General features: G+C 73.7%; 50 protein-coding genes. 13 read left to right on the top strand and 37 right to left on the bottom strand.

Going from position 1 to position 56906, the window contains the following annotated elements; all coding sequences use genetic code 11:
* Nucleotides 1–336 precede the first annotated feature (336 nt).
* From AB0B63_RS19425 to AB0B63_RS19445, 5 genes are all read right to left on the bottom strand, one after another.
* Nucleotides 337–648 carry a MazG-like family protein gene (locus AB0B63_RS19425; RefSeq protein ID WP_219462314.1) on the bottom strand — a complete coding sequence of 104 codons (312 nt, stop codon included), beginning with the start codon at nt 646–648 and terminating at the stop codon, nt 337–339.
* Nucleotides 649–859: 211 nt separating this feature from the next.
* Nucleotides 860–1492 carry a hypothetical protein gene (locus AB0B63_RS19430; protein WP_208570728.1) on the bottom strand — a complete coding sequence of 211 codons (633 nt, stop codon included), beginning with the start codon at nt 1490–1492 and terminating at the stop codon, nt 860–862.
* Nucleotides 1493–1504: 12 nt separating this feature from the next.
* Nucleotides 1505–3289 carry a DUF4012 domain-containing protein gene (locus AB0B63_RS19435; protein ID WP_357020461.1) on the bottom strand — a complete coding sequence of 595 codons (1785 nt, stop codon included), beginning with the start codon at nt 3287–3289 and terminating at the stop codon, nt 1505–1507.
* Between the two features lie 119 nt (nt 3290–3408).
* Nucleotides 3409–4620 (bottom strand): glycosyltransferase family 4 protein, encoded by a 1212-nt coding sequence (locus tag AB0B63_RS19440; protein ID WP_208570726.1) that lies wholly within the window; start codon nt 4618–4620, stop codon nt 3409–3411.
* 127 nt (nt 4621–4747) lie between these two features.
* Nucleotides 4748–6205 (bottom strand): polysaccharide biosynthesis tyrosine autokinase, encoded by a 1458-nt coding sequence (locus AB0B63_RS19445; RefSeq protein WP_357020465.1) that lies wholly within the window; start codon nt 6203–6205, stop codon nt 4748–4750.
* Nucleotides 6206–6393: 188 nt separating this feature from the next.
* Between AB0B63_RS19445 and AB0B63_RS19450 the strand changes: the two genes are divergently transcribed.
* Entirely contained in the window at nt 6394–8271 is a 1878-nt protein-coding gene (locus AB0B63_RS19450; RefSeq protein ID WP_208570724.1) for a nucleoside-diphosphate sugar epimerase/dehydratase, read from the top strand.
* 60 nt (nt 8272–8331) lie between these two features.
* Here AB0B63_RS19450 and AB0B63_RS19455 read toward each other — a convergent pair whose 3' ends face one another.
* The 10 genes from AB0B63_RS19455 to AB0B63_RS19500 all read right to left on the bottom strand — a co-directional run bounded on the left by AB0B63_RS19455 (nt 8332) and on the right by AB0B63_RS19500 (nt 16256).
* Nucleotides 8332–8535 carry a hypothetical protein gene (locus AB0B63_RS19455; RefSeq protein WP_208570723.1) on the bottom strand — a complete coding sequence of 68 codons (204 nt, stop codon included), beginning with the start codon at nt 8533–8535 and terminating at the stop codon, nt 8332–8334.
* A 105-nt stretch (nt 8536–8640) separates the two neighbouring features.
* On the bottom strand, nt 8641–8940 hold the full coding sequence (locus tag AB0B63_RS19460) for a hypothetical protein (RefSeq protein WP_357020469.1): 300 nt from the start codon (nt 8938–8940) through the stop codon (nt 8641–8643).
* A complete protein-coding gene (locus AB0B63_RS19465) occupies nt 8937–9362 on the bottom strand; it encodes a DUF1622 domain-containing protein (RefSeq protein WP_357020472.1) in 426 nt (141 codons plus the stop codon). Before AB0B63_RS19465 ends, AB0B63_RS19460 begins: the two co-directional genes overlap by 4 nt.
* A 57-nt stretch (nt 9363–9419) precedes the next feature.
* The gene (locus AB0B63_RS19470) at nt 9420–10007 is read right to left on the bottom strand and encodes a TMEM165/GDT1 family protein (protein WP_208570720.1); all 588 of its coding nucleotides are present in this window, start codon (nt 10005–10007) and stop codon (nt 9420–9422) included.
* 340 nt (nt 10008–10347) lie between these two features.
* Complete coding sequence (egtD, locus tag AB0B63_RS19475; protein ID WP_219462328.1) at nt 10348–11319, bottom strand: L-histidine N(alpha)-methyltransferase; 972 nt, start codon at nt 11317–11319, stop codon at nt 10348–10350.
* A 40-nt stretch (nt 11320–11359) separates the two neighbouring features.
* Nucleotides 11360–12130, bottom strand: coding sequence for an ergothioneine biosynthesis protein EgtC (gene egtC / locus AB0B63_RS19480; RefSeq protein WP_357020477.1), 771 nt, complete (start codon nt 12128–12130; stop codon nt 11360–11362).
* 16 nt (nt 12131–12146) lie between these two features.
* Nucleotides 12147–13484 (bottom strand): ergothioneine biosynthesis protein EgtB, encoded by a 1338-nt coding sequence (gene egtB / locus AB0B63_RS19485; protein WP_357020480.1) that lies wholly within the window; start codon nt 13482–13484, stop codon nt 12147–12149.
* Nucleotides 13481–14716, bottom strand: a complete 1236-nt coding sequence (gene egtA, locus AB0B63_RS19490; protein ID WP_208570716.1) for an ergothioneine biosynthesis glutamate--cysteine ligase EgtA — start codon at nt 14714–14716, stop codon at nt 13481–13483. The genes egtB and egtA overlap by 4 nt, the downstream gene beginning before the upstream one ends.
* 147 nt (nt 14717–14863) lie before the next feature.
* On the bottom strand, nt 14864–15616 hold the full coding sequence (locus AB0B63_RS19495) for a hypothetical protein (protein WP_357020484.1): 753 nt from the start codon (nt 15614–15616) through the stop codon (nt 14864–14866).
* A gap of 16 nt (nt 15617–15632) precedes the next feature.
* Nucleotides 15633–16256 (bottom strand): RNA polymerase sigma factor, encoded by a 624-nt coding sequence (locus tag AB0B63_RS19500; RefSeq protein WP_357020487.1) that lies wholly within the window; start codon nt 16254–16256, stop codon nt 15633–15635.
* 490 nt (nt 16257–16746) lie between these two features.
* Between AB0B63_RS19500 and AB0B63_RS19505 the strand changes: the two genes are divergently transcribed.
* Both AB0B63_RS19505 and AB0B63_RS19510 read left to right on the top strand, forming a co-directional pair.
* Nucleotides 16747–18165, top strand: coding sequence for a protein kinase (locus tag AB0B63_RS19505; protein WP_357020491.1), 1419 nt, complete (start codon nt 16747–16749; stop codon nt 18163–18165).
* A 116-nt stretch (nt 18166–18281) separates the two neighbouring features.
* Nucleotides 18282–19544: a nucleotide sugar dehydrogenase gene (locus AB0B63_RS19510; RefSeq protein WP_219462351.1), complete on the top strand. Its 1263-nt coding sequence runs from the start codon at nt 18282–18284 to the stop codon at nt 19542–19544.
* Nucleotides 19545–19630: 86 nt separating this feature from the next.
* Here AB0B63_RS19510 and AB0B63_RS19515 read toward each other — a convergent pair whose 3' ends face one another.
* The 4 genes from AB0B63_RS19515 to AB0B63_RS19530 all read right to left on the bottom strand — a co-directional run bounded on the left by AB0B63_RS19515 (nt 19631) and on the right by AB0B63_RS19530 (nt 25047).
* Entirely contained in the window at nt 19631–22108 is a 2478-nt protein-coding gene (locus tag AB0B63_RS19515; RefSeq protein WP_357020495.1) for an FtsX-like permease family protein, read from the bottom strand.
* 306 nt (nt 22109–22414) lie between these two features.
* The gene (locus AB0B63_RS19520; RefSeq protein ID WP_208570710.1) at nt 22415–23080 is read right to left on the bottom strand and encodes a response regulator transcription factor; all 666 of its coding nucleotides are present in this window, start codon (nt 23078–23080) and stop codon (nt 22415–22417) included.
* The gene (locus AB0B63_RS19525; protein WP_357020498.1) at nt 23077–24309 is read right to left on the bottom strand and encodes a sensor histidine kinase; all 1233 of its coding nucleotides are present in this window, start codon (nt 24307–24309) and stop codon (nt 23077–23079) included. Before AB0B63_RS19525 ends, AB0B63_RS19520 begins: the two co-directional genes overlap by 4 nt.
* 57 nt (nt 24310–24366) lie before the next feature.
* Nucleotides 24367–25047: a DUF305 domain-containing protein gene (locus AB0B63_RS19530; RefSeq protein ID WP_357020501.1), complete on the bottom strand. Its 681-nt coding sequence runs from the start codon at nt 25045–25047 to the stop codon at nt 24367–24369.
* 139 nt (nt 25048–25186) lie between these two features.
* Between AB0B63_RS19530 and AB0B63_RS19535 the strand changes: the two genes are divergently transcribed.
* Nucleotides 25187–26641, top strand: coding sequence for a hypothetical protein (locus tag AB0B63_RS19535; protein ID WP_357020504.1), 1455 nt, complete (start codon nt 25187–25189; stop codon nt 26639–26641).
* A gap of 93 nt (nt 26642–26734) precedes the next feature.
* Here AB0B63_RS19535 and AB0B63_RS19540 read toward each other — a convergent pair whose 3' ends face one another.
* Nucleotides 26735–27769 carry a linear amide C-N hydrolase gene (locus AB0B63_RS19540; RefSeq protein WP_208570706.1) on the bottom strand — a complete coding sequence of 345 codons (1035 nt, stop codon included), beginning with the start codon at nt 27767–27769 and terminating at the stop codon, nt 26735–26737.
* Nucleotides 27770–27922: 153 nt separating this feature from the next.
* Here AB0B63_RS19540 and AB0B63_RS19545 point away from each other — a divergent pair, with 153 nt between their 5' ends.
* Nucleotides 27923–29149: an SLC13 family permease gene (locus AB0B63_RS19545; RefSeq protein ID WP_357020508.1), complete on the top strand. Its 1227-nt coding sequence runs from the start codon at nt 27923–27925 to the stop codon at nt 29147–29149.
* A 40-nt stretch (nt 29150–29189) separates the two neighbouring features.
* Here AB0B63_RS19545 and AB0B63_RS19550 read toward each other — a convergent pair whose 3' ends face one another.
* The 3 genes from AB0B63_RS19550 to AB0B63_RS19560 form a co-directional block, all read right to left on the bottom strand.
* Nucleotides 29190–30146 carry a hypothetical protein gene (locus AB0B63_RS19550; RefSeq protein WP_357020511.1) on the bottom strand — a complete coding sequence of 319 codons (957 nt, stop codon included), beginning with the start codon at nt 30144–30146 and terminating at the stop codon, nt 29190–29192.
* 211 nt (nt 30147–30357) lie between these two features.
* Nucleotides 30358–32619: a glycoside hydrolase family 9 protein gene (locus AB0B63_RS19555; RefSeq protein WP_357020514.1), complete on the bottom strand. Its 2262-nt coding sequence runs from the start codon at nt 32617–32619 to the stop codon at nt 30358–30360.
* A gap of 115 nt (nt 32620–32734) precedes the next feature.
* Nucleotides 32735–33262 (bottom strand): 2'-5' RNA ligase family protein, encoded by a 528-nt coding sequence (locus AB0B63_RS19560; RefSeq protein WP_357020517.1) that lies wholly within the window; start codon nt 33260–33262, stop codon nt 32735–32737.
* 100 nt (nt 33263–33362) lie between these two features.
* On the opposite strand from AB0B63_RS19560, the gene AB0B63_RS19565 reads away from it, so the two are divergent.
* On the top strand, nt 33363–35084 hold the full coding sequence (locus AB0B63_RS19565; RefSeq protein ID WP_208570702.1) for a DEAD/DEAH box helicase: 1722 nt from the start codon (nt 33363–33365) through the stop codon (nt 35082–35084).
* 57 nt (nt 35085–35141) lie between these two features.
* Here AB0B63_RS19565 and AB0B63_RS19570 read toward each other — a convergent pair whose 3' ends face one another.
* Together AB0B63_RS19570 and lon are read right to left on the bottom strand one after the other, a co-directional pair.
* The gene (locus tag AB0B63_RS19570) at nt 35142–35513 is read right to left on the bottom strand and encodes a DoxX family protein (protein WP_208570701.1); all 372 of its coding nucleotides are present in this window, start codon (nt 35511–35513) and stop codon (nt 35142–35144) included.
* Nucleotides 35514–35641: 128 nt separating this feature from the next.
* Nucleotides 35642–37978 carry an endopeptidase La gene (lon, locus tag AB0B63_RS19575; RefSeq protein ID WP_357020522.1) on the bottom strand — a complete coding sequence of 779 codons (2337 nt, stop codon included), beginning with the start codon at nt 37976–37978 and terminating at the stop codon, nt 35642–35644.
* Nucleotides 37979–38221: 243 nt separating this feature from the next.
* On the opposite strand from lon, the gene AB0B63_RS19580 reads away from it, so the two are divergent.
* A complete protein-coding gene (locus AB0B63_RS19580) occupies nt 38222–38569 on the top strand; it encodes an Lsr2 family protein (protein WP_208570699.1) in 348 nt (115 codons plus the stop codon).
* Between the two features lie 422 nt (nt 38570–38991).
* Here AB0B63_RS19580 and AB0B63_RS19585 read toward each other — a convergent pair whose 3' ends face one another.
* The gene (locus AB0B63_RS19585; RefSeq protein ID WP_357020527.1) at nt 38992–40299 is read right to left on the bottom strand and encodes a hypothetical protein; all 1308 of its coding nucleotides are present in this window, start codon (nt 40297–40299) and stop codon (nt 38992–38994) included.
* Nucleotides 40300–40605: 306 nt separating this feature from the next.
* Nucleotides 40606–41736, bottom strand: a complete 1131-nt coding sequence (locus AB0B63_RS19590) for a hypothetical protein (protein WP_357020530.1) — start codon at nt 41734–41736, stop codon at nt 40606–40608.
* Nucleotides 41737–41739: 3 nt separating this feature from the next.
* Here AB0B63_RS19590 and AB0B63_RS19595 point away from each other — a divergent pair, with 3 nt between their 5' ends.
* Nucleotides 41740–42849 carry a DICT sensory domain-containing protein gene (locus tag AB0B63_RS19595; protein ID WP_357020533.1) on the top strand — a complete coding sequence of 370 codons (1110 nt, stop codon included), beginning with the start codon at nt 41740–41742 and terminating at the stop codon, nt 42847–42849.
* A 17-nt stretch (nt 42850–42866) separates the two neighbouring features.
* A complete protein-coding gene (locus AB0B63_RS19600; protein WP_357020536.1) occupies nt 42867–43583 on the top strand; it encodes a helical backbone metal receptor in 717 nt (238 codons plus the stop codon).
* 33 nt (nt 43584–43616) lie between these two features.
* On the opposite strand, the gene AB0B63_RS19605 is transcribed toward AB0B63_RS19600, so the two are convergent.
* Complete coding sequence (locus AB0B63_RS19605; protein WP_357020539.1) at nt 43617–44306, bottom strand: CBS domain-containing protein; 690 nt, start codon at nt 44304–44306, stop codon at nt 43617–43619.
* A gap of 223 nt (nt 44307–44529) precedes the next feature.
* Between AB0B63_RS19605 and AB0B63_RS19610 the strand changes: the two genes are divergently transcribed.
* Both AB0B63_RS19610 and AB0B63_RS19615 read left to right on the top strand, forming a co-directional pair.
* Nucleotides 44530–45093: a hypothetical protein gene (locus tag AB0B63_RS19610; protein ID WP_357020542.1), complete on the top strand. Its 564-nt coding sequence runs from the start codon at nt 44530–44532 to the stop codon at nt 45091–45093.
* Between the two features lie 172 nt (nt 45094–45265).
* A complete protein-coding gene (locus AB0B63_RS19615) occupies nt 45266–45649 on the top strand; it encodes an FKBP-type peptidyl-prolyl cis-trans isomerase (RefSeq protein ID WP_208570694.1) in 384 nt (127 codons plus the stop codon).
* Nucleotides 45650–45717: 68 nt separating this feature from the next.
* Here AB0B63_RS19615 and AB0B63_RS19620 read toward each other — a convergent pair whose 3' ends face one another.
* The 6 genes from AB0B63_RS19620 to pdhA form a co-directional block, all read right to left on the bottom strand.
* The gene (locus AB0B63_RS19620) at nt 45718–46086 is read right to left on the bottom strand and encodes an STAS domain-containing protein (protein WP_357020544.1); all 369 of its coding nucleotides are present in this window, start codon (nt 46084–46086) and stop codon (nt 45718–45720) included.
* 178 nt (nt 46087–46264) lie between these two features.
* A complete protein-coding gene (locus AB0B63_RS19625; RefSeq protein ID WP_208570692.1) occupies nt 46265–47539 on the bottom strand; it encodes an Ig-like domain-containing protein in 1275 nt (424 codons plus the stop codon).
* A gap of 178 nt (nt 47540–47717) precedes the next feature.
* Complete coding sequence (locus tag AB0B63_RS19630; RefSeq protein ID WP_357020548.1) at nt 47718–49397, bottom strand: right-handed parallel beta-helix repeat-containing protein; 1680 nt, start codon at nt 49395–49397, stop codon at nt 47718–47720.
* Between the two features lie 183 nt (nt 49398–49580).
* Complete coding sequence (locus AB0B63_RS19635; RefSeq protein WP_357020551.1) at nt 49581–51065, bottom strand: dihydrolipoamide acetyltransferase family protein; 1485 nt, start codon at nt 51063–51065, stop codon at nt 49581–49583.
* Nucleotides 51062–52078 (bottom strand): alpha-ketoacid dehydrogenase subunit beta, encoded by a 1017-nt coding sequence (locus AB0B63_RS19640; RefSeq protein ID WP_204922894.1) that lies wholly within the window; start codon nt 52076–52078, stop codon nt 51062–51064. The genes AB0B63_RS19635 and AB0B63_RS19640 overlap by 4 nt, the downstream gene beginning before the upstream one ends.
* Nucleotides 52078–53277: a pyruvate dehydrogenase (acetyl-transferring) E1 component subunit alpha gene (gene pdhA, locus AB0B63_RS19645; protein ID WP_357020770.1), complete on the bottom strand. Its 1200-nt coding sequence runs from the start codon at nt 53275–53277 to the stop codon at nt 52078–52080. Before pdhA ends, AB0B63_RS19640 begins: the two co-directional genes overlap by 1 nt.
* A gap of 72 nt (nt 53278–53349) precedes the next feature.
* On the opposite strand from pdhA, the gene AB0B63_RS19650 reads away from it, so the two are divergent.
* The gene (locus AB0B63_RS19650; RefSeq protein WP_208570688.1) at nt 53350–53856 is read left to right on the top strand and encodes an Lrp/AsnC family transcriptional regulator; all 507 of its coding nucleotides are present in this window, start codon (nt 53350–53352) and stop codon (nt 53854–53856) included.
* Nucleotides 53857–53959: 103 nt separating this feature from the next.
* On the opposite strand, the gene AB0B63_RS19655 is transcribed toward AB0B63_RS19650, so the two are convergent.
* Together AB0B63_RS19655 and AB0B63_RS19660 are read right to left on the bottom strand one after the other, a co-directional pair.
* Complete coding sequence (locus tag AB0B63_RS19655; protein ID WP_357020556.1) at nt 53960–54931, bottom strand: DNA primase small subunit domain-containing protein; 972 nt, start codon at nt 54929–54931, stop codon at nt 53960–53962.
* Nucleotides 54932–54999: 68 nt separating this feature from the next.
* Nucleotides 55000–55236: a winged helix-turn-helix domain-containing protein gene (locus tag AB0B63_RS19660; RefSeq protein WP_204922898.1), complete on the bottom strand. Its 237-nt coding sequence runs from the start codon at nt 55234–55236 to the stop codon at nt 55000–55002.
* Nucleotides 55237–55627: 391 nt separating this feature from the next.
* Here AB0B63_RS19660 and AB0B63_RS19665 point away from each other — a divergent pair, with 391 nt between their 5' ends.
* On the top strand, nt 55628–56248 hold the full coding sequence (locus AB0B63_RS19665; protein ID WP_357020773.1) for an L-threonylcarbamoyladenylate synthase: 621 nt from the start codon (nt 55628–55630) through the stop codon (nt 56246–56248).
* A gap of 90 nt (nt 56249–56338) precedes the next feature.
* On the opposite strand, the gene AB0B63_RS19670 is transcribed toward AB0B63_RS19665, so the two are convergent.
* Complete coding sequence (locus tag AB0B63_RS19670) at nt 56339–56881, bottom strand: hypothetical protein (protein ID WP_357020560.1); 543 nt, start codon at nt 56879–56881, stop codon at nt 56339–56341.
* Nucleotides 56882–56906 lie beyond the last annotated feature (25 nt).

Here is a 56906-nt window from a genome sequence, read left to right on the forward strand (position 1 = left end):
CCGGGGAGGTGGGCCGCTCGTGCCGGGGAAAGGTGTAACGACCGGGGTCCCTAGGCCATTCCCACACGGATGCGGGGGCGGGCCGGTCGGGGGTGCTGCTGCGGTCGTCCGTGGGAGGTGTAACGACCGTCGGTGCCCGCTCATTCCGCCGGGGGGCGTCGGGCCGGGCCGCCGGGGGGTGCTGCTGCGGTCGTACGCAGGGTGTAACGCCTGCGGGCCGGCCCGGATTCCGGCTCAGAGGTGCCGGCGGTCACCGTGGAGGAGAGCCGATGCGGACAAAGCCGACAATCGGCGCGTGTCCACGCACACTAAACCACCCATCGGGGCCCGGAGGCGTCACGGGGTGATCCGCGACTCGACCTTCGCGGCGCAGGCGGTCACCACCGAACGGGCATCCAGGCCCAAACTCTCGATGGCGACCAGGGCGGTGAAGACCACGTCGGCGAGTTCGGCGGCCACCTCCGCGTGAGTGTGCGTGACTCCCTTGCGCGGGTTCTGGCCCAACGCCCCGATCCACGCCCCGGCCGCCTCACCGGCCTCCTCGGTGAGTTTGAGGATCCGGCAGGTCAGCTCCGTCTGGTCGGTGCCGTTCGCGGCGTCCAGCCAGGCGCGAGCGGACCGGGCCGCGTTCCAGATCGACTCGTCCATCCCGCCAGTGAACCGGACGGGGATGACGATCCGCGTCCGGGGGCGGTCGACACGCCCCGACGTCGGTGGGCGGCGGCGGGCCACCCCGGCCGCCCGACGGCAGGTGCCCCGGCGTCGGTGGGCGGCGGCGGGGCCACACCCGCCGCCCGACGGCAGGTGCCCGTCGGACCATGGGTCCGACGGGCACCTGTGCGTACCGGTGCGATCCGGGTCAGCGGGTCATACCGAACCGCTGGCGACGCCGCCAGCCGAACGCGGTGAGCATCAGCACCACACCGGCGCCGACCAGCCCGCCGCCGACCTTCAGGGGCGTGCTCAGGTTGTCACCGGTGACCGGCAGGTGCGGGTGCGGCTTCTTCTTCGGCAGCACGGTGATCGTCGTGCTGGCCGTACGGCCCGACGTACGCCCGGTCGCGGTGAAGGTGAGCCGACCCACGTCGCTCGGCCGGTAGCTCACGGTGAAGTTGCCATTCGCGTCGGTCTGCGCCGTGAAGTGCCGCGGCGCGGGCTGCGGCTGCGAATAGTCGACCTTCACCATCGCGACGGTGGTGCCGTCGCTGCGCCGGGCCGGCGCCTGCCCCGGAACGGCCGCGGCGAGGGGCGCCACGGTGACGTCGATGTCGACGATCTCGTTCGGCCCGAAGCCGGTGCCGGTGAGCACCACGGTCTCGCCGAGGAAGATGGTCGTCGGGTTGGCCGTCAGCGAGGGCGTGACGGGTGGGTACGGTGGCGGCTGCGGCGTGCTGTCGGCGGGTGGCTGCGGCTGAGCAGCCCCCGCGGCGGTCGGCACGGCCACGATGGCCAGACCGACCGTCAGCGCCATGAGAATGCGGGATAGCCGCATGATGGTCTCCTCCTACTGTTTGCAGCTAGGTGCGGGAACTACTTGGGTGGTCCATGGGGTGGCGGTCGGTGTGTGCCAGAGTTCGGGGGTGCCGGTGGCGTTCCTGCCGGTGAGCAGGTCCACGTCGAGGGTCCGGGTGGTGCCGGGGGCGACGTCGACGGTGGCGATGGCCACCTGCCGGCGACGCTCGATCCCACTGCCCAGCGGGGTCGGTTTTCCGTCGACCCGGGCGCTGAGCACCGTGCCGCCCGCCGGGCTGTAGATGGAGATCAGGGTCCGGGCCGTGTACGGGTCGCCGGCCATGCCGAGGCCGAGCACCGACTTGGCGAGACCCGAGTCGGGGGCCGACGAGTGCAGGGTGAAGCGCAGCTTGAGCTGCCGCCGCCCCTCGTCGGCGCAGTCACCGGCGGTGAGGGTCGCCGTCGGCCGCAGGTAGTAGCCGAGCTTCGCGCCACTGCCGTCGTTGAGGAAGACCCCGACGGTCGGGGTGGCCTCCTGTTCGGGGAGGGCACCGGCGAGCCGGGTGTCGGCGAACGTCCGCTGTTCCGTGGATCGGGCACTCCAGAACAGTATCCGTCTTTCCGTGATGGAGCGGTCTAAAGCCGACAAAAGCACTCTTGGGTTGACCTTCTTCGTGAGGAAGGCGTCGAACACGGCGGACGCCGACGCGGCGAAGAAGGCATCCTGGCCGTTGTCGTCCCGCCCCTGGTACGCGTCGCTGAGCAGGGTGCGCACCACCTGACTGCTGACCAGGGTCGCGTCGCCCGGCACCTGCACCGGCCCGGTGGCCTGGAGCAGGTAGGACAGCATCACCGGGTCGACCGTCAGGACCCCGTCGACGGTCACCCCGCTGTGCCGCCGGTACATCTCCCGGTAGAGCTTCGCCGCGGCAGGGAAGTTCGGGCTCAGGTTGACGTCCGCCGGATAGATGCCCGGCAGGTCGGTGTAGAGCCGGCGTACCTCGTCGTCCACCCGCAGCGCGGGGGTGAACCGGCCGAACTGGGCGCTGGTGCCCTGCTCGCGCATCCGGATCCGCCCGTCGTCGGCGTGGATCACCGCGTACGCGCCGAACATCCCGCCGGTGGCGCGCAGTTCGGCGAGATTCTGCGACAGCAGCAGGTAACTGCGGGGCCCGTCCGCGCCGAGCAGGGCGGGCAGCACCCGGGCGCCCCGATCGGCCGCGCCGGTCAGTCCGGCCAGCCGGTCGATCTCCGTACGCAGCTCCGCCAACGCGGCACCGAGCTGACTGACCAGATCCTCGGCGCGCACCGCGTCGAGGCCGGCCCGGGACCTGCGGACGGCGGCGTCCGCCGCGCTCAGGTCCGCCGAGGCGGCCCGCAGCCGGGCCAGGTCCAGCCGCCCCCCGGACGGCACCAACGTGGTCAGGTCGGTACGCAGCAACGCCGGGAAAGCCTGCCGGGCCAGGTCGTCGATGGCCACCGCGATGGTCCGTACGGCCGCCACGTCGTCGCCGGCGTAGGGGACGTGCCGGGCGAGCCACCACCCGGGGTCACCGGTGGCGGTCCGGGCCGCACCGGCCTGCTCCTGCAACGCCGCCAGCGTGCGCTGGGCGCGGTCGAGGTCGCCGCCGAGCACCTGGGTGCTCAGCTCCCGGGCGAGCCCGGCCGCGTTGACCAGGTGGGCGCGTGCCTGCCAGCCACGGAAGCCCACCCACCCGGCCGCGCCGAACAGCACCGACCCGACGACCAGGGCGACCAACAGGGCCCGCCGGACCCGTCGCCGGGTCCGCCGTCGCAGTCTTCGTCGGCCGCTGCGCGACCCACCGTTCTCCGCCACGCCGTGCTCCACTCTCGCCTGGGGCGATATGACCATCAGTGGGTTTTCTAGCATGATTGACTATGTTATGATGCTTATACGGGTTTTTTACTAGTTGGTGGACCAGGCCCGGCCGATCGTCAGCGGCGGACCGCGATCTCCCGAAGCAACGCCTCGATCCGGTCCACCCCGGCCCGCAACGACATCTCCCGCAGATAGGTCTCCCGCCCCCGCCGGCCCATCTCGACCCGGGCCGGCGCGGGGATGGTCGTGGCCAGCCAGAACCGGTCGGCCAACGCGGCCCAGTCCTCGGGTGGGCAGGAGAGCCCGGCGCGGGCCCGCTCCACCAGAGCCGCGGTGTCCCCACCGGCCGAGGCCACCATCGGGGCGGCGCAGGCCAGCGCGGACTGCACCTTGCTCGGCACCGTCCCGCTCAGCTCGGGAAGGTCGCGCAGGGTCACCAGCTGGTAGTCGGCGGCGGCGTACAGCTCGGGCATGTCCAGCGGAGACCGCCGCTCGAGGAAGCGCACGTTGTCGGCGCCCAACTCGGTGGCGAGCCCCCGGACCCGCCGTTCCTGCGCCCCGGAGCCCACCAGCACCAGGTCCATCCGGTCGTCGAGCGCCGCCGCCGCCCGTACCGCGGTCTCCAGGCCCTGGCGTACGCCGATCGTGCCGGCGTGCATGACCACGCAGCGGGCGTCCCGGCGCACCAGCGCCTGGGCGTCGCGGCCCGGTCGCACCGGCTGGAAGATCCGTTCGTCGGTCCAGTTGAGCACCGTGCGCACCCGCGCCTCGGCCACCCCGTCGGCGACCACCAGCTCCCGCATGGACGGGGCGGTGACCGCCACCGCGTCGGCCTCCCGCAGCACCCGGCGCATGGTGGTGGCGATCCGGCCGGGCCGGGCCTGTGCGGCCTGCCCCGGGGCGACCTCCCCGGTCCACAGGTCCTGCACGTGCAGGACGGTGGGCACCCGGCCGAGCAGCCGCAGCAACCCGGCGGTGGCGAAGGTGGTCGCGGGAAACTGGAAGACGTACAGCACGTCGACGTCGGCCAGGTACCGCCGGCCCGCCAACGCGGCGCTGCCGGCGAAGGAGAGATAGCCGGCCATCCGGGCGACGGGCGAGGCGTCCCCGCCGGCATAGCGGGGCACCCGACGCACGGTCAACCGCTCGCTGCGGGTCACGTGCCGAAAGCGTTGCCGCCACCCCGGATAGACCTGGCCGCCGGGATAGTCCGGAAAGCCGGTCAGCACCCGCACCTCGTGTCCGCGCCGGGCCAGCTCCTCGGCGAGGCTGCCGGGGATGAAGGCCGGTTCCGGCGGGAAGTGGTACGACAGGATCCCGACCTTCATCGTCGCGCTCCCCCGCCCGTACCGCCGCCGGCCGACCGGCGCACGCGGTCGGCCGGCGCCGGGGGGCGGCGGCGAACCGCCGCCCCCGACACGGGGCATCCCCGCGCTGCCGGACCCGGAGCAGCACTCATCGCGGCAGCCGGGTGAGTTCCTGCGTCCGGTCGCCGACGGGGGGCAGCCCCTGATCGCCGCGCTGGGCGGCGGTGGCCCGATCGGCCGGGACCGACGCCCCGGTCGCGGTGGCGATCCGGTACGCCTCGTACTGGTAGGCGTCCGCCCGGGCCACCTTGGCCATGTTGAGCACGCAGCCGAGCAGCCGCACCGACACGGAGTGCAGGGAGCGGGCCGCCGCGGCGGCCTGGGCACGCGAGGTACGCCCCTGCTGGGTGACCAGCAACGCGCCGTCGGCCTGCACGGCCACCACCACGCCGTCGGTGACGGCCAGCAGCGGTGCGGTGTCGATCAACACGATGTCCGCCGACTCGCGCAGGGCGAGCAGCAGGTCCGCCATCGCCTTCGAGCCCAGCAGTTCGCTGGGGTTCGGGGGGGTCGAGCCGCTGGGCAGCACCAGCAGCGACTTGTCGCCCCAACGCTGCACCACGTCGCCCACCTGGACGTCGCCGACGAGCACGTCGGTGAGGCCCACGCCGCCGTCGACCCCGAGATAGTCGGCGACCTTCGGGCGACGCAGGTCGGCGTCGACCAGCAGCACCCGCCAACCCGCCTCGGCCAACGCGATCGCCAGGTTGCAGGACAGGGTGGTCTTGCCCTCCCCCTGCAACGCGCTGGTCACCGCGATCACCCGGGCGGGCTCGTGCACGTCCACGAAGCGCAGGTTGGTCCGCAGTTTCCGGACCGCCTCCGCGCGGGCCGAGGTCGCCGCGTCCCCGACGATCAGCGGTGCCGCCTTGGCGCCCTGGTCGAAGGGGATGTCGCCGAGCAGGGGGCTACCGGTGGCCCGCTGCAACCCGGCGGCGTCGCGCAGCCGCACGTCGACCATGCCGCGCAGCACCGCGAGCGCCACGCCGAGTAGGAGCCCGACCAGGACACCGAGGGCGAGATTGCGGTTGGGCTGCGGGGAGACCGGGCTGGCGCTGACCCGGGGGCCGCCCACCACCTCGATCCGGGTGGGACCGGCCTTGCCGTCCGAGGTGGTCTCGATCTTCTTGACCAGCTCGACGAACTTCGCCGACAGGGCCTCGGTGACCTTCATGGCCCGGGCCTGGTCGGTGTCGGTGACGGTGGCACGCAGCAGCACGGTGCCCGGCTCGGTGGAGGTGGCGACCCGCCGCTGGACGTCGTCGGCGGTCAGGCCGAGGGCGGTCTCAGCGACCATGGCCTGCGCCAGGCGGTCACTGCGCAGCAGGTCGGCGTAGGACTTCACGCGCTGCTGGAGGAACAGCTCGCCCTGGTAGGCGTTGCTGACGCCCTGGTTGGGGGCGGTGACGAAGAAGGTCACCGAGGCCACGTACCGGGGCGCCGTACGGACGGTGACCAGCGCCGCCGAGCCGACCGTGAGCATCAGGGTGACCAGGACGATCCACCAGTGTCGGCGGACCAGGCGCAGGCAGGTGCGGACGTCCATCACGCCCTCCGTTCCGGCGGAACGGTCAGCTGGTGAAAAAGCACGAAGTCTCCCTAGGTTCCCATAACAGCGTGAGAGTATCTAAACCCTGCATGTAGTCCGTTAGACGGCAAAAGCAACGTATACGATGCAAACCTCTTAGCAGTGCCGAATCCTCGCAATAACGAAACAAAACGCAGAGGACGCCAATGAACCACGTAGACCCCCTGCCCGACGACGCCCCCATCCAGCGGCGCGATTGGGTGACCCGACGCGCGAAGGCCCTGTCATTGCTAACGCTCGACACCGCTTCCTGGTGCGCGGGCTTTCTGATCGCCTCCTGGGCGCGCTACGAGTTCGGCATCACGCCCCGGCAGTGCGCGCTCGCCCTCGGGGCCGCCGGCGTGTGCGCGGTCATCCACGCCGCCCTCGAACAGGTACGGTTCACCGCCCGGGGCCGGCACCCGGTCGGCAGCGTCGGCGAGGCCCGTGACCTGGGTGGCACCGTGGTGCTGGCCGCCGCCGTGGCCCTGGCCGCGCTGCTGCCGATGACGGACCGACCGGTCCCCGCCAGCGTGCCGGTCCTCGGTGCCGCCGTGGCGCTGCTGATGATGGGGGCCGGCCGGGTCACCTACCGGTGGCGACGCGACCGGGACGCCCGACCGGCCCGCTCCGCCGACCGGACCCTCATCTACGGGGTCGACGCCGCCAGCGAACGCCTGGTCCGGGTGCTGCTCGGCGACCCGGCCAGCGGATACCTGCCGGTGGGACTGCTCGACGACGACCCCGACAAACAGGGGCTGCGGGTAGCCGGGCTGCGGGTGCTCGGTGGTCGGGACCGGCTCACCCAGGCGGTCCGGGACACCCGGGCCAGCACCGTGATCTTCTCGATCAACGGCTCGGACGCGGCGTTGATGCGCGACGTGCGCAGCCGCACCCTGCAGGCCGGTGCCGCGTTCAAGGTGCTCCCGCCGGTACGGGAACTGCTCGACCGCCCGGTCACCGCCGACGCCGTACGCGACCTGCAACTCACCGACCTGCTCGGCCGGGCCCAACGGGTCGCCGAACTGACCGTGGAACGCAACGGTCTCGCCGGACGCCGGGTCCTGGTCACCGGGGCCGGAGGGTCGATCGGCTCGGAGCTGTGCCGGCAGATCGCCCGCTGCGACCCCGGTGAGCTGATGATGCTGGACCGGGACGAGTCCGCGTTGCACGCCCTGCAGATGTCCCTGCACGGCCGGGCGCTGCTGGACGGGCCGGAGCTGATCCTCGCCGACATCCGCGACGGTGACGGCATCGCCCGGGTCATCGCCGACCGGCGGCCCGACATCGTCTTCCACGCCGCCGCACTCAAGCACCTCACGCTGCTGCAACGGCACCCCGGCGAGGCGGTCAAGACCAACGTCCAGGGCACCCTCAACGTGCTGGAGGCATGCCGGGACGTCGCCGAGTTCGTGAACATCTCCACCGACAAGGCGGCCAACCCGATCAGCGTGCTGGGCTACTCCAAGCGGATCACCGAGCGGCTGATGGCGCACTACGCCGACCGGTACGGCGCGAAGTTCCTCAGCGTCCGCTTCGGCAACGTGCTCAGCAGCCGGGGCTCGGTGCTCACCGCCTTCCAGGCCCAGGTCCGGGCCGGGCTCCCGATCACCGTGACCCACCCGGACGTGACCCGGTACTTCATGACCATGCAGGAGGCGGTGCACCTGGTGCTCCAGGCCGCCGTCCTGGGCCGGGGCGGCGAGGCGCTGGTGCTGGACATGGGCGAACCGGTACGCATCGCCGAGGTGGCCCAACGGCTGGCCGCCGAGGCGTCCCCGCCGCCCGAGATCGTCTACACCGGTCTGCGCCCCGGGGAGAAACTGCACGAGGACCTGTTCGGCGTCGACGAGATCGACAGCCGGCCGCTGCACCCGCTCATCTCCCACGTCCGGGTGCCCGCGCTGGCCCCCGAGGAGCTAGCCGGGCTCGACCCGTACGGCGACCCCGACGAGATGGTCAAACGGCTGGCGGCGTGCTGCGACGACAACCTCGCCCGGCTCGGCGACACCACCCGGCTCTCCGCGCTGCCGTCCCCCCGCTGAGCCCACCGTCCGCCCGGTGCCGTCCCCAGCCGGGGACCACCGGGCGGACGGTCGTGACGGTCAACGACCGCGGTGCGCCGTACGGTCCCGCCCGTCCGGTTCGGTCTCGTCCAGCGCTTCGGTGACCGCCTCGGTCAGGTCGTCGCCCGGCACCGCTACCGCCTCCGCCCGGTCCTGCTCGTCGGGGCGACCGCCCGGCGGGGGCTGGGGGGCGGTGGCCCCGCCCGCGAAGCCGTACTCGTTGGGCTCGTCGTGCCGGCTCATAGGGGAATCCTTCCCGTCACCTTCGTTCCGTGCCGTGCCACCCCCGGTGGGGATGTGCTCGGCTTACCCGTCCCGACGGGTCGGTAGTCCGCCAGCGGGTGGAAGTCAGCCAGCGGGCGGTGGCCCGCCCGGGGGACCCGGGCCGCCAGCGGGCTGGTGGTCGGCGGGGGCCGGCGTGCCCAGGCCGGCCCAGAGCACCCGGCGCAGCACGATGACCGCCACCGCCGTCGCCAACGCCGGCCAGCTCCGCCCACCCGGCAGCCGGAGCAGACCCGCGGCGACCAGCAGTTCGAGCAGCACCCCCAGGGCGGTCCGCCAGGACCGCACCGTCAGCAGCACCACACCACCGACACCCAGGGCGAGGGCGCTCACCACGGCGGCGAGCGTGGCCGCGACACCGCTCATCCGGGCGACCCGCCGCCTGCGGCCCCGGTCGGCGTCGGCTGCGGGTCGGGGTGCGGTCGACCACCGGACCCCGCGTCGGCGGTCACCTGCCGCTGCTCCTGGGCGATCTCCCGGCGCAACACGACGTTCAACGCGGTCCGGATGGCGGCGATCGCGGCCAGCTGACCCAGCTGGGCGAAGGTCGGCGACACCGCGGTACGCAGGATGTCCGCCGCCAACTGGAACTCCAGGCCGAGGGTGAGGAACCGGCCGAGGGAGAGCCGGATCGGGGTGAACACGGCGGCGCTGCGGTGTCGCAGCCCCTCGACCACGAACCGCAGCGCCGCCCAGAGCGCGCCGACGACGATGACCGTCGCACCGAAGGTCTCCACCACGCCCACCACGACCGTGTCGCCGTGGCGCAGCAACTCGTCCACCCTCACCGGGTGGCGTTACCCGCCCCCGGACCAGCTAGTCGGAGGACCCGGCCAGCCGCACGGTCAGGACAACTCCCGCACCGCCTCCAGGATCAACCACAGGCCGCAGATGGCGAAGAGCACCGCCGCGCCGTACCGGATGGTCTTCTCCGGCAGGTGCCGACCGAGCAACCGGCCGACCAGGATGGCCAGGGCGTCGGCGGCCACCATGCCGAGGGTCGAGCCGAGCCAGGTGCCGAACCAGCCGTACTTGGTGGCCAGGGTGATGGTGGCAAGCATCGTCTTGTCGCCCAACTCGGCCAGGAAGAAGGCGACACCGACGGCGAAGACGGCGGACTTGCCGGTCTTCTCCGCCTTGCGTTTCTCCTCCTCGGTGAGCTTGTCCCCGCGCAGCGTCCAGACCCCGAAGCCGAGGAACGCCAGGCCGGCGACCAGCGAGATCCACCCGGTGGGCAGCGCGGCGTTCAGGCCGACCCCGATGGCCACCGAGGCCAGGTGCACGATCGCGGTGGCGACGGTGATGCCGATCAGCACCGGGACCGTCTTGAAGCGGGTGGCGAACGTGAGCGCCATGAGCTGGGACTTGTCCCCCAGCTCGGCGACGAAGATGACGCCGAAGCTGACCACCAGCGCGACGAGGAAACCGTCCATGAGAACCTTCCCGATCAGGCCGGGAGGAGGTGTGGGGCGCCCTCGACCCGGCTGTGACAGCCTGAGTCGAAGGTCTCGCCCGCCCCACCGTGAGGTGGGGCCGCGTGGCCGGGTGCGGAACGCACCAGTGTGTCGACCACGACATTGGGGGCTACTCCCCTTCGCGTCCACCAGCCTAGCCGAACGGCCCGGCCGACGGGACGTCGGGTGCACATCGTCACCCGGACGCCCCGCCGGCCGACGGGCCGGGACGGGTCAGGCCGGCGGGGCCAACGTCACCCCGAACGGCCGGGGCGGGTCAGGCCACCCGGGCCGGCTCACCCCGAACGGTCGGGGCGGGTCACGCCGCCTGGGCCAACGTCACCCCGAACAGGCTGTCCGGGTCCGTCCAGAACCGGGTGGGCAGGAAACCGGCCGCCGTCAGCTCGGCGGCGACCCCCGCCGGCCGGAACTTCGCCGACACCTCGGTGCGCATCTCCTCGTCGGCGGCGAAGTCGACCGTCAGATCGAGCGCCCCGATCCGTACCCGCATCGGATGCCGGGCCCGCAGCCGCATCTCGATCCACTCCTGCGTGGGGTCCCAGTGGGCGACGTGGGCGAACGCATCCGGATCGAAGTCGGCGGCCAACTCCCGGTTGATCACCCGGAGCACGTTGCGGTTGAACTCGGCGGTGACCCCGGCCGCGTCGTCGTAGGCGGGCACGATCACCGCCGGGTCCTTCACCAGGTCGGTGCCGATCAGCAGGTGGTCGCCCGGCTCCAGGGCCGCCCGCATGGCGGCCAGGAAGCCGGCCCGCTCGGCCGGCAGCAGGTTGCCGATGGTGCCGCCCAGGAAGGCCACCAGCCGTCGGCCACCGGTCGGCAACCGGTCCAGCTGCCGGGTGAAGTCACCGACGATGCCGCGGACCCGCAACGCCGGATAGTCGGTGGCGATCTGCGCGGTGGACTGCCGCAGCGCGCTCACCGACACGTCCAGCGGCACGAAGGTGCCCAGCCCGCCGTGCCGGGTGAACGCGTCCAGCAGCAGCCGGGTCTTCTCCGACGAACCGGAGCCCAGCTCGATCAACGTCTTCGCCCCGGTCGACGCCGCGATGTCGGCCGCCCGCTCGGCGAGCACCGCCCGTTCCGCCCGGGTCGGGTAGTACTCCGGCAGCCGGGTGATCTCCTCGAACAACTCGCTGCCCCGGGCGTCGTAGAACCACTTCGGTGGCAGCCACTTCGGGTCGGCCGCGAGCCCGGTCCGCACATCGGACCGCAGCGCCCGGTCGAGGTCCCGCTCCTCCAGGTAGATCTCCAGCGGTTCCGCGCTCATGTCGTCCTCTCCTGCACCGAAAACGTCCTGTTCCGTCCGGTCACTCCAGCTCGCCGACGTGCACCCCGTCCGGTCCCGCCCGGACCCACCGCCGGTCGGGCACCTCCCGCCAGCCGGGCGCGTCGTCCACCGGCTCGGAGGCAAGCCACGCCGTGCCGTCGTCGGCGCGCACCGACAACGCGTGCCCCCACACGCTCGCCACCACCGACACGCCGTCGGTGAGCAGCAGGTTCAGCCGTGATCCCGGGGCTGCGGCGGCGACCTCCCGGACGGTCGTGGTGACCGCCCCGGCCAGCGACGCGCCGGCCCGCAACCGGTGCCGGACCAGCGCCCACAGCAGCGCCGAGTCGGTCGGCGCGTCGAGGGTGACCAGGTCCCGCACCGGCAGTCCCCCGGCCAGTTCGACGACCGAGTCCGGCCAGCCGCGCACCACCCCGTTGTGGCTGAACAGCCAGCGCCCCTCGGCGAAGGGCGCGGCGGCGCTCTCCTGCACCGGCATGCCGACCGTGGCCGAGCGCACCGCCGCCAGCACCGCGCCGGAGGTGGTCACCCCGGCCAGCTCGGGCAGGGTCGGGTCGGACCAGATCGGGCCGGCCCGGCGGTACCGCACCGGAGCCCCGCCGCGACCGTCGTCCCCGCCCGGCCGGCCGGTGCCGGGATACCAGCCGACGCCGAAGCCGTCGACGTTGACCGTGCCGCCGCCCCGCATGTCCCGGGGGGCCCAGGACTGCCGCACCAGCGAGTGCGGCGGGTCGTACAGCAGCGACCGCAGGGTCACCGGGGGGCCGAGGTACGCCAGGTGCCGGCACATCAGGCGACACCGCCGGTCACCCGTTGGCCTCCTCGGGCCGGGCGTCACGGGCGCAGCGGAAGCCGCTGAAGATCTGCCGCCGGATCGGGTGGTCCCAGTTGCGGAAGGTGCCCCGGCAGGCCGCCCGGTCGGTGCCGAACGAGCCGCCACGCAGCACCCGGTAGTCGCCGCCGAAGAACACCTCCGAGTATTCCCGGTAGGGGAAGACGGCGAAGCCGGGGTGACCGTGGAAGGGGCTGGCCGTCCACTCCCAGACGTCGCCGATCAGCTGGTGCACACCGAGCGGCGAGGCACCCGCCGGGTAGGCCCCGACCGGCGCCGGCCACAGGTGCCGTTGCCCCAGGTTGGCGTGCTCGGCGGTCGGCTCGTCGTCGCCCCACGGCCAGCGCCGGGACCGGCCGGTCGACGGGTCCCACCGGGCCGCCTTCTCCCACTCCGCCTCGGTGGGCAGCCGCTTGCCGGCCCAGCGGGCGTACGCCTGCGCCTCGTGCCAGCAGACGTGCACCACCGGCTCGTCGTCACGGACCGGCGACCACCTGCCGAACCGCTGGTAGGCCCAGCCGTCGCCGTCGCGTCGCCAGTGCATCGGCGCGGTCAGTCCGGCCTCGGTGCGGTGCCGCCAGCCGGCCGCGCTCCACCAGCGCGGGTCGTCGTACCCGCCGTCGGCGAGGAACTCCCGGTACGCCCCGTTGGTCACCGGCGTGGCGTCGATGACGTACGCGGGCAGCTCGACGGTGTGGGCGGGGCGTTCGTTGTCCAGCGCCCACGGATCGGTGGAGGTGCCCATGGTGAACGGTCCCGCCGGCACCAGCACCTCGGCGGCGACCCGTGCCCGTGGCTCGGGGGGCGGGGGCGCGTCGAGCACCGGTGGGCCGCAACGCAGCTGGTGGGTGGCGAGCATGGTCTCGTCGTGCTGCTGCTCGTGCTGCACGATCATGCCGAAGACGAACCCGTCGGCGACCAGCGCCCGGTCGGTGAACCGGATCCCGTCGAGCAGGTCGTGGACCTTGTCGCGGACGGTCGCCACGTAGGCCCGCGCCTCGGCCGGTGGCAGCAGCGGCAACGCGGGCCGGTCCTTGCGGGGCTGCTTGAAGGCGTCGTACAGGTCGTCGATGTCCTGCCGGACCGGCTCCCGCCGGCCGACGTCGCGGACGAGCCAGAGTTCCTCCTGGTTGCCCACGTGGGCGAGGTCCCAGACCAGGGGTGACATCAGCGTCGAGTGCTGACGGACCAGGTCGTCGTCGTCGACGGCGGTGGTGAGCGCGTCGGTGCGGGCCCGGGTCCGGGCGAGTTCGGCGGCGATCCGGCTGCGCAGCGGCTCGGTCCCCGTGCCCGGTTCTTCGGTGGTGGTCACCGGTCCCCCTTCTGTGCGGCGACGATCCGTCGACGGATCCCGCGGTCGATCTCGTGCTGGGTCTCGGTCGGCAGGTCCAGCGCCGGCAGCGTCTGCCGGGCCAGGTCGAGCAGGGCCGCGGCGGCCGTGGCCAGGGCCGGGTCGGCAAGTCCGTGCCGGGCGGCGGGGTGCCAGCGGTCGGCCACCGGTGCGGCGATCGTCCGGGCCGCCCGGACCGTGTGGTCGTCGTGCAGCAGCGCGGTCAGCACGGCCAGCGGGAGGGTCCAGTCCCGGCCGGGCTGGGCGTCGAGGTAGCGGACCTCCAGGTAGCCGCGCGGGCGGACCGGCGGGAAGAGCGTGCTGACGTGGTAGTCCAGGTCGTCGGTGGTCGGCGGGTGCGGCAGCGCCCCGGCGATCCAGTCGGCGAAGGTGATCCCCGGTGGTGGTGTCCAGTCCGGGCCGTCGTGGCGCAGGCAGAGCAGCGGCGCGGCCAGCACGTAGTCGATCCAGGCGGCCACCGGGTCCTGGTCCGGCTGCTGGGCCGACCAGACGGGACCGGTGCGGGCCGGGTCGATGTCCAGCCAGGCGGCCATCCGGGCGGACGCCCAGCCGGTGGGTCGGCCGGCGTGCCGGTCGGCGGTGGCGAAGGCCGCCACCAGTGCCGGCCCCACCGCGTGCACCGCCGCCCAGCGGTCGGCCAGTCCGGCGGGTTCACCGATGTCGAGGCAGACCTGGAGGCCGGCGGTGCTGTACATCATGGTCTGCCCGGCTGGGCCACGGCGGTCGAAGACGCAGCGCATGGCGCGGTAGCGCGGGGTGTCGACCACCGGGCTCGGGGCCCGCCACGGGTCGATGCCGGTCCGCCCGAGCACCAGCCCGGCACGGGCGAGCAGCGCGTCGAGTTCGTCGATGTCTGCCTGGGTGGCCGAGACCAGCGCGGCGACCGAGGATCGCGGCGCGGTGGACACCTCCACCTGCCCACCCGGCTCGACGGTCACGGTGCTGCCGTGCCGCAGGGGGTGGGCGGGGCTGGTGTCGTCCAGGGTGGGTGGGCTGTGTGGCCCGAGTGCCGCTCGTAGCCTCGCCCGGTTCAACGGTCGGGCGGGGTCGGCGGCGTCGTGGACGGTCCATTCCAGTTCGACGCCGGTGAGGGTGGGTGGCCCGGTCTTGAAGCAGATCCGGGCGAGGTGGCCGGCGGCACCGGCGATCTCGCCGAGCACGCTCGTGTGGTCCAGCTCCGGCGATGTCACCACGAGACGGCCCCTCTCCGGCGCTGGGATCCGGCCGCGCCGACCGGTCGGGAACGGCCGTGGCGGCCGACCCTGTCGTGCCTCCATCCTCTTTCTCCCGGACCGATCTCGCAGACCGGACGGGAAGAAATTTTTGTGAAGCCTTTTCGACTAGTTTTTACGGCCGGGGCCTCCGCCGGGACCGGCGGAGGGCGCCCCCGGTGGGGGTCCCGGGACGAGTTGGCGGCAGTACGCCTCCACCCGGTCCGCCCCGCCTGCGGCGGCCACCACCTCGGCGAAGCCGGGCTTGGTCAACGCCTCCTCCCGCTGCTCGGGCGACTTGGCCAGGTAGGCCCGGCACTGCCCGGTCACCTTGGCGGTCCCGGCCGGACCGCCGGGGCCGGGGACCGTCCCGGGGGCGGGGACCCTCCCGGGGGCGGAGGGGGCGCCGCCCGGCCCCGAGGGGGGACGTCGCGTCGGGTCCTGCCGGACCGGGCCGGACCGCTGCGGGGTGGGTCGTGCCGACCCGGCGGCGGTGGGGGTGGCGGTGGTGGACGACGGAGCCGGGCCGGGCACCCGCTCGGCGGGCCCGTCCCGGGTGACGGCGGCGAAGGCCACCCCGGCGGTGGCGGTGGCGGCCAGCGCGGCGATCCACGTCACCACGCCGGTGGTCAACCGGCGGCCCCGGCGGGCGACCACGGCGGGGGCGGGAACCCCGGCGGCCCGCGCGGCCCGGAAGGCCACGACCGCCGCCTGCTCGCCCGCGAGTTCACCGGGCCGGGCCGGGGCGGCGGCAGCGGCCAGCAACCGGGCGAGCGGCTCGGCGGTGGCCGGCGGGGCGTCGACACCGGCCTGGTCGAGCAGCCGCTCGGCCTCGGCCCGGTCCACCGTCCGGCCGGCTCGGGCCGACCGGCCGACGTTCATCCAGTCTCCCCTCATGTCAGCCGTCCGCCGGCTCGGCCTGGGACACCTGGGGCGTCGGGCGGGGGCGGGGCGGGGCGATCCGCTCGCCGTCGGACGGCTCGGGTTCATCGCCACGCTCCAGCAACGCGGCCAGCCGGCGCAACCCCCGGTGGGCGGCCGTACGGACCGCACCCGGTCGCCGGCCGAGCACCCGCCCGGCGGTCTCGGCGTCGAGCCCGATCACCGCCCGCAGCAGCACCGCCTCCGCCTCCCGGGGTGGCAGGGTGGCGATCAGCGCCAGCGCGGACTCCGTCCCGATCGTCTCGCCGGCCCGCTCGGCGGTGTCGGCGTCCCCGGCGAGGTCGTTGAGTTCCTGCACCGGCACCGGCAGGGACGGGCGGCGACGTTGACGGCGCAGGTGGTCCATGGCCCGGTTCCGGGCGATGGTCACCGCCCAGGCACGGAACTCGCCGCCGGTGAACCGGGACAGGTCCCGGGAGATCTGCAACCAGGTCTCGGAGGCCACGTCCTCGGCGTCGGGGCCGACGAGCGCGGTGAGGTAGCGCAGCAGACCCGGCTGGAGGCTGCGGTAGAGGATGCGGAACGCCTCCTCGTCACCGGCCTGCGCTGCGACGACCGCTTCGGTCAGGTCACCGGTCACGGCCGGGTCGTTCCCAGCGGACGACCCGGGCCGGTGGCGGGCGGACGCGTGCCGCAGCCCCGGCCCGCCCAGCGGACCACCTCGCGCACCTTCAGCCCCCCGCTGACCCGATCGCACCTCACGCCGGATGACTTCTCTGCCACCGCCGCGCGGGGTACGGCGTCGGTCTGCGCGCGGTACCGGCGCCGGGGCGGGCCAGAGTGGGCAACATTAGGAGCCGGAGGCGGCGGAGGCAAGCGGACATCGGGCCGGAAAGGGTGAGATAGATCAACTCCCTGGTGGCGCGTCGCCGTGCCAGCATCGCCGTCGGGACACCTGGTTCTCGACACCCCGGGTCATCGCATCGGGCGGACGACGCCGACGACCCGTCACCGGTGACCATGGGTGGGGTGTCGGTCACCGCTGGTCAGGGTTGACCTCCACCGGGCCGCCTCCCGAAATCCCGGAAGGGATATCGCCGTCTGCCGGACGGGAGGACCCTGGGTACGGTATGGGGGTGTTGTCATCCGAGGTCGTGCTCAGCGGTCGCTACCGCCTGGACGAACGTGTCGCCACCGGCGGCATGGGCGATGTCTGGCGTGCCACCGACCTGGTTCTCGGTCGCCAGGTCGCGGTGAAGGTGCTGCTGCCGGCGCTCGTCTCGGACCCCGATTTCATCGCCCGGTTCCGCTCCGAGGCGCGGATCATGGCCGCGCTGCGCAACCCCGGCATCGTCCAGGTCTTCGACTGCGGTGAGGACCGGCTCGCCGACGGCACCCGGGCCGACTACCTCGTCATGGAATTCGTCGAGGGCGAGCCGCTGTCGCGCCGGATCGAGTCGGCCGGCCACCTGGACGTGACCGAGACGATGTCGGTCGTGGCCCAGGTCGCCCAGGCCCTGCACGCCGCGCACGCCGGGGGGATCGTGCACCGCGACGTCAAGCCGAGCAACCTGCTGGTGCAGGAGGACGGCACGGTGGTGCTGGTCGACTTCGGCGTCGCCCGCTCCACCAATGTGACCAGTATCACCAGCACGAACGCGGTGCCGGGCACCGCCCTCTACATGGCACCCGAACAGGCGTCCGGCCGGCCGGTCTCGGCCGCCACCGACATCTACGCCCTGGGCGCGGTGGCCCACTGCTGCCTGACCGGGCAGCCGCCGTTCACCGGGGACAACCCGCTCCAGGTGGCCGTACGCCATCTGGACGACGCACCGCCGGAGCTGCCGGCGGACATCCCGGCTCCGGTGCGGGCCCTGGTGGCCCGGGCGTTGGAGAAGGACCCCGCGGACCGCTTCGCCACCGGCGCCGAGATGGCCGCCGCCGCCCGCGCCGCGAGTGGCGACGGCACCGCGACCGCCATGACCGCCCTGGTGACGCCGCCGCTGCGCGACCCGTCCGGGGCGAACACCCCCCGCCTCGTCGGGGCGCAGACGCCCAGGACGGTGGTCGGGGCGGGGTCGGGACGGACCCGTCGGGGCTCGCTGGTCGGCGCGTTGGCCGCGGTACTGGTCGCGTTGACCGCGCTCGGTGCCGCCCTGGGTGCCGCGAAGTCGCTCGACAACGGCGTGCCGAACATCCGCAGCACCGGTCCGGCGGTGGCGCCCACCGAGCAGAGCGAGCTCCCGGCGGTCGTCGAGCAGACCGGCCCCCAGGAGACGGAGCGGCCGAACCGGCCGGGCAACCAGACTGCGAAGCCGTCGCCGTCGGCCTCGGTCAGTCCGACGCCGCTGCCGAACGGCTCGTCGCAGTCGCTGCCCACCAAGTCCGCACCGGCCACGCCGGTGGAGACGACGACCCCCGCCGGGCCCACCCCGGATGCGACGACCCCCGCCGGGCCGACCCCGCCGGAGACGACGCCGCCCACGCCCGACGCGGGTGGCGGGGGCGGCGGTGGGGACGGCGGCGGCATGCCGCCGGCCGACAACTGAACGATCCTCTCGTTTGGGCAGGAACGCCCCTAGAGCCCCCAGGAACACCAAAACGGGCGTAGATCGCTATATCGCCATCTAGGCTCCGTGCAAGGACACGCTTGCAGGGAGCCCAGGTGAACGCAGAGAAACTCGTCGTCATCGGCCAGGGATACGTCGGACTGCCGCTGGCCATGCGCGCCGTCGAAGCCGGACTGGACGTGGTCGGGTTGGACGTCGACGCCGACCGGGTCAAGCGGCTCGCCTCCGGCGAATCCTTCGTCGAGGACATCGGGGCAGACCGGCTCGGCCGCGCCCTCGCCAGCGGCCGGTACCGGCCGAGCACCGAGTACCCGGACGCCGAGGGTTTCGACATCTGCGTGATCACCGTACCCACCCCGTTGCGCGACGGGGCCCCCGACCTGAGCTACGTCGAGCAGGCCGGCACCGCCGTCGGCCCGTACGTCCGGCCCGGCTGCACGGTGGTGCTGGAGTCGACCACCTACCCGGGGACCACCGAGGACCTGCTCCGGCCGTTGCTGGAGGCGGCGAGCGGGCTGCGCAGCCCGGGTGACTTCCACCTCGGCTACAGCCCCGAACGGATCGACCCGGGCAACCCCACCTGGCGGCTGGAGAACACCCCGAAGGTGGTGTCCGGGGTGGACGCGGCGTCGCTGGCCCGGGTGGACGGCTTCTACCGGCGGTTGGTCGAACGGACGGTGCCGGTGGACTCCACCCGGGTCGCCGAGCTGACCAAGCTGATCGAGAACACCTTCCGCCAGGTCAACATCGCGCTGATCAACGAACTGGCGATGGCCTCCCACCAACTGGGCATCGACGCCTGGCAGGCCATCGAGGCCGCGTCGTCCAAACCGTTCGGGTTCATGCCGTTCCGCCCCGGCCCGGGGGTCGGCGGGCACTGCCTGCCGATCGACCCGTGCTACCTGTCCTGGCAGGTCAAGCGCACCCTGGGCCGACCGTTCCGGTTCATCGAGCTGGCCGACGACATCAACCACCAGATGCCCGAGCACGTGGCCCAGCGGGTGATGGCCGGGTTGAACCGGATCGGCCGGCCGGTCAACGGGGCCCGGTTGCTGCTGCTCGGGCTGGCGTACAAGAAGAACACCGGGGACATGCGCGACTCGCCGGCGGTGGACGTGGCCCGGCGGTTGCAGGCGCTCGGCGCGGACGTACGCGCGGTCGAGCCGTACGCGGAGCCGCAGCACATCCCGGGCGGGGTGCTGGTCGTGGAGCTGACCGCGCGGGAGATCGCCGCAGCCGACGCGGTGGTCCTGGTGACCGACCACGACAGCTTCGACTACGACCTGGTCACCCGGCACGCCCGGTACGTCTTCGACACCCGGGACCGGTGCCGGGGCGACATGGTGGAACGCCTCTGACCGTTGCCCCGGGACGGGCGACGCCCCCGCTCGGCGCGCAGCGGCCCGCCGGCCGGCGACGCCGGGGCCGGCGGGCGACCACGGGGTCACTCCGCGCCGAGCGCCTCCACCACCGGACGGGCCAGGGCACGACGGGCCGGCAGCACCGAGGCGGCCAGCGCGGCGAGCACGGCCACGGCCAGGATCAGCCCGAGCCGCCCCCAGGGCAGCACCAGCGTGAAGCCGCCACCCAGCCGGGCCACGAAGGCCACCGTCCCGGCGCTGACCGCGATGCCCAGCGCGGTGCCGAGCAACGCGCCGACCAGGGCGGTCAGCACCGCCTCGACGGCCAGCAGCAGGCGCATCCGTCCCCGGGACAGCCCCACGGCACGCAGCACGGCGTTTTCCCGGCTCCGCTCCACCACCGACAGGCTGAGCGTGTTCGCGACGCCGACCAGGGCGATCACCACGGCCAGGCCGAGCAGCGCGGTGACAAAGGCGAGCAGCATGTCCACCGTGCCGGTGAGCGTCTTCTTGTAGGCGGCCTGGTCCAGCAGGTTCACCGTCGGGTACCGGGCGACCACCGCCCCGATGGCGGCGCGGGCCCGCTCGGCGGACACCCCGTCGGCCGGCTCGACCTCGGCCAGCTGGCCGCGTTCGTCGGGGTAGAGCGCGGTGAAGTCGGCGTCGGCCAGGTCGACCACGTGCCCGGCGGGCACCCCCTGCGACGTCGGGCCGTCGGCGGTGACCACGGCGGCCACCCGGAACGGACGCCCGGCGACGGTGACCGTCGACCCCACCCGCCAGCCCCGGGCGGCGGCCAGCTCCCGGTGCACCAGCACCGTCCCCGGCCCCAGGTCCGCGACGTCCCCGACGTCGACCGCGTCGAGGGTACGCCGGGCCAGCGCCGGGTGCGCCGACCGCAGCTCGACGCCGTCGACGACCCGGCTGCGGTGCTCGTGCACCACCCCCACCTCGGGTCGGGCGGCCAGTTCCCCGGCGAGCGGGGCGGGCAGCCCGACACCGACGCCGGTGACCACGAAGTCGACACCGATGCGGGCGTCGACCGCCCGCTCGACGCCCACCTTGACGCTGCCGGCGCCGACCACGAACGCCGAGACCAGGCCGATGCCGATCACCAGGGCGGTGGCGGTCGCCGACACCCGGCGCGGGTTGCGGGCCGCGTTGGCCACGGCGAGCGCGGCGGTGGCCCCGAACACCGGTCGCAACGGCCGGCCGAGCAACCGGACCAGCACCGGCACCAGCAGCGGACCGAACATGACTATCCCGAAGAAGGACAGCACCCCACCCACGGCGACCAGGGCGATCTGCCCGACGGCGGCGGCCCCGGCCAGCGCGGCGATGCCGGCGACGCCGACCAGCGCACCGAGGGTCAGCCGGGCCCGCCCGGCACCCCGGGCCGGCTGCCCGGCGGCGTCGGTGAGGGCGGCCATCGGCGGCACCCGGGTGCCCTGCCAGGCGGGCAGCAGTGCGGACCCGACGGTGACCAGGGTGCCGAGCAGCAGGCTGAGCGCGACCGTCCGGGCGGTCACCGTCAGACCGGCGACGGACAGCGGCAGGTCGAGCCGGGGGGTCAGGGCCGCCGCCCCGGCGGCCAGCCCGACACCGAGCGCCACCCCGAGGGCCGAGCCGGCCAGCCCGAGCACCGCCGCCTCCAGCACGGCGGCCCGGAAGACCTGCCCCCGGCGGGCCCCCACCAGCCGCAGCAGCGCGGTCCGCCGGGTCCGCTGGGCGAGCACGATGGCGAAGGTGTTGGCGATGACGAACCCGGCCACCACCACCGCCACCCCGGCGAAGACGAGCAGCAACAGGCGGAACTGGTCCAGGTCACGCACCCCGTCCTCGACGGCCTCGTCGAGGATGCGCTGCCGCGACTTCACCGTGGCGTCCCCACCGACCACCGCGGCCACCCGGCCGGCCAGGGCCGGCCCCGCCGTTTCCGACGCGGCAGCCACCATGATCCGGTCGTAGCCCGGCCGCCCGCTGACGGTCAGCGCGTCCGCGCCGACCAGCCCGACGAACGGTCCGCCGACGTCGCGCGTGGTTCCGGCCACGTCGACGGTGCCGACCAGGGTGTACGGGCGGGCCGGGCCGGTCGCGCCGCCGACGCCGACCGGGTCACCGAGCGTGAACCCCTGCGCGGCGACCGTGGGCGCGTCGAGGACCACCTCGCCGGGCCGGTCGGGCAGCCGGCCGGCGAGCACGTCGTAGGAGCGCAACACGGGCCCGGTGGGGATCGCGGCGAGCAACCCGACGCCGAGCACCGGCCGGCCGTCGACGCCGACCACTCCGACGAGGGCGGTCAGCTCCCCGGCGGCCTCGGCCACCCCGTCGACCGTGCGCACCCGGTCGGCCAGGGACGGCGGCAGGGTGGTCCGGTCGGCGTAGACGCCCAGGTCGGTGTGCCGGTCGAAGGCACCGGCCCGCTCGTACGCCCCGGCCTGCATGCCGTCGGTGAGCATCAGCGTGCCGGCGACGAACGCGACCCCGAGCACGATCGCCACCGAGGAGAGCAGCAGGCGCAGGGCGTCGGCGCGCAGCGTACGCAGGGTCAGCCGCCACATCCCGGTCACCGCCGGCCCCGGCCGACGGCCCGGCGCGGCACGGCCCCGGACCCCACGGGCGGACGGCGGGCGGTGGACCCCACGGGCGGGCGGCAGCCGGTGGGGCGACGGCCGGCGACGGTGGGTGGGTGGGGCGCGGGGTGGGCGACGGTGGGCACGGACATGGGCACTCCCGGTCGGCGTGGTGCGGTCTCCTCCGACGCTAGGCAGCGGCCCGCCGCCCGGCGTCCACCCGCCCGCTCGGGCCGACTCCGCCACAGGTCGCCCCGGACCGGGACACCCGTACGCCCCAGGTCGTACCCGGGCTCAGCCGCCCGGGGTGACCAGGCCGCTCTCGTAGGCCAGGACCACCACCTGGACCCGGTCGCGGAGCTGGAGCTTGGCCAGGATCCGGCCGACGTGGGTCTTCACCGTCGCCTCGGCGACGTGCACCCGGGCGGCGATCTCGGCGTTGGCCAGGCCCTGCGCGACCAGCAGCAGGATCTCCCGCTCCCGGTCGGTGAGCTGGGCCAGGCGCGGGTCCTCGGTGGGGGCGGGGCCGAGCCGGTCGGCGAACCGGTCGAGCAGTCGGCGGGTGATCGACGGGGCGACCACCGAGTCGCCCTCGGCGACCACCCGGATGGCCGCCAGCAGCTCCTCCGGTGGCACGTTCTTGAGCAGGAACCCGCTGGCCCCGGCGCGCAGCGCGGCGAACGCGTCCGCCTCGGTGTCGAAGGTGGTCAGCACCAGCACCCGGGGCCGGCCGTCGGCGGAGGCGGCGCAGATGCGGCGGGTCGCCTCCACCCCGTCCATGGTCGGCATCCGCAGGTCCATCACCACCACGTCGGCCTCGACCCCGGCCAGCACCCGCAACGCGTCCGCCCCGTCGATCGCCTCGCCGACGACCGTCAGGTCAGGCTGGGAGTCCAGCACCATCCGGAAGCCGGCCCGTACCAGCGCCTGGTCGTCCACGATCACCACTCGTACCGTCATGCCGCGATCACCTCCGGGTCCGGGGTCGACGGTAGCGGCAGCCGTACCTCGACCTGCCACCCGCCACCGGTACGGGGTCCGGCGGTGAGCCGGCCGTCGTACACGCCGACCCGCTCGCGCATCCCGACCAGGCCGTGGCCGCCGGAGGGCGCCGGCCGGGTCGGCGGGCGTCCGCGCCCGTCGTCGCTCACCCGGACCACCAGCCCGTCGTCGACGCCCAGCGCGACCGTGGCGTGCGCGCCGACCCCGGCGTGCTTGAGTGCGTTGGTGAGGGCCTCCTGCACCACCCGGTAGACGGTCAGGTCGAGCCCGGGTGGCAGGGTGGCCGGCACCTCCCGGGCAACGTACTCGACCCGCAGGCCGGCGTCGCGGAAGCGGCCCACCAGTGCGGGCAGCTCGGCGACGGTGGCGCGGCGGCGTTCCGGTTCGGTGCTCGGGGTGACCGCGCCCGGGCCGGTGGTCGGCTCCGGTGGGCTGGGCTCGCGCAGCACGTCGACCAGCCGTCGCATCTCCTCCAGTGCCTGCCGGCCGGTGTCGGCGACCACCTTCACCGCCTGCCGGGCGGTCTCCGGCTCCCGGTCGAACAGCAGGCGGGCCCCGTCGGCCTGCACGATCATCACCGCCATGCTGTGGGCCACCACGTCGTGCAGCTCGCGGGCGATCCGGGCCCGTTCGCCGACCACCGCCGCGCGGGCCTCGGCCTCCCGCTCGCGTTCCAGCGTGGCGGCCCGTTCCTCCAGGCTGAGCACGTAGAGACGGCGGGTGCGGACGTTCAACGCGGCCAGCCACACCCCGCCGGTGATCAGCCCGAAATAGATCGCGGGGGCCCACCAGGCGACGTTGGTCTGGGCCTGCGAGGCGGCCAACAGCACCCCGACGGCGGCGACGGCACCGGCCAGCATGCCGTCGCGCAGCCGGTCGGCGTACTTGACCACGCTGTAGAGGGCGATCAGCACGGCGACGTCGTAGGCCAGCGGACCCCAGCCGGCGACCACCTGGGTCAACGCCAGCCCGGCGACGAGCACCGCGACCAGCGACGGGTGGCCGCGCCGGAACAGCAGGGCCACCGCCATGGCCAGGCCGACCAGCGCGGACGGCCAGCCACCGGGCTGGGCCGACACGCCGGGTTGGGCTGCCGCCGTGACCAGGGTGAAGAGCACCACCAGCGCGCTGACGCACACGTCGAAGGCGACGCCGCGCAGCGGGCGACCGAAGAGGGTACGGCTCACGGTGACCGAGCGTAGTGCCCCGTTCGGGGTCGATGCGGGCCCTGGCCCGGCCGGGGCTCAGCGCAGCTCGCGTAGCCGGGTCATCTCCACGGTCTGCTCGGTCGCCACCGCGGTGGCGAATTCGTTGAGTTGCTGGTCGGCGCCGGCGGAGAGCAACTGGGTGGCCATCGTCACCGCGCCCTCGTGGTGGGCGGTCATCAGGCGCACGAAGAGCCGGTCGAAGGCGACGCCCCGGGCGTCGGTGAGCTGCCGGATCGCCTCGGGGGTCTGCATGCCCGGCATCCGGCCGTGCTCGTGGCCGGGTTCCTCGGCGGCCAGGCCACGGGCGTCGAGCCAGCCGCGCAGCAGCCCGACCTCGGGTGCCTGGGCACCCCGGATCCGCGCGGCGATCGCCTTGACCTGGGCGCTGGCGGCCCGGTCGGGGGCCAGCGCGGCCAACTGGAGGGCCTGCTGGTGGTGCGGGATCATCATCCGCACGAACCAGACGTCGAGGGTGTTGTACCGGGGCGTGCCGGGCTCGCGGACCTGCTGTGCGGGCCGGGTCACGGCGGGCTCGCCCGGCCGGCCGGGCACGATCACCGCCGGAGCGTCCGCCGGGAGGGTCGGCGTCGGGGTGGCCGTGCGGCCCTGCGCCGCCGGGGACGGCCGGTCGTCGGGGCGCAGGGCCACCCCGACCGACACCAGGACGGTGGCGGCGACTGTGACGGCGAGCAGGACGCGTCCACGTGGGCCGGTCATGCGACTCCCCCTCCGGTCGAGGTCGACGCGATCGTATCCATTCATCACCGCGGATTGATGTGGCGCGAATCACATCAACTGTCATCACTGGCCGGTAAGGTGTCAGGCACGCATCGTCCCCTTTCGAAGGGTTCCGCCGATGATCAGGTTCCCCCTGCCCCGACCACGGCAGTTGAAGATCGTCAGCGTGGTCGCCGCCGGCCTGCTGGTGGCGAGCGTCGCCACCAGCCCGGCAGGCAACGCCGCACCGGCCACCGCGACGGAGAGCGGGACGCCGGCGGCCCCCGGCCTCGACGTCGACGAGATCTCCAGCAGCCCCAACCTGCGCCAGGTCGCCAACCTGCCCAAGCAGGCACCGTTCGACACCACCAGCGCGCTCGGCACCGACATGGCCTTCCAGGGCCGGTACGCCTTCGTCGGCAACTACAACGGCTTCGTCATCTACGACATCGGCCGCCCCAGCGCCCCGAAGATCGTGTCGCAGGTGCTCTGCCCCGGCTCGCAGAACGACATCTCGGTCTACGGCGACCTGCTCTTCCTCTCCACCGACTCGTCCCGCACCGACGACTCCTGCAACAGCGCGAGCCAACCGGCGACGGTGAAGGAGTCCTGGGAGGGCATCAAGGTCTTCGACATCAGCGACAAGGCCAACCCGCGCTACGTCAAGTCGGTGGAGACCGCCTGCGGCTCACACACCCACACCCTCGTCCCCGGCAAGGACCGCAGGGCCGTCTACCTGTACGTGTCGTCGTACAGCCCCCGGGCCGACTTCCCCGACTGCCAGCCGCCACACGACTCGATCTCCATCGTGAAGGTCCCGGTGCACAAGCCCACCGAGGCGTCGGTGGTGGCCACCCCGAACCTCTTCCCCGACGGCGGCTACGAGGGCATCCCCGGGCAGACCTCGGCCACCACCGGCTGCCACGACATCACCGCCTACCCGGCCAAGGACCTGGCCGCCGGGGCGTGCATGGGCGACGGCGTCCTGCTCGACATCCGCGACCGGGAGGCACCCCGGGTGATCAACCGGGTGCGGGACACGGTCAACTTCGCGTTCTGGCACTCGGCGACGTTCAACAACGCCGGGACCAAGGTGGTGTTCACCGACGAACTCGGCGGCGGCGGCGCGGCCACCTGCAACGAGATCGTCGGCCCGAACCGGGGCGCGGACGCCGTCTACGACATCACCGGTCGGGGCGACGCCCGCACGATGGTCTTCCGCAGCTACTACAAGATCCCCCGCACCAACGCCGACACCGAGAACTGCGTGGCCCACAACGGCTCGCTGATCCCCGTACTCGGCAAGGACATCATGGTGCAGGCGTGGTACCAGGGCGGGGTCTCGGTCTGGGACTTCACCGACTCGACCCGGCCGAAGGAGATCGGCTTCTGGGAGCGCGGGCCGCTGTCGGACACCCAGCTCACCACCGGCGGCGCCTGGTCGACCTACTACTACAACGGGCACATCTACTCCAGCGACATCCAGAAAGGGCTGGACGTGCTTAAGCTCAACGACTGGCGCACCTGGACGGCCGACCTGGTCCGGATGCCCGAGCTGAACGTGCAGACCCAGGCCGGCTACCTGAGCTGGTAGCCCGACCAACCGACGACGAACGGCCCGGCCCCAGTGGGCCGGGCCGTTCGTGGTGCAGGGACGCCGTGCGTACAGGGACGCGCGGGTGGCGGGTCAGCGGATCGGCAACTGGTAACGGCGTTCCGTGCCACCGCCGGCCACGGTGACCAGCCGGACCTCACCGTCACGCAGCCCGTACGTCACCGACCAGCGGGTGTGCCCCTGCCGGACCTGGTCCAGCAGGCGCAGCGCCGCCGTCGGATCGACCCGGCCGTCGGCCGCGTCCAGCGCCGCCGCGAGGACGCCGTAGCGGCGGTCGCGGCGACGCTGCTGCTCGGGCACGTCGACCACCGGCACATTGGTCAGCGCCTGCCACCGCCCCTGCCCCCGCTGCACCCGCATCGTCCCCTCGACGAACTCGACCACCGCCGACCGGCCGCCCGCGTCGGCGAGCAGGTAGTGCAGTGGGGGCCCGCCGTCGAAGTCGAGGTTGTGCCGGCCGAACAGCGCCACCGCCTCGTCCACCGTGGCCGCCCGGTCCAGTACCAACCGCAGGATGCGCACCGACCCGACGGTGGGCCGGCCCGGCACCGGCTTCGCGGTGGCGTTGTCGTCGGCGGCCAGCCCGACGGCCAGCCCCCGCTCGTTCATCCCGTCGAAGGGCAGCAACGGCGCGTCGAGCAGCCGGCGGTCCCCGGTCGGGTCCGGGCCCACCCCCAGGTAGGACAGGTCGACCAGGGAGACCGAGGCGTAGCCCTCGGGGGGATCGGTGCGCAGCACCATCGCCGGGTTGGCGTCCCAGTCGAAGTTGCGGGCGAACAACGGCCGGGCCGGGTCACCGGAGGCGACGAACAACGAGCAGCCGAACGGGCCGGTGTCCGGCCGGGCATCGGTGCCCACCGTCGGGTCGTAGCCACCGACGTAGGTCATCTCGTAGAGCGGCAGGTCGTCGACCTTGCGCAGGCTGTCCAGCGTACGCCGGGCCTGCTCCGGGTCCTGCCGGGAGGCGACCGGCGGGCTCGCGGACGCCGATGCCGAGGCGGTCCGGTCCGATTCGGTCGGGGTGGCCCGATCCGTCGGGGTGGCCTGGGCACAGCCGGTGGCGACGAGCGACAGGGCCAGTCCGGCCCCCAGCAGCATCCTGCGCATATCTCCTGAACGCTAGGGCAGCCGTGCCGGGATGTCCACCGTGGCGGTAACCGCGCACGCCGATGTGTCGGGCCCGCCGGTACGGGGTCGTCGGGCGGGCAGTTGCGGCCAACCGGCGTCGGAGCAGGGCCGGCTGTGCGAGGATCGTGCGCCGTGACACCTGCCGGCGGGACACCGCCCGTACCGACCCGACGGCGCCGCCGTCCGAGGCTGCACCCGCTGGACCGGGTGGCGATCGGGCTGGCCCTGCTGGGCCTCGGCGCGGTGGCCACCGGGCTGCTGCCCCGGGCCGACGCCGCGGCGACCCTGCACCGCATCCTGCCACTGCTGCTCTTCCTCGGCGCGGTGGTGGTGCTCGCCGAACTGACCGCCGTCGCCGGGGTGTTCGACGTGCTGGCCACCCGGCTGGCGATCGCCGCACGGGGCAGCTTCGCCGGCCTGTTCCTGCTCTGCGTCGGGTTCGCCTCGCTCACCACCATCGCCCTCAACCTGGACACCACCGCGGTCCTGCTCACCCCCGTGATGATCGCGCTGGCCCGCCGGCTGGGCACCGCCCCGGGGCCGCTGGCGATGACCACGGTCTGGTTGGCCAACACCGCCAGCCTGCTGTTGCCGGTGTCGAACCTGACCAACCTGCTCGCCGCCGACCGGATCGCGCTGACCCCGGCGGCGTACGCGGCCCGGATGGCGTTGCCGCAGGTCGCGGCGATCGGGGTGACCATGGCGGGGTTGTGGCTGTGGTACTGGCGGCGGGGGCGGCGCGACGCCGACCGGTTCACCCCTCCCCCACCGCACCGGCCGGCGGACCGGCTGCTGTTCGGCACGGCGGTCGCCGGCTGTCTGCTGCTCGTCGCCGGCATCCTGGCCGGGGTGGAGATCGGGGTGGCCGCCGCCGTCGCCGCCGGGCTGGTGGTGGTCGGCTTCGCGGTCCGGTCCCGGCGGACCCTGCGCCCGGCACTGCTGCCCTGGCGGCTGCTGGTCTTCGTGACCGGCCTGTTCCTGGTGGTGCAGACCCTCGGCCGGCACGGGCTGGACGACCTGGTCTCCGTGCTGCTCGGGGACGCCGGGGGCACGGTGGGGGCGCTGCGCGCCGGGGGCACCGGGGCGTTACTGGCCAACCTGGTCAACAACCTGCCCGCCTACCTGGCCGGTGAGGCGGTGCTCCCACCCGGTGACGGGACCCGGCTGCTGGCGCTGCTGATCGGCACCAACGTCGGCCCGCTGGCGGTGCCGTGGGCGTCGCTGGCGACCCTGCTGTGGTTCGAGCGTTGCCGCGCCGCCGGGGTGACCGTGCCGCTGGGCCGGTTCGTGGCGACCAGCGCGGTGGTCGCGGTGCTCGGCACCGTCGCCGCGGTGCTCGCCCTGCTGGTCGTCGGCTGACCCGGCGGCGGTGTCCCGCCCGCATGGGCACGGTCGGCGTTCAGATCCCCATCTCGGCCTCGTACGCCGAGCGCAGCCGGGCGCGGGCGGCGGGGGCCAGGCAGACGTGCCAGGCGGGACCCTCGTCGATGACGTTCAGCTCACCGGCGGCCTGCCGGGCCAGCAGGATCTCGGCCAGCACCTCCCGCGCGCCGAACCGGGCGTACCAGGCCAGTTCCAGGTCCACCGCCCAGCCGAGGCAGTGGCCGCTGGGCAGCATGGCCGGCTGGCCGAGCCGGCGCAGCCGGTACCGGTGTTCGGCGCTGTGGGCCAGGTTGGTCACCCACAGCGGCGGGGTGCCGGGCGGGGCGGACCGGGCGAACTCCCGGGCCAGGTCGTTGAGGAGCGCGACGACCTCGCGGCGGGTCCGGCGCAACGGCACACCGGCGGTGGGCGGGGCGGTCTCCGGCAGCAGCCGGGCCCGGACGGCGCGCACCCCCCGGCCCAGGACGCTTCCCGGTTGTTCCCGGTAGCGGAAGCCGAGCAGACCACGGCGGCGCAGCCATTCCAGGTCGATCAGGTCGGGGTGCGTGTCGACCTGCTCGTCGGTCGCCAGGGCCGTCGTGTCCCGCCACCACATCAGGTCGATACGGGAGAGCAGGTAGATCCGGACCAGGGCGGTCAGGTCGGGGCCCGGGGCGGGCCGGTCGGGCTGGTGGCGGGCCAACTCCAGCAGCAGGGTCTCCCGGGCGCCCAGCACCCCCTGCCCGGTGGCGTCGAGCACGTCGGCGATCGCCGGCTCGCGCAGCCGCTGGTCGAGCAGCACCTGACGGGCGGCGGTGCCGGCGGTCCCGGCGAGCGCGCCGACCTCGACCAGCAGCTCGGCGACGGCCTGCCGGTAGGCGTCGAGGTCGGGGGCGGCCGGCCGCACGGGACGGGTCGGGGCGGGCGTCCGCCGGGCCGGGGCGGGCGGGGTGACGCCGGGTTGGGGGCCGGGGCTTCGGCTGGGCACGCGCATGGTCGGTCCTCTCCCGGTGCGACACGGTGCGGATGAACCTGAGGGCACCGTAACCGTGGTGAACCGGTGGAGACCGAGCATTCCTCCCACAGCCCCCGAAGGGCGACACGCGGCCGGCGGCGTCGCCCGGTCCCGCACCGGCCGGGGCCCGTGCGGGACCGTGACCGGGCCGCCCGTCGACGTGCGACGGGCGGCCCGGTGCGGGCGCGGGTCAGCGCAGGGTGCAGGCCGTCCCGTTCACCGCGAACCCGGTCGGGGTCGCGTTGGTGCCGCTGTAGGTGGCGTTGAAGCCGAGGTTGACCGAGCCGTTCGGCGCGACCGCGCCGTTGTAGCTCTCGTTGGTCACCGTGACCTCACTGCCGCTCTGGCTGAACCGGCCCGACCAGCCCTGGCTGATCTGCTGGTTACCGGTGAACCGGAACGTCAACCGCCACGACGACCAGGCTGCCGCGCTGGTGTTGGCCAGCGTGACGCTGCCGGTGAAGCCGGTACTCCAGCTGTTCGCCGAGTACGTCACCGCGCACCCGCCGGCCGGCGGCGGCGTGGTGGTCGGCGGCGGGGGCGTGGTGGTCGGCGGCGGGGGCGTGGTGGTCGGCGGGGGCGGCGTGGTGGTCGGCGGCGGCGTCACCGTGGGGGTCGGCGTCGGGTCCGGGCCGGTGCCGCTGCCGGCCTGCTCGGCCGCCCAGTGCACCAGCCAGGCCAGCGCCGCGTTCCAGTTGATCGCCACCTCGTTGACCGAGTACGCGCCGATGTCGTCGATGAAGCATTTCTGCGGCTTGCAGCCACCGAGCTGGGCCTGCACGACCGGGTCCTGCAACTCGCTGTTCGGGCCGCCGGAGAGCGAGCCGGGCGGCGCGGTGGGCAGCGAGCCGTCGTTCTGGTTGGCCCAGAACCGGTGGTGCAGGTTGCGCACCGGCTTGTCCCCGTACCCGGCCACGTAGGACTGGTTGAGCGGGTTACGGCCGAGCAGGTAGTCGTAGGCGGCGAAGGCCCCGTTGCGGTACTTCGTGGTGCGGGTCAGGTCGTAGGCCAGGGCGAGCACGTTGGCGTTGTTGGCGACCGCGCCGTTGGAACCCCAGTAGTACGTGCCGTTGCCGCTGCCCGGGGCCGGGTAGCCCTGGTTGGCGATCTGGGCGAGCATCCGGTCGGCGAAACCGACGATCGCCGACCGGATCGCGCTCACGTCGCCGCTGGCCAGGCCGGTCGGCACCAGCACGAGGGTGGTGTCACCCAGCCCGGCCGTCCAGCTCCAGTCGTACGCGCCCCGGGTGAAGCCCGCTCCCCGGGCGTGCGGGGAACTGCTCAGGTCGTTGCGGTAGCCCGTCGAGCCGGTGGTGGCGTACAGCTCGGCAGCCGCCCAGTAGAACTCGTCGCTGACGGTGTTGTCCTCGTACGCGCCGCCGCCGGTGTTGTCGGTGGCGGGGGCGAGCCGGTTCGGGTTGGCCTTCGCCGCGGCGTACGCCTTCTCGGCGGCGGCCAGGGCCCGGGCGGCGAAGGAGGCGTCGAACGGCTTCCACAGCCGGGACGCCTGGGCGGCCACCGCCGCCATGTTGAGGGTGGCGGCGGTGCTCACCGGGGAGAGCAGCCGGGGCTCGCTGTCCAGCTCCGGACGGGTGGGCAGCGCGGTCCAGTTCTGGTCGTGGATCTTGTGGTGCACCATGCCGGCGTTGGTCCGGCCGTCCGGCACCTGCATCTTGAGCAGGAACTCCAGCTCCCAGCGGGCCTCGTCGAGCACGTCCGGCACCCCGTTGGACCGCTCGGGGATGGCCAGCGTGCCGTCGGCGACGGCGGACTTGTCGGCCCCGTTCACGTACAGCGTGCGCTCGTAGATGTTCTGCAGCTGCCAGGTGGACAGGCCGCCGTTGACAACGTACTTGCCCTGGTCACCGGCGTCGTACCAGCCACCGCGCACGTCCAGGGTGTAACCGCAGGAGGTGCGGCACGGCACGTTGTTGTCCCCCCGGTTGGGGGCGACGTTGACGTGCCCGGCCGGGCGGGCGTAGCGGGAACCGACGTACTGGGCGTCGATCGGGGTGCCGCTGCGCTGGTGGTAGAAGAACGCCAGCGAGTCACCGCGCAGCCGGCGCACCGGGTCGGCCGAGATGTCGAAGGGGTAGCTGTTGCTCCCGCCCACCGACAGCACGTAGCCGGTGCCCGGGGTGTCGTAGGCCGAGAAGTCCGCGATGTGCACCGGGTCGCCGGAGAGCGCGTCGGTGCCCCGTACCGTGGTCTGCCCGGAGGCGACCGTGGCGCCGCCGGCGTTGCGCAGCGTCCAGCCGAGCGGGGAGTTCGCGGAGTTCACGACGGTGGCCTGCTTGGGCAGCCCCGGCACGTAGGCGACCTGGTTGACCTTGACCGGTGAGCCGGGGTCGGGGGCGGCGGAGGCGAGCTGCGGCACGGCCGCGAGCCCGCCGAGGGCGAGCAGGGCGGCGGCCGCGAGCGCGACCGGACGCCGTCGGACATGGTGGGGCATGGGGCCTCTTCCGGTGGGGATGGCAGTGACCACCCGACCGGACCGGCGCAGCAGTGACCCGCCGGGCGGTCGGATGGACCGTCGACGGGAGCGCTCCGACCACCATAGACCACCGTCAGTCCGCCGGGAAGTCACCGCCCACCGGCCGGACGGTCCGGGTGTCGCCGTCGTAGCTGCGTGCCGCCACGAACCGGCCCTCCGGCCGGTCACCGCCGACCACCGCGCGGGCCCGCCGCCGGTCGTGGTCGCGGAAGCGCAGCGCGAGGCTCAGGTGCGGCACCCAGTTCCCCGGGGCGTGCCAGGGCCGCTGCCCGTCCGCGCCGTCCAGTGCCGCCCAGACGGCCCCGTGCAGGGCGGTCAGCTCCGCCGTGGGCCGGACCAACCAGACCAGCGGCGCGCTGCCGTCGAGCACCGTCACCCGTTCCAGCCGGACCGGCAGGGGCAGCGCGGCATCGACGAGACCGGCGAGCCGGTCGACCGCGCCGGGCGGGAACGCCTCGACGGCGGCCAGCGTCAGGTGCGGCCGGTTCGTCGGGTGGCCGTGCCGGGCCAGGCTGGGCAGCCCCGCCCCGGCCAGCCTGTCCCACGCGGCGCGGACCGTCTCCTCCAGCACCGGGCAGCAGAGCAGTTCCACCGTACGCACGCCCGTCAGGCTAGCCCGCGGGCGGGCGCGGCTGTGCCGGTCGGCACGGTGGGGCCGGTCGGCGCGACGGCCCGACGGGGATGATGGAAAACTTTGCCCCATGAGTTCCGCACCTACACCGACCGACCTCTCCGCGCCCGACGACTCCGACGGCGTACCCGCCTTCGTCGATCTCGGGCTGCGCGCCGAGCTGTTGGGCGCGCTCGCCGCGCTCGGCTACGAGGAGCCCACCCCCATCCAGCGCGAGGCGATCCCGCTGCTGCTGGCGGGACGGGACCTGCTCGGGCAGGCGGCGACCGGTACGGGCAAGACCGCCGCGTTCGCCCTGCCCCTGTTGCAGCGGATGCCGGACGACCGCTCCGGCGGTGACCCGGTGTCGCTGGTGCTGGTGCCCACCCGGGAACTGGCCGTGCAGGTCTCCGAGGCGTTCCACCGGTACGGCAAGGACCTCGGGGCCCGGGTGCTGCCGATCTACGGCGGCCAGCCGATCGGCCGTCAACTGCGCGCCCTGGACCTGGGCGTGGACGTGGTGGTGGCGACCCCCGGCCGGGCGCTGGACCACATCGCCCGGGGCACCCTGCGGCTGGGCGCGCTGGCCACGGTGGTGTTGGACGAGGCCGACGAGATGCTCGACATGGGCTTCGCCGAGGACATCGAGGCGATCCTGGAGCACGCGCCCGCGCAGCGCCAGACGGTGCTCTTCTCGGCCACCATGCCGGCCCGGATCGACGGCCTGGCCCGCAAGCACCTGACCGACCCGGAGCGGATCCAGATCGGGCGGGAGCAGCCGGTCGCCGGGGAGGCACCCCGGGTCCGGCAGAGCGCGTACATCGTCACCCGGGCGCACAAGCCCGCGGTGCTGGGCCGGGTGCTGGACGTGGAGTCGCCGACGGCGGCGATCGTGTTCTGCCGCAGCCGGGAGGAGGTGGACCGGCTCACCGAGACGATGAACGGGCGCGGCTACCGGGCCGAGGCGTTGCACGGCGGGATGAGCCAGGAGCAGCGGGACCGGGTGATGGGGCGGCTGCGCGCCGGCACCGCCGACCTGCTGGTGGCCACCGACGTGGCGGCCCGTGGGCTGGACGTCGAGCAGCTCACCCACGTGGTCAACTACGACGTGCCGTCGGCCCCGGAGTCGTACGTGCACCGGATCGGCCGGGTGGGCCGGGCCGGTCGGGAGGGGGTGGCGATCACCCTCGCCGAGCCCCGGGAACACCGGATGCTCAAGACCATCGAGCGGGTCACCGGCCAGCGGATCACCATCGACAAGATCCCGACGGTGGCCGACCTGCGGACCCGCCGGCTGGCGTTGACCCAGGCGGCGCTGCGGGAGAGCCTGCTGGAGGACGACCTGGACCCGTTCCGGGTGATCGTCGAGTCGCTGTCGGACGAGTTCGACCTGATGGAGGTGGCGCTGGCAGCCGTCAAGCTGGCCCACGAGGCGGCCCTGCCCGGCTCCGACGACGACGACGAGGAGATCCCGCAGGTGGCGGTCCGTCCGCCCCGGGAGTCCCGGCCCGGGTTCGACAGCCGGGGCGGGGACCGGCGCGGTGGCGGCCGGCCCCGCACGGGCGGCACCGCGCAGGTCTTCATCGGCCTGGGCCGCCGCGCCGGGGTCCGCCCGCAGGACCTGGTCGGTGCGATCACCGGCGAGACCCGGGTGAGTGGCCGCGACATCGGCTCGATCGAGATCGCCGACCGGTTCTCCCTGGTGGAGGTGCCGCAGGGCGTCGCCGACGAGGTGATCGCGGGGCTGCGCAACAGCACCATCAAGGGCCGTAAGGCGACCGTACGGCGCGACCGTGGCGGCGAGGGGCACTGACCCGACACGCGACACCGGCCCGCACCCCAGGACGGGGGCGCGGGCCGGTCGCGTTCGTCAGAGCGGGTACGGCCCGAAGCGGCCCCAGGCGACGATCGCCGCCAGGATCAGCAGCACCACGGTCATCGCGGTGCCGGGGTGCTCCTTGGCGCGGGCGTGCACCACGATCGCGCCGATCATCACGATCACCAGCCCGACGGCGGCCAGCGGGGTGAGCACGGTGGCGATGCCGGTGAGGCCGGGCAGGACCAGTCCCAGCGCGGCCAGCACCTCGACCGCGCCGAGCGCCTTGACCTGGGTGGGCGGGACGTTCTCCACCCAACCCATCCGGTCGCGCAACTTCTCCTTGGGCTGGGTCAGCTTGGTCAGCCCCGCGCCGGCGAAGAGCGCGGCGAGCAGGATCTGCAGGATCCACAGGAACAGGTTCATCGGCGGTCGCCTCCGGGGGTGCCACCGTGGTGGCGGATGCGGTAACGGGGATGGTCAGGCTACGGCCCTGACGGCCCCCGACGCCCGGTGGGACGCCGAGGGCCGTGGACGCGGTCGGGCGAGGCCGGTCAGGCGGCCCCGACCGGCCGGCCGCCGAGCGTCTCCGCGTCGATCTCGGCCGGGCGCAACGCCAGGGCGAGCACGTCGGCCACGTCGGCCAGGGTGTGCACGGTCAACGCCTCGCGTACCTCGGTGGGCAGGTCGTCGAGGTCCGGCTCGTTGCGGGCCGGGATGATCACCTCGGTCAGGCCGGCCCGGTGCGCGGCGAGCAGCTTCTGCTTCACCCCGCCGATGGGCAGCACCCGCCCGGACAGCGTCACCTCACCGGTCATCCCGAACTCGGGCCGTACCGGCCGACCGGTCACCAGCGACGCCAGTGCGGTGACCATGGTGATGCCGGCGCTCGGGCCGTCCTTGGGCACCGCGCCCGCCGGCACGTGCAGGTGGATCCGGCGTCCGGCCAGGACGTTCGGGTCGAGGCCGTAGCGCCGCCCGTTGGCGCGCAGGTAGGACAGCGCGATGTGGGCGGACTCCTTCATCACGTCGCCGAGTTGCCCGGTGAGGGTCAACCCGGGCTCACCGTCCATGCTCGTGGCCTCGATGAAGAGCACGTCACCGCCGGCGCCGGTGACGGCCAGGCCGGTGGCCACGCCGGGCACCGCCGTGCGCTCCGCCGACTCCGGGGTGAACTTCGGCCGGCCCAGGTAGCCGGCCAGGGTGCCGGTGTCCACCCGGACCGGGGCCGGGTCGGTCGTCAGGGTCACGGCGACCTTGCGCAGGATCTTCGCCAGGGCCCGTTCGAGCTGCCGGACGCCGGCCTCCCGGGTGTACTCGCCGGCGATCAGCGCCAGCACCTCGTCGGTGACGGTCACCTCGTCGGCGGTCAGGCCGGCCCGCTGGAGCTGCCGGGGCAGCAGGTGGTCGCGGGCGATGGCGACCTTCTCGTCCTCGGTGTAGCCGTCCAGGGTGACCAGTTCCATCCGGTCCAGCAGCGGGCCGGGGATGCTCTCCACCACGTTGGCGGTGGCCAGGAAGAGCACGTCGGACAGGTCGAGGTCGACTTCGAGGTAGTGGTCGCGGAAGGTGTGGTTCTGGGCCGGGTCGAGCACCTCCAGCAGGGCGGCGGCCGGGTCCCCGGCGTACCCCGCGGCGAGCTTGTCGACCTCGTCGAGGAGCACCACCGGGTTCATCGAGCCGGCCTCGCGCAGCGCGCGGACGATCCGGCCGGGCAGCGCGCCGACGTAGGTGCGCCGGTGCCCACGGATCTCGGCCTCGTCGCGGACGCCGCCGAGGGAGACCCGGACGAAGTTGCGGCCCAGCGCGCGGGCCACCGACTCGCCGAGGCTGGTCTTGCCGACTCCGGGCGGGCCGGCGAGGGCGAGCACCGCGCCGGAGCCGCGCCCGCCGACCACCCCGAGGTTGCGTTCGGCACGCCGGTTCCGCACCGCCAGGTATTCCAGGATGCGGTCCTTGACGTCGGCCAGGCCGGCGTGGTCGGCGTCGAGCACCGCCCGCGCCGCCGCCAGGTCGGTGTCGTCCTCGGTACGGGTGCTCCACGGCATCTCCAGCACCGTGTCCAGCCAGGTGCGGATCCACCCCGCCTCCGGGGAGGCGTCGCTGGCCCGTTCCAGCTTGCCGACCTCACGCAGTGCCGCCTCACGGACCTTGTCCGGCAGGTCGGCGGTCTCCACCCGGGAGCGGTAGTCGGCGGAGCCGTCCGGCTCGTCCTCGCCCAGTTCCTTGCGGATCGCGGCGAGCTGCTGGCGGAGCAGGAACTCCCGCTGGGACTTCTCCAGCCCCTCCCGGACGTCACTGGTGATCTGTTCGGTGACCTCCTGCTCGGCCAGGTGGTCCCTCACCCAGCCGACGAGCAGCTCCAGCCGGGCGGTGACGTCCTGAGCGGCGAGCAGTTCGGTCTTCTGCGCCAGGCTGAGCCACGGCGCGTAGCCGGCCGCGTCGGCCAGCTCGGACAGGTCGGTCATCCGTTCCATCGCGTCGATGACCTGCCAGGCGCCCCGCTGCTGGAGGACCGAGGTCATCAGGGCGCGGTACTCGCGGGCCAGGTCGCGGGCGCGGCCGGCGGGAGCGGGTTCGTCGAGTCGGGTGGCCTCCACCCAGAGGGCGGCGCCGGGTCCGGGGACGCCGGAGCCGATCCGGGCACGGGCCAGGCCACGCACCACGGCGGCGGGTTCGCCGTCGGGGAGGCGGCCCACCTTCTCGATGGTGGCGATCGTGCCGACGGGGCCGTACTCGCCGTCGATGCGGGGTACGGCGAGCAGGGTGTTGTCGCCGCCGGCCCGGGCGGCGTCGACGGCGGCCTGGGTGGTCGGGTCGAGGGTCACCGGGATGACCATGCCGGGGAGCAGGACGACGTCGGTCAGGGGAAGTACCGCGAGGGTTGCCATCGGACACCTGCCATCACTTGAGGTTGAGCGTGTCTCACTCAAGTCACAAACCGTGCCCCATGTTCCGGGATGTGACCCAGGACACATCCCGCCCGCGCCTCCACCCTCCGCCAGCATTGGTCGGACCCGGATTTCCCAGGATTGACCCGACCCGCCAAATGAAAGAGAGGCGTATTGTTGCGGATTTGCCGTCAGATACGTCAAACTCTTAGCACACCCCGCTCAACACAGGGAGTAATGGCGATGGCAAGGAAAGTAATCACCGTTCTGACCGACGACCTCGACGGCGGAAAGGCCGATCGGACCGTCGAGTTCAGCCTGGACGGGGCGGCGTACACCATCGATCTCTCCGACGAGAACGCGGGGGTGCTGCGCAAGACGCTCGACGCGTACATCACCGCTGGCCGCCGAATGGGGCGGGGCGCGGTCGAGACCGGTCGGCCGGCTCGCCGCCCCGCTCGCGCCGGGGTCTCGGGAATGGACCGCGAGCAGAACCGCGCCATCCGGGAATGGGCGACCAAGAACGGCCACGAGATTTCCGAGCGTGGCCGCATCCCGGTCTCGGTCGTGGAGGCGTGGAAGAGCCGCTGAGGGGCGGTCAGGTCACGAACGGACGCGCCGGGGTCACGCTGAGATAACAGCGGCGACCCCGGCGCTTTTCGCCGTGTCCACAATTTCCACCCGCTGCGCCGTCACCGAAAACCCTTGCCGGCCCGCCCGGCCCTGACCGCCCGGAACGCCCCCCACCGCGGGCCGTTCGGGACACACCGCACCGCGGGACGCCCGGAACGCCCGGAACGCACCGCTGGCCGTCCGCAACGCACCGTCCCGCTGGCCGTGGAATGCGTCGCTTCGCTGGCCGCCCGGAACGCGGGGCCTCCGGAACAGGATCGCCACCCGCCGGCCGCACCGGGCCGCAGCGTCGGCCTCCGGAAGAAGTGGACCCACCCGAACGGCCACGGGCCGCCCCGGGGAGTTCCCGGGGCGGCCCGTGGCCGTTGTCGCCTGTCCGGTCAGTTGACCCGGATGCGCACCACGTCGAAGGCGGGGGTCTGGTTGGCCCGCTCCATCATCGGCACCCGGTGCGAACCGTCACCGGCCCAGACCGCGCACTGCGCCGTACCCGACTGCGGCAGGCCCGGGATCTGGATGGTCACGTCGTCGGACTGGTTGCCGCCCTTGCCGTCCTCGGTGGCCACGAAGAACGCCGGGACGTCCTGCGGGTTCGACGGGGCCTGGTTGGTGTTCTGCAGCATCCGGCAGGCGGTGTGGAAGTGACCACGGGTGAGGCCCTGACCGTTGAGCACCGAGCTCTCCAGGTAGTAGCCGCCCTGCCCGGCCGCCAGGAACCGGTCACGGACCAGGTTGCGGGTGGAGACCTTCAGGCTGAACGCCTGGTTGCGCTGCACCTGGTTGGGGAACTGCGTGATCAGCAGCGACGGGTTGTTGGCCGCCGCGCCGACCTCGCCGAACGCGGTGCTGACGCAGCGGTTGCCGTTCTGGAAGCCGTCGTGCGGCTGCAACCGGCTGTTGGCGCAGTCCTTGGCGAGCACGCCCAGGGCGTTGCCGTTGTTGCCGTTCTGGCCGCCGTTGTTGTTGCCACCGTTGTTGCCGTTGTTGCCGCCGTTGTTGTTCTGGCCGCCGTTGTTGCCGTTCTGGCCGCCGTTGTTGTTGCCACCGTTCTGGCCACCGTTGTTGGCGGCGGCGGCGACCTGGCAGCCGGCGAGCTGCTCCAGGCCCTGCGGGCGCTGGGCGAACCGGCCGATCGCGGTGGCGATCCGGTTGAGAGCGGACCGCCGCTTGTCGGCCAGCGGGCCGAGGATCGCGTTGTCGATGAACGCCTTGCCGTTGCGCCCCTCGGCCGCCAACCGCTTGTTGGCGTCGTCGATCTGGGTCTTCAGCAGGGCGAGTTCCTTGTCCACCTCGGCCTTGGCCTGGGCCGGGATCTGCGGCAACCGGGGGGTGACCTCCGGGCAGGCCACCGTCGAGGCCAGCGTGGTCACCGGCGCGTTGCCGGCCTTCACGGCCTGGCACTCGGCGACGGACATCTGACCGTCACCCCAGTGGTTGCGGACCCACCGGCCGTTCTGCCAGGTCTGGGTGGTGCTGCCCCGCCCGCTCGGCGAGGTGGCGCCGGGGCTCGGTGCGACACAGGCCGACGAGACGTTGCGGGCCTGCTGCTGCCGCGGCTTGTCCCCGGCCGATGAGATCTGGGTGACGGCGGCAATACCGCCGAAGACGACGAGCGCACCGACCGCCGCCAGCAGCCGCTTGCTCCGCGCGTTACCGGACGACCGGCGTGCCCCTGTGGACCTGCGCATCGAATTGCTCTCCTTCTCGATCCGGTACCTGACTCGTGTCCCCGACGAGGAGACGACCTTCGGGTCGGTCTCCCCCACCGGGGTCACTGCGACGTTCCGGTCGCACGTCGATGGCCGACGATGCCTTTCCGCACCGTCCGCCGCGTCGGGTGGCGCGGCTGGGAAGATCCTGTCCATTCCCGCTTAGGTACGGGCCGGCCCGGACGAAGGTTCAAAGCGGATCGAGGAATCCGGGACCATTTTTCGGCCGGCCCGGATTGTCACCACACGTCGCCGAAAAATGACGCCGGGTCGTTCCCGGGTGGGTCACTCCCCGCAGAGGTGACCGAAGGCGAACGGGGTGGCCAACTCGTCGCGCCGGTCCCGCAGCACGCAGATCTGCCGGCGCAGCTCGTCCCGGTCGAGCAGGGCCGATTCGTCGGCCACAGCCACCGCCGGCCGGTCAGCCGCCGCCAACCGGTCGCCCACCGCCACCGCCGCGAGGTCCTCGGCCAGCCGGGCGGAGTCCACCCCGCAGTGCCACCGCGCCTCGGACACCGTGACCCGCTCCACCAGGCAGCGGCCGGGCCGCACCTCGACCCAGCTCCACCCCTCGGCCGTCCCGTCGCGCCACCGCACGTGCAGCCCGCGCACGATCGGATCACTGAGCCGCCGCGACACGTACGCCTCGACGGCCGCCGCCCGGGACAGCGCGCCGAGGTCGTTCACCGCTCCGGTGCGCCCGTCAGGCAACCGGCCGACGATGTCCCGGTAACCGACCGGGATGTCGTCCGGGTCGTCGCCACCGGCACCAGCACCGGCGGCGTAGGCGCGGGCGTCGATGACGTACGTGATGATCCGTCGGCCGTGGTCGGCGGCCCGCAGCGTCGGCGAGCCGATCCGCAGCACCGGCAGGCCCACGGCGGCGCAGACCGCCGCGACCATCCGCTCGGTCCGCTGCCCCGCCGACCCGGCCGGCGCGGTCGGGCCGACGGTCAGGGCGAACAGCGGCACGCCGGTGTCGGCCGCGCAGACGACGTGGTCGAACTCCGCGCGCAACGCCGAACTCCACTGGTGCCCGGTGACGCCGGCCGGCCGCCGCGACACCAGGTCGCCGAGCCGACGGGCGGGGTACACCGCCTGGCCGGCCCGGACGAACAGCGGCGCGGCCCCGGCCGGAACCGGCCGCAGCCGGGCCCCGTCGTCGGTGGCGGTACGCGTCATCGTCGGGTCGGTCCGTCCGTGGCAGGAGAGGTGACCGGCCGAGTCTAGGACGTCGACCCCCGTGCCCGCCTCGTCGGTGCGGCCGGTGGACCCGGCACCGAGCGGTCGATACGGGCGGCGGGCCGGCGCTGGGCCGTCGAAGCGGACGATGAGCCCGGCAGCCGGGCCGTCGATGCGGGCGGCGGGTCCCGCACCAGGCGGTTGGTGTGCCCCGACCGGGATCTCTACGCTCACGGGGTGCTGCACGACGGACCGGCCCCGGAACTGTTGACCAAGCGGAGTCTCGTCACGGTCTCCCACGCCATCGAGCGGTCGGCGCTGGCCACCGCCGAGGACGGCCCGCTGGTGGTGATCGCCCTGTTCCAGCGGATGCCGTACTTCCAGCGGGAACGGGCCCGCTACACACGCATCGCCGCGGGTGCGGCGGTCACCGTGGTCGGACTGGTCGGGCAGGCACTGCCGGAGCTGCCCGACGGGGCGTACCCGGTGGCGCTGGAGGAGACCGAGGAGCTGGCCCGGGAGTGGAGCGTGGTGGCCCTGACCCCCCGCTTCGGGGCCAGCCTGGTGGCCCGGGACCGGCGGGAGGTGGTGGCCGCCGACACGCTGGAGGAGGGCCGGCTCTTCGCCGGCCGCTGGGGGTTCCGCCGGGACGAGGCGCTGCACGAGGTGATCCGGCTGCGGGCGCACCTCGGCGACCGGCTCCCCCCGGCCGCGCTGACCGCTATCGATCAGGTGCTGCGCCGGGTCCGGGACCTGCCGGCGACCCCCGGTGAGAGCCGGGCGGAGGCGGCGTTGCGGCTGATGGCCGAGCGCGTCGACCGGGCCCCCCGTGGCGGGCCGGGACGGTCCGCCGAACCGGTCGCGGGACCGCCGGGCCTGGTGGACGAGCCGGCCCTGCGCCGCTGGACCGGAATGGACGGGGTGACCGCCGCCGGCACCCTGCCGGTGGCCCTGATCGGGGTCCGGATCGGTGACCCGACCCGCTCCGCCGAACGCTTCGGACGCCGCAGCACCGCCCGCGAGGCGCAGGCGGTGATCGCCGCGCTGACCGCCCCACTGCGCCCGCTCGACCGGGCGATCCGCCTCGCCCCCGACGAGTACCTGCTGGTCCTGCCCGCGTTGAGCCGGGAGGAGGCGCTGGCGGTGGCCGGTCAGGTGCACACCTCGGTCGCCGGGCTGGCCCGGTCGTACCCGTTCGTGTCCTTCGCGGTGCACACGGCGGTCACCGTGACCGACCGGCGGCCGATGCCGGTGGCCGAGGTCCGGCACGCCGTCGAGTGGGCGGCCCGGGAGGGCGTACCGATCGCCACGGTGTCCCGGGAGACCGTCGCGAGCGCCGCCCACTGAGCACGGGAGGGGACACGATGCGGGTCGTCTCGCTGGTGCCGTCGCTGACCGAGGCGGTGGCGGTGACAGTGCCGGAGCTGCTGGTAGGGGCGACCGACTGGTGTGTGCACCCGGCGGGTCTGGACGTGGCCCGGGTCGGCGGCAGCAAGTACCCCGACCTGGATCGGGTCCGGGCGCTGCGGCCGGACCTGGTGCTGCTCAACGTGGAGGAGAACCGGCGGGCCGACGCCGACGCGCTCAGCGCGGCCGGGGTGCCGGTGCTGGTCACCTACCCGCGTACCGTGCCGCAGGCCCTGGACGAGTTGGCCGGGCTGCTCGCCGCGCTGGGGGTGACCGGGGAGCCGGGCTGGCTGACCGACGCCCGCCGGGCCTGGGCCGCACCCGCCGTCGGGGCAGGGGTACGCCGGGCCGTGGTGCCGGTGTGGCGACGGCCGTGGGTGGTGCTCGGCGGGGACACCTTCGCCGGGGACGTACTGCGCCGGCTCGGCGTGGTCAACCTCTACGACGACGACCCCGAGCGCTATCCGCGCCCCGACCTCGACGCGTTGCAGGCCCGCCGGCCCGACCTGGTGGTCCTGCCCGACGAGCCCTACGCGTTCACCGCCGACGACGGGCCGGACGCCTTCCCCGGCACCGACTGCGCGCTGGTGTCCGGCCGGCACCTCACCTGGTACGGCCCGTCGCTGGCCGAGGCGCCCGCGCTGCTCACCGCCCAACTCGCCACCCCGGTCTGACCATCCGTCCCGGGCGGGTGCTCGGGGTGACGGTCAGGCCACCGGGGTGATCCCCCGCTCCACCAGGCCGGCGTCGTCGACGTCGTACCCGATGGTGCTGGTGACCTGGACCACGCCGCTGACCTGGCCGGCGAGTTTCTCCGCCAGCTCGGCGGCGGTCCGCCGGTCCAGCCGGCCGTCCAACCGCACCGCGCCGTCGCGGACCTGCACGGTGACCAGCCCGTCCCGCACGGCCAGCACCCGCCGCAGCACCTCCTGCACCACGTCCTCGCGGATCTCGGCGTCGGTGCGCAGGTGCACCCGCAGCAGGTCGCCGCGGGTGACGATGCCGACCAGCCGGCCCAGGTCGTCGAGGACCGGCAGTCGCTTGACCGCCTCCCGGTCCATCAGCCGGGCCGCCGCCGGCAGCGACGCCCCGGGGTGGGTGGTGACGGCCGGCGCGGTCATCAGCTCCTTCGCCAGCAGCGCCTCGGCCTTCTCCCGGGACACCCGACGACGTCGCCCGGCGAAGACCCGCCGCTCCTCCTGCACCCCGGAGTGCTCCACCTTGTGCAGCAGGTCCGCCTCGGACACCACCCCCAGGACCCGCCGGAAGCCGTCCACCACCGGCACCGCGCTGATGCCGCGCCGGATCAGCACGTCGACGATCGCCCGGTAGGGGGTCTCCTCCCCCACCGTGGCGACCTCCCGGGTCATCACGTCGTCCACCTGCCATGTCCTCATCACGACCTCCTCGGGCTCTCCCGGCCGACGTTAGGGCCGGCCCGACCGGTCGGGGCAGAGGCCGCCGGACCGGTGCCGCGGAGGCCGAAGGTCCCGTCGGGAGGGCCGTGGCAGGGGACTTAGGTCCCGCCCCGGCACGTACCGGTCGGCCCTGCCGGGACGGCCGCGAACGGCGTGGAATGTAACTGCCACCGGGAAGTGCGGTGCCAGGCAGAGAAGGGACGTGGGAACCATGACCGCGACGATCGAGCGGAACACCACCGCAAGGACCGCACCGGTGGCCGGAACCGAGACCACCCGGCAGCGCGCCGCCCGCTACGTCTGGGCCGGGACCCGGATCGCGCTCGGCTGGATCTTCCTCTGGGCCTTCCTGGACAAGCTGTTCGGCCTCGGCCACGAGACCGCGACGAAGAACGCCTGGATCAACGGCGGCAGCCCGACCAAGGGTTTCCTGGCCTTCGGTGCGAAGGGTCCGTTCCAGGGGCTCTACCAGGACATCGCCGGTGCGGCCTGGGCCGACTGGCTGTTCATGATCGGCCTGGCCGGCATCGGGGTGGCCCTGCTGCTGGGCATCGGGATGCGGGTCGCCGCGGTCGCCGGTGGCCTGCTCATGGTGCTGATGTGGACCGCCGTCCTGCCCCCCGAGAACAACCCCTTCATGGACGACCACCTGATCTACGCCGCGGTGCTGGCCGGTCTCGCCCTGGTCGGCGCGGGGAACACCCTCGGCTTCGGCCGGGTCTGGGCCACCCTCCCGCTGGTACGCCGGTTCGGCTGGCTCCGGTAACCGACCGCGAGCGCCGACCGGCCGGCAGGGGCGCCACCTCGACGGTGGCGCCCCTGCCGCGCGTCCACCCCTGCCCGTGGGGTCCGGCGTCGGGCCCTACGGGAATAGGTCCGTCACGATCGGGCAGGATCGACACCGACCGGACGATCGTGCGACGACGAGGAGATCAGCAATGAACACGCCCCAGGCAGGTAAGCCGGAGATCGGCCCGATCGAGGGCGCACCCCCGGCCGACCTCGTCATCGAGGACATCACCGTCGGCGACGGCCCCGAGGCCCAGCCGGGCCAGCTGGCCAACGTGCACTACGTCGGGGTGTCCCACTCCACCGGGCGCGAGTTCGACGCCTCCTGGAACCGGGGTGAGGCGTTCGAGTTCCCGCTCGGCGGCGGCCAGGTCATCGCCGGCTGGGACCAGGGCGTGGTGGGCATGAAGGTCGGCGGTCGTCGCCGGCTCACCATCCCGCCGCACCTGGGCTACGGCAGCCGGGGCGCGGGCGGCGTCATCAAGCCGAACGAGACCCTGGTCTTCGTCGTCGACCTGCTCGGCGTCCGCTGACCACCGGCGGGGTCGCCGGCACCGGCCGGCGGCCCCGCCGGCACGCCGGCGGGCGGGCGCGTGGCCGGTCAGGCGCAGGCGGCCAGGGGGCGGTGCGTGACCCCGACCGGGGCGTCGCCGTGCCGGACCGCGATGATCCGGTGCAGGCCGGTGGCACGCAGCACCCGGGCGACCACCGGATCGGGGTCGACCACGACCAGCTCGCCGCCCCGGGCCCGGACCCGCAGGTGCGCGGCGACCAACGCCCGCACCCCGGCGGCGGAGAGCACCCGGACACCGGACAGGTCGAGCCGCAGCAGCGGACGGACCGGTGCGGCCCAGAGGGCGACCCGGAACTCGCCGACGGTGGCGATGTCGATCTCACCCACCACGCTCACCTCGACCACGTCGTCGGCCACCCGGAGCCGCACGTGGAACCGGTCCTCTCCCTGCGTCATGCCCCGAATCTAGCCCCCACCTCCGACGTTTCCGCCCTGCCAGAGGCGGGTTTCCGGGTAGTCCCAGGGTCGCCCCGGAGCTGACCCTGACTCCTTCTCAGGGTGGACCCACGCGGTGTGCCGTGGTCGGCCCGTCACGACGGGCCGACCACGGCGCACCACACCTACCCGGGCCTGGTCAGCCGCCGCTGGCCGACGGCGCGGGAGCCGGCGACGAGCCACCGGCGACCACCCCCGGATGCGGCGGGCTGGTGGCGGGCGCCGGCTTCAACCCCGGCGGTACGGGCAGCGCGCTGCCCCTGGCGAACTCGGCCCAGCCCGTGTTCCAGGCCGTCCAGCCGTTGCCCGGCCGCAGCGGCACCTCGGTGCCCTTCACGGTGACCAGGTCGCCGACCTGGGTGACGCCCATCAGCCAGTCGGCGGCGGTGGACGACACGTTGGCGCAGCCGTGCGAGACGTTGGTGTAGCCCTGGTCCCCCTCCGACCACGGCGCGGCGTGGATGAACTCGCCGCCCCAGGTGAGGCGCTGGGCGTCCTCGACGTCGACCACATAGCCGCCGTCGGGCTCGCCCCGGGTGTCGAAGCGGGTCTGCTGGTGCTTCTCCATGATCACCATCTTGCCGCTGGAACTCGGGGTGCTCGGCTTGCCGAGACTGACCGGGATCCTGCGGACCAGCTTGCCGTCCTGGAAGACCGACATCTGCTTGGTGGCGTTGTCGATGTCCAGGGCGACCTGCCGGCCGATCTTCGAGGTGGACCGCCGGTCGGCGTCACCGACGTACTCCTTGCCGATCGGCAGCCCCTCCAGCGCGGACCGGACACTGATCGTCGTCCCGCTGCGCCAGAAGTCGGGCGCGCGGTAGTAGACCTGACTGCCGTCCTCCAGCCACGACCAGGTGCCCGGCTGCGGCGGATCGGTCTTCACGAACAACCGTCGCTGCACGGCCGCTCTGGCCGCTGCGGGAACTGCCGGTTCGAACGCCACCGTCACCGGCATCGCGGTGCCGTACGTCTGGTTGCCGGCGAAGTAGAGCACGCTGGTCAACGCCTGCCGGGTGGTGTTCGCCACCGTGGTGAACGTGGTGCGCCCGACGGTCGTGCGGCCCGCGTCACCGGTCGCGGTCACCTCCGCGGTGTAGGTCCGGCCACCACTCAACGGGGCCGCCGGCACCCAGCTCGACCCGTCCTCCCGCGGCTCCCCGGCGACGGACTTCCCCTTGTCGTCGGTGAGCTTCACACTGGTCACCCGCCCGTTGTTCACGGTGGTGCCGACCTCCGCGCTGACCGGTACGTCCTTCGCCCGATCGGCCGGCGTCACCGACACCGTGGGGGCCGCCGGCCCACCGGGCGCCGCCCCGGCCGCCGGCTTCCGCTCGGCGGTACACCCGCCGAGGACCAGCGGTGTGGCTGCGATGGTCACCGCCAGAAGCGTCAATCGCCGCCTCACGTCCATATTCCCGTCCCCCCGTTCCCCGTCCCCTTGGCCACATTCTGTACGGCGTTTCTCGGGCCGGGTCACGCTTTCGGGGAACCGGGCGGGCAACGGCCGGCCTTATCGACCCCATCGATGCCGGACGGGCCGCACGGGCACCGGATGTCCGGGATCGACCGCGTCGGGGCGGCACTGACAGTCAGTCCCAGTCCTGGTCACCGTGGTTGCGGTTCCACCGCCCACCGACCGGCGGGGTGTCCAGTCGGATGGCTGCCACCGCGTTACCGGCCAGGTCGTTGTCCTCCACCCGGCAGGAGACACAACTGCCCCGGGAGGTGATCCAGAGCCCGTGGGTCTGGGTGCGTTCGGGATGGTTGTCCCAGATCCGGTTGCCGCGCACCGTCGCCGAGTCGAACGCGGCGTCGATCGCGATGCCGGCCCGGGTCGGCGGCGCGTCAGGCAACTCGTACGGGGTGCCCGGCAGCGGGGTGTCCCCGCTCCACGCGGAGTGGGCGTCCGGGCGGACCGGGGCGAGGTGCAGTTCGGTGGCGGTGTTGGCGGCCACCACCGCCACCCGGGAGCCGACCCGCAGCACCTTGCCCCGGTGACTGTCCTGCGCCCAGTTCGCCGAGCGGTCGACCACGGACCGGGCGCTGTAGCGGACCGACTCGCCGCCGCCGCAGGACGCCTCGGCACACTGCCGGCCGTTGTTGCGGATCCGGTTGTCGAGCAGCATCGCGTCGGTCATCGGCCGGTCCACCCGGATCGCGTCCAGGCCGTTGCCCCAGAACTCGTTGCTCTCCACCACCACGTCCTGCGCCGGGTGCGGATAGCCGCGACCCAGGTCGTGCTGGTGGTAGCCGTAACCGCCGTTGCTGCTGATCCGGTTGCCCCGCACCGTGTACGGGCCCGGGGTGTTACCCATGCTGATCCCGTCGCCCACGTTGCCGTCGATGACGCAGTCGGTGAGCAGCCCACCCCGGCCGGCGACGCCCGAGGTGCCGTTGCCCGACACGTCGTAGCCGGCCTCCAGGTTGCCGGTCATCGTGCAGCCGGTGACGATCAGCCCGTCGGCGCCCCAGTCCGAGATGCCGAACCGGTTGCCCTGACTGTGGCAGCCGATGATCCGGTAGCCGCGCGGCGGCGTCCAGTGGTCCTTCTGGAGTTCCAGGAAGATGCCGTTGGTGCCGTTGGCCAGGGCGGTGCAGTTGGCGATGGTGAGCCGTTCCATGTCGCCCCAGCCGCCGATGCCGATGCCGATGCCCGCGCCGCCCATCTGCTCGCCGTTGTCCAGCCGGCCGCAGCCGACCACCACCACCCCGTCGACCAGGGTGTCCTGGAGGAAGTCGCAGCCCAGGCCGCTGGCCGCCGTGTGGTGGATGTAGAGGTTGCGGAACACCCCGCGCACGACGTACTGCAACCCGAGGCCCTTGGCCAGGTAGTTGTACTCGGCCAGGGCCACCCCGGAGCCGTCGATCTCGAAGTCGGCGAAGGTGCAGTCGGCGATGTGCCGGTCCCGGTCCGCGCCGTGCTGCAGCACCGTCCAGAACGCCAACGGCGTCGGGTCGCTGCGGTTGCCCTCGTTGCTGAGCAGGAACCGGGTGGCGGCCGGGCCGGCGCCGATCAGCGAAACCCCGCTGCGCCACACCGTGCCGGCGTCCCGGATGGAGTAGATGCCCGGCGGGCACCAGATCACCCGGGCCCGCCCGTCGGCCGCGTAGCCGTCGCCGAGCCGGTCCACCAGGGCGGCGAGCGCCGGCTGGTCGTTGGTCACCCCGTCGCCGGTCAACCCGTGGTCGTGGGCGTTGCACCACAGCGGCGCCCCGGCGACGGGGGGACGGCGGTCCCGCACGGCGACGGGCAGACCCTGGTACGGCACGGTGGCTCCTCTCGGCGGTGCGTCCACGACCGACGCGGCGGGTTCACGGCCGACGGCGGTTTCCCGGCCCACCGACCGGAAAACCCGCCCGCCCACCGCCGGCCCGTCCGGAACCGGACGAACACCGGACAGCGCGACGGAGCCGGTCACCCCGCCCAGGGTGACCGGCTCCGGGCGTACCGCTCAGACGTTCGCCACCAGCAACGCCGGCTGTTCGACGCAGTCGGCAACGTGCCGCAGGAAGCCACCGGCCACGCCGCCGTCGCAGACCCGGTGGTCGAAGGTGAGGCTGAGCTGGGTCACCTTGCGGACGGCCAGCTGCCCGTCGACCACCCACGGCTTGTCCACGATCCGCCCCACCCCGAGCAGCGCCGCCTCCGGGTGGTTGATGATCGGGGTGGAACCGTCCACCCCGAACACGCCGTAGTTGTTGAGGGTGAACGTGCCGCCGGTAAGCCGGGCCGGCGACAGGGTGCCGGCGCGGGCGGCGGCGGTGGTCTCGGCCAGCGCGGCGGCCAACTCCCTGGTGGTCAGCCGCTGGGCGTCGCGTAGCACCGGCACGAGTAGGCCCCGGTCGGTCTGCGCGGCGATGCCCAGGTGCACCCCGGCCGACTGGACGATGCGCTGCCCCTCGGTGTCGACGTGCGCGTTGAGCTGCGGGAATCGGCGCAGGCCGCTGAGGCAGATCCGGGCCAGCAGGGCCAGCACGCTGACCGGGGCGTCCGGGGTGGCCGCGTTGATCGCCGCCCGGGTGGCCAGCAACGCGGTGGCGTCCGCGTCCACCCAGATGGTGACCTCGGGGATCTCCCGACGGCTGCGGGAGAGCTTGTCGGCGATCACCCGGCGGATGCCGGTCAGCGGGATGACCACGTCGGACGCCTCGGCTGGGGCCGGCCCGACGTGCGCCGCCGGGGCCGGGTCCGCGACGGGCCGGCCCGGTTCGTCGGTGTGCCGCTGCGGCGCGGTGGTCAGGGCGGCCTCCACGTCGCTGCGGCGGATCACGCCGCCGAGGCCGGTGCCCCGCAGCCCGGCCAGGTCGACCCCGTGCTCGCGGGCGAGCCGGCGCACGATCGGCGAGATGACCAGGGGGGCCGTCCCGCCGGCCGGCGCGGTGCCGCCTCCGGCCGGCGGGACGACGCCGTCGGTGGACATCCCGGTGGCCGGGGTGTCCGTCCCCGCGCCGGCCGGGACCCTCGGCGCGGACGACGGGCCGACGGTGCCAACGGGGACGGGCCCGGCGGCCGGCTCCGCGACGGGCGCGGCGGCCGGCTCGGGGGCCACGGTCAGCCGGGGGCGTCGCCGCCGCCGGGTGCCGCCGTGGCCGGTGCCGTACCCGATCAGGACGTTGCCGGAGCCGGCCCGCTCCTCCTCGCGGTAGGTGGCGTGCCCGGCGGGTTCGTCGCCGCCGTCGGCCGGCGCGACGGTGATCAGCGGCTGGCCGACCGGGCGCGTCTCACCGGCCGCGCCGTGCAGGGCGACCACCCGCCCGGCGTACGGGCAGGGCACGTCGACCACGGCCTTGGCGGTCTCCACCTCCACCACGCTCTGGTCCACGGTGACCACGTCACCGACGGCGACCTTCCACTCGACGATCTCGGCCTCGCTCAGCCCCTCGCCGAGGTCGGGCAGGAGGAAGACCCGGGTGCCGGTGGCGGTGCGGGCGCTCACGCCGCGCTCCCCTGCACCAGCCAGCGCGGATCGGGCCGGTCGTCCCACTGGAGGCGGGCCACGGTGTCGAGGACCCGGTCCACCCCGGGCAGGTGGGTGTGCTCCAGCATCGGCGCCGGGTAGGGGATGTCCAGCCCGGCGACCCGCAGCACCGGGGCGTGCAGGGCGTGGAAGCAGCGCTCCTGCACCCGGGCGGCGATCTCCGCGCCGACCCCGGCGAAGCCCTGCGCCTCGGTGATCACCACGCACCTGCCGGTACGGCGCACCGAGGCGGTGACGGTGGCGTCGTCGAACGGCACGATGGTGCGTACGTCGACGACCTCCAGGTCCCAGCCGTCCTCCCTGGCGGCCTCGGCGGCCTCCAGCGCCACCGGCACCGCCGGGCCGTAAGCGACCAGGGTGGCGTCGGTGCCGGGACGGCGCACCACGGCCCGGCCGAACGGGGCGGTACGGGCCGGCAGTTCAGCCTCGCCGCTGGCGAAGTAGAGCTTCTTCGGCTCCAGGAACACCACCGGGTCCGGGTCGGCGATCGCCTCCCGCAGCAGCGAATACGCGTCCTCCACGGTCGCCGGGGTGACCACCTTCAGGCCGGGGGTGTGCGCGTAGTACGCCTCGGACGAGTCGCAGTGGTGCTCCACCCCACCGATGCCACCGGCGTACGGCACCCGGATGACCATCGGCACGCTCAACGCGCCCCGGGTGCGGTTGCGCAGCTTCGCCACGTGCGAGGCGATCTGCTCGAACGCCGGGTAGGCGAACGCGTCGAACTGCATCTCCACCACCGGCCGCAGCCCGGACATGGCCAGGCCGACGGCGAAGCCGACGATGCCGGCCTCGGCGAGCGGGGTGTCGAAGCAGCGCTTGTCACCGAACCGGGCCTGCAACCCGTCGGTGATCCGGAAGACCCCGCCGAGCTGTCCCACGTCCTCGCCGAAGACGAGCACCCGCTCGTCGTCGAGCATCGCGTCGGCCAGCGCGGCGTTGAGCGCCTTCGCCATGGTCATGGTGGCCATCAGGCGTCCCCCTCCGCATCGGCGGACAGCTCGGCCCGGACCATCTCGCGCTGCTCGACCAGTTGCGGGGTCGGTTCGGCGTAGACGTGCTCGAACAGGCTCAGCGGGTCGACGGTCGGCTGGGCGTGCATCCGGTCCCGCAGGTCGGCGGCGTACGCCTCGGCCTCGGCGGCGATCTGTGCGACCGCCGCGTCGTCCAGCTCGCCCCGGCTGCGCAGGTACGCCTCCAGCCGGGCCACCGGGTCGCGGTCCCGCCACGCCTCGACCTCGTCGGGGTCCCGGTAGCGGCTGGCGTCGTCGGCGTTGGTGTGCGCCTCCATCCGGTAGGTGTGCGCCTCCACCAGGTACGGCCCGTGCCCGGCGCGGGCGTGCGCCACCGCCCGGGTGAGCACCGCCAGGACGGCGACGGGGTCGTTGCCGTCGACCTGCTCGCTGGGCACCCCGTAGCCGACGCCCTTGTAGGCCAGGCTCGGCGCGGCGGTCTGCCGGGACAGCGGGACGCTGATCGCGTACTTGTTGTTCTGCACGAAGTAGACGACCGGGGCCTTGAACACGGCGGCGAAGTTGAGCCCCTCGTGGAAGTCGCCCTCGCTGGTCGCGCCGTCGCCGATGAAGGCCAGCGCGACGGTGTCCCGCCCCTGGTAGGACTCGCCGTAGGCCAGGCCGGCGGCGTGCACGCACTGGGTCGCCAGTGGGGTGCACTGCGGCGCGGTGTGCACCACCGTCGGGTCGTACCCGCAGTGCCAGTCGCCGCGCAGCAGGGTGAGCACCTCGACCGGGTCGATGCCCCGGGCGGTCAGCGCCATCGACTCCCGGTAGGTGGGGAACACCCAGTCGTCGTCGCGCAGCGCCAGCACCGCGCCGACCTGGCACGCCTCCTGGCCGCGCGAGGACGGGTAGACGGCGAGCCGGCCCTGCTTGGTCAGGGCGGTGGACTGTGCGTCGAAGCGCCGGCCGACGACCATCCGCCGGTACATCTCGCGCAGCGCCTCGACCGGCGGTGCCGGCAGGTCGGCGCGGGGCGGCAACGGGGTGCCGTCGGGGTCGAGCAACCGGACCGGCTCGGTCTGCGGGAGCAGACCGGCGGTGGGGTCGGGGGCGACCGGGGTGGCCGGTCGACGGGTACGCGGGGATGCCCTGCGGACCGCCTGGGGTGTGGTCGTCACGGCGGGGACCTCCTGGACGTGTGGTGGCCCTATGCTCCTGCCGTTGGATGATTGACTCAACATCCGTGATGAACGCGGGACGATTGGCCTACCGGGGAGTATCTGATGAGCCAGCAGACCAGCCCGCCGCCGGGCCCGCCGGGCGGAACGGGACGTTCGGTCACGCCGCTGGACGAGGTGGACCGACGGGTCCTCGACGAGCTGACCCGGGACGGCCGGCTGTCCATGCGTACGCTCGCCGAGCGGGTGCACGTGTCGCGCACCAACGCGTACGCCCGGGTGGAGCGGCTGCTACGCGACGGGGTGATCACCGGGTTCCGGGCCCGGGTGGCACCCGAGCCGGCTGGGTTGGGCACCTCGGCGTACATCTCGTTGACCATCCAGCAGAACACCTGGCGGGAGGTGTCGGCGGAGCTGGCCCGGGTGCGCTACATCGAGCACGTGGCGCTGCTCAGCGGGGAACACGACGTGTTGGCGCTGGTCCGCGCGCCCGACAACGCCACCCTGCGCGACGTGGTGCTCAGCCGGGTGCAGGGCATCGCCGGGGTGCTGTCCACCCGCACCTGGCTGGTCTTCGACGAGTTCGACGGGGCCGGCAGCCCCTGGGCCTGAGTGTCGGCCCGACCGGCGCGGTCGGTGTGTCGGCCAGCCCGACCGGGGCGGTCGGCGTTGCGGCGGGGCAGTCGTCCGGCCGGTCAGCGTCCGGCGTGGTCGGTCAGCGTTCCGGTGGGGCGGCCAGGCCGGCGCGGTCGGCCAGGGCCAGCAGCGGCTCCAGCGAGAAGCGGTCGCCGTCCAGGCCGGCGTGCGGGTCGCCACGCTCGGCGAACCGGGCCGGCATGGTCAGCACGTCGAAGTCCTCCGGGCGGGCGTCGTCCAGCTCCGCCCAGTCCAGTGGGGCCGACACCAGCGCCGCCGGGGTGGGCCGGATCGAGTACGCCGACGTCACCGTGTGGTCGCGGGCCATCTGGTTGTAGTCGATGAAGACCGGCCGATCGCGCTGCTCCCGCCACCAGGTGGTGGTGACCAGGTCGGGCAGCCGACGCCCCAGCTCGTGGCCCAGGGCCAACACCGCGCGCCGGCACTCCCCGAAGCTCCACCGGGGCTCGATGGACAGGTAGACGTGCAGGCCGCGCCCGCCGGTGGTCTTGGGGTAGCCGACCATGCCCAGCTCGGCGAGGAAGGCCCGGACCTCGTGCGCCACCGGCACCACCTGCTCGAAGCCGACCCCCGGCATCGGGTCCAGGTCGATCCGGAGCTGGTCGGGGCGCTCCACGTCGGACGCCGTCACCGGCCACGGATGGAACCGCAGGGTGCCGAGGTTGGCCGCCCAGATCACCACCGCCAGCTCGCCCGGCGCGACCTCGTCGGCGGTACGACCACTGGGGAAGGTGAGGTGTGCGGTGCGCACCCAGTCGGGAGCGCCGGCCGGAAGCCGTTTCTGATAGAAGGCGTCACCCCGGTTGTCCTGCCGGGTGCCGATCTTCGCCCCCTCGAACACGCCGCGCGGCCAGCGCTCCAGCATCGTGGGGCGGTCCCGCAGGGCACGCAGGATGCCGTCGCCGACGGCGAGGAAGTAGCCCACCACGTCCCGCTTGGTCAGCCCGCGCTCAGGAAAGTAGGGCTTGTCGGGGCTGGAGACGCGGACCAGCCGCTCCCCCACCTGGATCTCCTCGGCCGCCGTCGCCACGCTCACACGGTAACGGCCACCCCCGACACCCGGAGCCGGCTCACCGGATCGCAGCGATACGCGGAGGGCTACGCCTCGGGTTGCCCGACGTAGGTGCCGCGCTGCGGAACGGTGTAGACCAGCCCACGCTCGCGAAGCTCCGCGACGGCACGCCGGGCGGTCCCCCGGGCCACCCCGAACTCCTGCACGATCGCCGCTTCGCTCGGAATCGGCCGATGCGCCGCGAGGTCACCGTTGCTGATCCGACCAGCCAAGATGTTCGCCACCTGGCGGTAGACCGGCACCGGGCCGTCTGGATCGATCATGGCAAGAAACTAATCGAGCCGAGACGAGGTAGGTTCTCTAGCTACGTCTCTAGACGTTCATGCTTGTACACCACTACCGTAAGTGGCAGCTCGTGACGATCAGTCATCTGGGCTGCCGGTAGCGGTCCGGGTACCTGATCGGGGATCGGTGCCCGGATCTGCCCGTACCCGGAGGGGTCCCATGCCGATGGACGACGGACCGGTCACGCCCGCCCTGGTCATCTGGACCGCGCAGCAGGTGCTGGCGCAGCACCACGAGACGCCGGACAGGCCGCCGCCCCCGCGCCGGTGCTTCCAGTGCCGCGACGACGGGTGCCACATGTTGACCTGGGCGCGCGACGTGCTCCGGGCTCACCGGCGACCGCCGCCACTCCCCACTAGGCTCGCCGCCATGGCGATCTATCTCGACGTACACCCGGAGAACCCGCAGCCCCGGACGATCACCCGGGTGGTCGACCTGCTGCGCGGCGACGGCCTGGTCGCCTACCCGACGGACTCGTGTTTCGCGCTCGGCTGCCAGCTCGGCAACCGGGACGGCCTCGACCGGATCCGGGAGATCCGGCACCTGGACAGCAAGCACCACTTCACGCTGGTGTGCCGGGACTTCGCGCAGCTGGGCCAGTTCGTGCACATCAACAACGCGGTGTTCCGGTCGCTTAAGGCGGCCACCCCGGGCAGCTACACCTTCATCCTGCCCGCCACCAAGGAGGTGCCGCGCCGGCTGCTGCACCCCCGCAAGAAGACCGTCGGGGTACGCATCCCCGACCATCCGGTCGCGCAGGCGCTGCTGGCGGCGCTGGGTGAACCGTTGGTGTCGAGCACCCTGCTGCTGCCCGGCGAGACCGAACCGATGACCCAGGGCTGGGAGATCAAGGAACGGCTCGACCACGCGATCGACGCGGTGCTCGACTCCGGCGAGTGCGGCACCATGCCCACCACCGTGGTCGACTTCTCCGCCGACGAGCCGGAGATCGTCCGCTACGGCGCGGGCGACCCGACCCGCTTCGAGTAGGTCCAGCCGCCCTCGACCGGCCGGACACCCCTGCTCTGCTGCCCGTCACGCGACAGGGCGCGGCGGGGGTACGGCCAGCCGTCGACCGGGTCAGGAACCGGATTCGGCCGGCGGCAGCGGCAGCGGCTCCACGACCGGGTCGACGCCACGGGCCGAGTGGACCGGTGCCGGCCGGGCAGGACCCGTCGTCCGGCTGTGCCGGCGGCCCGCGCCCGGGGACCCGGAGTGCCGGGACACCTCGCAGGTGACCAGGTGGATCGGGGCCGGTGGCACGGCGAACCGCCCCGGACCCCAGCGCACCCAGAGGGCGACCCGGCCGGCGGCGGCCTCCGCCGTGAGCTTCTCCCAGGTACGCCGCCGGTCGGTGTGGTCGACCTCGATCACCACGGGCGGCCCGTCCCGGCGGGCACACGCCACGTCCAGCACCGAGTGCCGGTCGGTCATCGGCGGTGGCAGAGGCAGCACGCTCGCCGCCCGACGGTAGGACCGCCAGCCCTGATCGGCGGCCCAGGCCAACGCGGCGTCGATGATCCGCGCGGTCACCTCGTCGGTGCCCAGGTCGGTGAACTCCAGCCGGGCCAGCCATCCGGTGAGCGATGCCGCCAACCGTTCGCCGTCCACCCCACCGTCCACGGGGGCAGGGTATCGGCCCGCCGGC

Origin of the sequence: Micromonospora sp. NPDC049081, assembly GCF_040648835.1 — a bacterium.
Taxonomy (GTDB): domain Bacteria; phylum Actinomycetota; class Actinomycetes; order Mycobacteriales; family Micromonosporaceae; genus Micromonospora; species Micromonospora antibiotica.

Excerpts from the sequence above, each read along its gene's own strand:
- AB0B63_RS19570 (WP_208570701.1), bottom strand. The coding sequence starts at position 35,513 with ATGAACCTGTTCCTGTGGATCCTGCAGATCCTGCTCGCCGCGCTCTTC.
- AB0B63_RS19470 (WP_208570720.1), bottom strand. The coding sequence starts at position 10,007 with ATGGACGGTTTCCTCGTCGCGCTGGTGGTCAGCTTCGGCGTCATCTTC.
- AB0B63_RS19505 (WP_357020491.1), top strand. The coding sequence starts at position 16,747 with ATGGGGGTGTTGTCATCCGAGGTCGTGCTCAGCGGTCGCTACCGCCTG.
- AB0B63_RS19450 (WP_208570724.1), top strand. The coding sequence starts at position 6,394 with ATGAACCACGTAGACCCCCTGCCCGACGACGCCCCCATCCAGCGGCGC.
- egtD (WP_219462328.1), bottom strand. The coding sequence starts at position 11,319 with ATGAGCGCGGAACCGCTGGAGATCTACCTGGAGGAGCGGGACCTCGAC.
- AB0B63_RS19650 (WP_208570688.1), top strand. The coding sequence starts at position 53,350 with ATGAGCCAGCAGACCAGCCCGCCGCCGGGCCCGCCGGGCGGAACGGGA.
- AB0B63_RS19445 (WP_357020465.1), bottom strand. The coding sequence starts at position 6,205 with ATGGACGTCCGCACCTGCCTGCGCCTGGTCCGCCGACACTGGTGGATC.
- AB0B63_RS19455 (WP_208570723.1), bottom strand. The coding sequence starts at position 8,535 with ATGAGCCGGCACGACGAGCCCAACGAGTACGGCTTCGCGGGCGGGGCC.
- AB0B63_RS19615 (WP_208570694.1), top strand. The coding sequence starts at position 45,266 with ATGAACACGCCCCAGGCAGGTAAGCCGGAGATCGGCCCGATCGAGGGC.
- AB0B63_RS19530 (WP_357020501.1), bottom strand. The coding sequence starts at position 25,047 with ATGACCGGCCCACGTGGACGCGTCCTGCTCGCCGTCACAGTCGCCGCC.
- lon (WP_357020522.1), bottom strand. The coding sequence starts at position 37,978 with ATGGCAACCCTCGCGGTACTTCCCCTGACCGACGTCGTCCTGCTCCCC.
- AB0B63_RS19440 (WP_208570726.1), bottom strand. The coding sequence starts at position 4,620 with ATGAAGGTCGGGATCCTGTCGTACCACTTCCCGCCGGAACCGGCCTTC.
- egtC (WP_357020477.1), bottom strand. The coding sequence starts at position 12,130 with ATGTGCCGGCACCTGGCGTACCTCGGCCCCCCGGTGACCCTGCGGTCG.
- AB0B63_RS19550 (WP_357020511.1), bottom strand. The coding sequence starts at position 30,146 with ATGCGCGTGCCCAGCCGAAGCCCCGGCCCCCAACCCGGCGTCACCCCG.
- AB0B63_RS19540 (WP_208570706.1), bottom strand. The coding sequence starts at position 27,769 with ATGCGCAGGATGCTGCTGGGGGCCGGACTGGCCCTGTCGCTCGTCGCC.
- AB0B63_RS19520 (WP_208570710.1), bottom strand. The coding sequence starts at position 23,080 with ATGACGGTACGAGTGGTGATCGTGGACGACCAGGCGCTGGTACGGGCC.
- AB0B63_RS19640 (WP_204922894.1), bottom strand. The coding sequence starts at position 52,078 with ATGGCCACCATGACCATGGCGAAGGCGCTCAACGCCGCGCTGGCCGAC.
- AB0B63_RS19625 (WP_208570692.1), bottom strand. The coding sequence starts at position 47,539 with ATGGACGTGAGGCGGCGATTGACGCTTCTGGCGGTGACCATCGCAGCC.
- AB0B63_RS19580 (WP_208570699.1), top strand. The coding sequence starts at position 38,222 with ATGGCAAGGAAAGTAATCACCGTTCTGACCGACGACCTCGACGGCGGA.
- AB0B63_RS19660 (WP_204922898.1), bottom strand. The coding sequence starts at position 55,236 with ATGATCGATCCAGACGGCCCGGTGCCGGTCTACCGCCAGGTGGCGAAC.
- AB0B63_RS19460 (WP_357020469.1), bottom strand. The coding sequence starts at position 8,940 with ATGAGCGGTGTCGCGGCCACGCTCGCCGCCGTGGTGAGCGCCCTCGCC.
- AB0B63_RS19425 (WP_219462314.1), bottom strand. The coding sequence starts at position 648 with ATGGACGAGTCGATCTGGAACGCGGCCCGGTCCGCTCGCGCCTGGCTG.
- AB0B63_RS19495 (WP_357020484.1), bottom strand. The coding sequence starts at position 15,616 with ATGAACGTCGGCCGGTCGGCCCGAGCCGGCCGGACGGTGGACCGGGCC.
- AB0B63_RS19600 (WP_357020536.1), top strand. The coding sequence starts at position 42,867 with ATGCGGGTCGTCTCGCTGGTGCCGTCGCTGACCGAGGCGGTGGCGGTG.
- AB0B63_RS19585 (WP_357020527.1), bottom strand. The coding sequence starts at position 40,299 with ATGCGCAGGTCCACAGGGGCACGCCGGTCGTCCGGTAACGCGCGGAGC.
- AB0B63_RS19430 (WP_208570728.1), bottom strand. The coding sequence starts at position 1,492 with ATGCGGCTATCCCGCATTCTCATGGCGCTGACGGTCGGTCTGGCCATC.
- AB0B63_RS19665 (WP_357020773.1), top strand. The coding sequence starts at position 55,628 with ATGGCGATCTATCTCGACGTACACCCGGAGAACCCGCAGCCCCGGACG.
- AB0B63_RS19565 (WP_208570702.1), top strand. The coding sequence starts at position 33,363 with ATGAGTTCCGCACCTACACCGACCGACCTCTCCGCGCCCGACGACTCC.
- AB0B63_RS19515 (WP_357020495.1), bottom strand. The coding sequence starts at position 22,108 with ATGTGGCGGCTGACCCTGCGTACGCTGCGCGCCGACGCCCTGCGCCTG.
- AB0B63_RS19535 (WP_357020504.1), top strand. The coding sequence starts at position 25,187 with ATGATCAGGTTCCCCCTGCCCCGACCACGGCAGTTGAAGATCGTCAGC.
- AB0B63_RS19555 (WP_357020514.1), bottom strand. The coding sequence starts at position 32,619 with ATGCCCCACCATGTCCGACGGCGTCCGGTCGCGCTCGCGGCCGCCGCC.
- AB0B63_RS19620 (WP_357020544.1), bottom strand. The coding sequence starts at position 46,086 with ATGACGCAGGGAGAGGACCGGTTCCACGTGCGGCTCCGGGTGGCCGAC.
- AB0B63_RS19605 (WP_357020539.1), bottom strand. The coding sequence starts at position 44,306 with ATGAGGACATGGCAGGTGGACGACGTGATGACCCGGGAGGTCGCCACG.